This window comes from Paracoccus beibuensis, assembly GCF_026162625.1.
GTDB classification, from domain to species: Bacteria; Pseudomonadota; Alphaproteobacteria; order Rhodobacterales; family Rhodobacteraceae; genus Paracoccus; species Paracoccus beibuensis.
In genome coordinates this window covers 1-57,671 of record NZ_JAOTBD010000014.1, presented here as the reverse complement: position 1 = coordinate 57,671, position 57,671 = coordinate 1, and the positions used below count along the sequence as shown (strand labels likewise).

Below are 57,671 nucleotides of genomic sequence, written 5' to 3'. Positions count from 1 at the left end.
GTGAGGCGCAACGTGGCCCTGGCCGAGCCGCTGGACAGCTCGCTTCGCTTCTATGCCGCGGGCGAGGATCTGGACGCGTCCTATCGCTATGGCCGCCACGGCATCCTGATGCGCGCCAATCGCGCCAGGCTGCACCATTTCGAGATCGCGGGAGGGCGCATCAAGCGCAAGACCGCCATCACCTTCCAGCTGCTGAACATGCTGGTCTTCATCAAGCGCCATGCCGACGATCCGGCGCACTGGCTGCCGACCTATCGCCTGATGCTGTGGCGCAGGCTTCTGGGCGAGATGATCAAGGACGGCCTGTCGCGCCGGTGGGATTTCCCCCAGGCGGCCGGCGTCATCACGGCCATGCGTAGCTGGCGCCAGGTCTGGCGCACCCCCACCGGGGACCTGGACATCTGGTATCCCGATTTCCAGCGCAAGATCCTGGACGGGATCTGAAACTGCGCGGCTGTTTCTGTCAGTTGAGGCTTTGTTGCACAAAGTCTTAAGGGGGATTCAGCTGGCGAATCTGGCGTGGTAGCCGTGCTGCATGAGCAGACCCACGCCGCCGAGCTACAAGACCAAGAACTGGCCAGCGTATAACGAAGCCCTCAAGCAGCGCGGCTCTCTGACCATCTGGTTCGACCCGGACATGGCGTGGGTGCCGCCACCGACGGGCAAGCGAGGCCGGCAGCCGCAGTATAGCGATGCCGCGATCCAGACCTGTCTGACGATGAAGGTGCTCTTCGGCATGGCGCTCCGTCAGACGAGCGGCTTTGTCGAGAGCCTGCTGCGCCTGGCCGGCCTCGATTGGACGGTGCCGGATTTCAGCACGCTGAGCAGGCGCCAGAAGACCTTGGCGGTAGCCATTCCCTACCGGGGCTCGCAGGGGCCGCTGAACTTGCTGATCGACAGCACCGGCATCAAGGCGGAGGGCGAAGGCGAGTGGAATGCCCGCAAGCACGGTGGCGCAAAACGCCGCCTCTGGCGCAAGGTCCACATCGGCGTTGACGAACAGACGCTGGAAATCCGAGCCATCGAGGTTACCGGTAGCAGCGTAGGCGATGCGCCTATGCTGCCCGAGCTTCTTGACCAGATCCCCGCCGATGTGGAGATCGGCTCGGTCACTGCGGATGGCGCCTACGACACGCGCAAGTGCCACGACGCCGTCGCCGACCGAGGCGCCCATGCGATCATTCCGCCGCGCAAGAACGCCAAGACTTGGAAGCCATCAACGGCCGGTGCGATCGCCCGGAACGAAGCACTGCGCGCATCGAAATACCTCGGCCGCGCGATCTGGCGAAAGTGGAGCGGTTACCACCGCCGAAGCCGCGCCGAGACGAAGATGCATTGCGTGAAGCTGCTCGGGCAGAGCCTTATGGCACGCGACTTCGACTGCCAGGTCGCCGAACTCCAAATTCGCGCCGCCGTGCTTAACGGCTACACGGCGCTCGGCATACCTGTCACAGAGCTCGTGGGATAAGTCCGCCCGGGGAAAGGGGAAGTCCGGCCTTCAAGCTCTTTGCGCAACAAAGCTCTGACGAGCACCCGATGCTGAGGTGATACGATCAAATCTGCAGTGGGGGTGTTGTTGCCCAATGCACCCGCACGGATACGAATTGGGCGCAGGTTCGGATTCATCAGAAGGTCCAGCTTCGAAAGCTTGCATGAACGAATCCACCGCACCGGCTGAATGGCGTGGTCGCGGGTCAGGATCTCGTCACCTACCCTGACCTTTTCGATGGCCGTCAGACCTTTTTCGGTCGCAATCAAGGTTCCGCGTGCAAAGCATGGTGCTTCATACGGAGGCTCTGAGGAATCGTCCCCCGGAAAAGTAAAGGTATCTTCAGCTCCGTTCAGATAGGCAGTTCGGTCTGCATTGAACACGGCGTACTGCTCGGGCGTCATTGCAATATCGACATTGACCCGGTTGAGACTTGATCCGTTTATCAGGCGAAGGGTTCCTGTTTCTTCGCTATAGCTGCCGAAGCGGAGAGCACCGGTAGTATTGCCAGCAACCGGAATAACAACCTGGTCTCCTGGACCCATTTCGGCGACATTCAACGTCGACGTCGTCGCAACTCCAAGTGAGGGGCGGTTGAACGTGAATGTTCCGTCACCGCTGCCCGAAAAAGCAATTCTGGTGTTCCCAAGAAGATCGTTCAATCCCAGAAGATCGAGACTGCCGGAAGACAGGGTAATGCTGCTGTTCCCGTCAATCAGCAGGTTGGTTTCAGCCAGAGCGTTGAGATTCAGCAAACCGCCGCTCAGCTGAAGATCGGCCCCACCCGTCGCAACGATATTAGAAGTGCTCAACGCTCCCGCACCGATAAGGCTGCTCAGGTTGACTGAGCCGTCACCGAAAAAACAGTGGTGTCCGCGTTAAGTGCCCCAAGCGAGATAAGGTCGTTCCCACTGGGTGAAGAAGTGCTGTCAACAAAAACAACATCATCTGCAGCAAGTGCCACGTCGAGAAGTGCCATTCTGAACTCCTGAACAGACGTTTTGAAGAATGATCGCAAGTCAATCGTGTAAAGCTTAGATAAAACCACGCAGGCAAACAACCATAACGTGTCCCGCTTCTTCTTTTGTTAAGCAATGCTGCAGAAGACAGCTTGAGGAGACGCGCGGTGGCTTCGGCGGGAAAGCGACCTCGCATGACAAGGCCCGAAGCTGTGCTCGGCCCGCGGGAAGCCCTGCAATGGCGCCACAAGCCAACGCGGGTCGGCGCTGATCCGGCTGGACAAGGGCAGGTCGCCGATCGACCGGAACCAGCGTCCTGGCCGCCCCCGGTTCTCCGACGCGGCGATCCGGTTCAGCCTGATGGCGAAGGTGCTCTGCGGCCTGTCGATTTGATAAGGCACGGGCACGGCGTCAGCATCCCTCGCGATGGCGGAACTGGACGGGTCAATGCCGGCTTCTTCGCCCGGAGCCGAAGGCCGGGGGGTCCTCGCACTCGGGACAGCCTTCGCGCCCCGGGATCCCGGGGCCTGCCGGTCGACAACGAGGCGCAGGCGCCACTGGTCCGAACTTCGGGTCGAACGGGATCGAGACCATGCCCGCAACGACATCTTTCGAACGATCAGGCGCTTCGGTCGGACCGCTGGAAGCACTGGTCGGCTATCCTCCTGCGACATCGGATCGAGGCAAGCGGCCGAAGTCCCCGTTCGCATCCGGCTTCAACGCGCTCGGCGCCGCCGAGACCTTTGCATCCGCAAAGCGGCACCCGAAGGTGAAGCCAGGTGCCGCAATGGCGCCAACCTGCCCCTTTGAGTGTTCCGGTTTTGATCCTGGTGCAGGATTTTTCGAGCCCGCCGAAGTTCTCGCGCCACCGAGGCGTCCGAGAACCACGCCCTCACCCGCAGGCAGGCTTGAGCTTCGTCGGCTGTTGGGCTCCATGCCGCTGCGTGGGCCTCGGGTCGGGGGATGCAAGACCGAATTTGGTCTGGTCGCCGCTGCCTCATGTGCCTAGAAGGCGAGTGACGGCCGAAAACCAACCCGGAGAATTTGACTTGCGTGTTCTAACCGTCTTTGGAACCCGACCGGAAGCCATCAAGATGGCGCCGCTGGTGGCGGCCCTTGCCCGCGATCCAAGGTTCGAAAGCGCCGTCTGCATCACCGCGCAGCACCGCGAGATGCTGGATCAGGTCATCAGGCTGTTCGACATCACTCCCGATCACGATCTGGACGTCATGCGCCAGGGGCAGGACCTTTTCGGCGTGACCTCGGACATCCTTCTGGGCCTTCGCCAGGTGCTGGCGGATGTCCGGCCCGACATCGTGCTGGTCCATGGCGACACCGCCACGACCCTGGCCTCCACGCTGGCGGCCTATTTCTCGCGCATCCCGGTGGGCCATGTCGAGGCGGGCCTGCGCACCGGCAACCTTTATTCGCCCTGGCCGGAGGAGGGCAACCGGCGCGTCACCGGTTCTCTGGCCGCGCTGCATCTGGCACCGACACCGACATCGCGCGACAGCCTGCTGGCCGAAAACGTCCCCGCGGACCGGATCATCGTCACCGGCAACACGGTGATCGACGCGCTGCTGCAGGTGGTTGCCCGCATCGAGGCCGATCCGCAGCTCGAGCGGGACCTGGCGACCGGGTTCGACTTCCTGCACCCCGACCGCCGCGTCATCCTGATCACCGGCCACCGGCGCGAAAGCTTCGGCGGAGGGTTCGAGCGCATCTGCCTGGCGCTGCAGCAGATAGCCGCGCGGTTCCCCGACGCCCAGATCGTGTACCCGATGCACCTGAACCCCAATGTCCGCGAGCCGGTCCAGCGGCTCTTGCGCGATGCGCCCAACATCCACCTGATCGAGCCGCTGGACTACCTGCCCTTCGTGTGGCTCATGAAGCGCTCGCACCTGATCCTGACGGACTCGGGCGGGATCCAGGAAGAGGCTCCGTCGCTTGGCAAGCCGGTGCTGGTGATGCGCGACACCACCGAACGTCCCGAAGCCGTCGAGGCGGGGACCGTGCGGCTTGTCGGCACCGACACCGACGTCGTCGTGGCCGAGGTGACGCGCCTCATGACCGATCCCGCAGCCTATGACGCCATGGCATTCGCCCATAACCCCTATGGCGACGGCCATGCGGTGGATCGCATCCTGGATGCCCTGATCAACTTCGAGGACAAGAAATGAGCGCTGGATTTGACCGGATCTGCATGGTCGGCCTTGGCTATATCGGCCTGCCGACGGCCGTCGTGTTCGCCCTGCGGGGCGTGAATGTCATTGGCCTCGACATCAACGAACGGGCCGTCGCCACGATCAACCGGGGCGAGACCCACATCGTCGAGCCGGGCCTGGAGGACGCGCTGCGCCGGACCGTCCAGGCCGGCCATCTGCGCGCCACGACGACCCCCGAACCCGCGGATGCCTTCCTGATCGCCGTCCCCACGCCCTTCTGCGAGAGCGGCGAGGGACGCGACCCGGACCTGTCCTACGTCGAAGCCGCGACCCGCGCGATCGCGCCGGTCCTGAAGCGGGGCGATCTGGTGATCCTGGAATCGACCAGCCCCGTGGGCGCGACCGAACAGATGGCCGCCTGGCTGGCCGAGGCGCGTCCCGACCTGACCTTCCCCCAGACCGCCGGCGAGGCGTCCGACATCCGCATCGCGCATTGCCCCGAGCGGATTCTGCCCGGGCATGCCCTGACCGAGCTGGTCACGAACGACCGCATCATCGGCGGCATGACCGAGGCCTGCGCCACGCGGGCGCGCAAGCTCTACAAGCTGGCGGTCGAGGGCGACTGCATCGAGACGGACTGCCGCACCGCCGAAATGGCGAAGCTGACCGAGAACAGCTTCCGCGACGTGAACATCGCCTTTGCCAACGAACTGTCGCTGATCTGCGACAAGCTGGACATCAACGTCTGGGAACTGATCCGCCTGGCGAACCGTCATCCGCGCGTCAACATCCTGCAGCCGGGTCCGGGTGTCGGCGGCCATTGCATCGCGGTCGACCCCTGGTTCATCGTCAGTCAGGCCCCCGCCGAAGCCCGGATCATCCGCGCCGCCCGCGAGATCAACGACGGCAAGCCCGAATGGGTGCTGGCAAAGGTGCACCAGGCCGTGGCCGAGCACGCGGCGGAAACCGGCGAGGCCGCGCGCATCGCCTGCTTCGGCCTGGCCTTCAAGCCCAACATCGACGATCTTCGCGAAAGCCCGTCCCTGGGCATCGCCACCCGTCTGGCCGAGGCCTATCCCGGCCGGGTCGACATCGTCGAACCCTTCATCGACGAGCTGCCTGGCGCGTTCGACAACCGCGCAAAACTGGTCCGCCCGACCGAGGCCGTCTGCGCCTGCAAGGTGATCGTGCTGCTGGTCGACCACGACGACTTCAAGGCCATGCCCGCCCCGGCCGACGCGCGGGTGATCGACACGCGCGGCATCTGGCCCCGCCCCGAATCCCTCACCCCCATCGCCGCCCAATAGCGCCGACTACGACCACCCCCTTCCCCAACCAAAAATGGAAGCGGGGGCACGACTCGATCGTCCCGCAGCAGTAACGCATCCGGCCAAGGCCCTGCCACGAATGGCTCTGCATTGGTCCCCAGGTCCAGATGATGAGTGAGCACAGGCACGTGCGTTCAAAAATGCCACAGTCCATCAAAACACTGAGGCGCGAGCCCAAATCTGTCAGGGCAGCGGAGCGCCAGAGCCGTGCCCGGTCACGCAAGTGATCCAGGCTCAGCCGCGCGACCTGATGTAGACGACGGCTGAACCCCACATTGCTTGGCTGACGCGCTGCTGCGAAGTCCTTTTCATCGGCTGATGAGGAGCGCGTTTCGCAATGTGTGCCAAGACTTCGTTTCTCACCTCCCTGGGCGTCGAGATCTATGCGACGGGGCATCGCCGGTGCCGACTGAGGTGAAGGCTCTTGTGGTTGCCGATATGCTTGAACCGGGCGCTACGGTGGATGCTGTGGCGGAGCGGTGTGATGTGCAGCCGAACCAGTTGTCGGCGTGGCGGCGGTTGGCGAAGCAGGGCAAGTTGGTGCTGCCACCCGCATCGACCGACGGGCCGGTTTTTGCCCCGCTGGTGGTCTGCGACCCGGCGTCACCGCCACCCTCCCGCCACGGGGCGCCATCTGGATCGTGATCGGTGAGGTGAGGCTCGAGCTGGCCGCGGACACGCCCGCCGTTCGGCTCTCTTGATCGCTCCCTCACCACATTGGATTGAAATTCGACCAGCACGCCTCTCTGTCGTCCAAGTGCTCTGCCCCTATGTCATAGAAATCTGAGGAATACAGAAAATAATGTATTATCATAATAGTTTACTTTCCATATACCCATAATACAACGTTCCTGAAGTTCACTGGGCAACTCGCGCGGCAATCTTCTTAGTATCGATAAGGACCTGTTATCAAATCTCTTGACCAGCCGGCTATCCAATGGCCATCTGGCTACATGGACCTGCCTGTCAGCCCCGACGATCTATCAGCTGCCGACCATGCGGCGCTGACCGAGCTTTATCGGCGCGGCACTCCTTTGAACACGCTGCGCGCTTGGGAACGGGACCTGACCTATATCACCGCCTGGAAGCTGGCGGCCTTTGGCACGCCGCTGGACTGGCCGGAATCCGAAGCCGTGGCGCTTCGCTTCGTTCTGGATCACGCGGCCGAACTGAGCGATGCGACCGGCACCGCACGCGTGGCGGCCGAGGCGCTGATTGCGCAAGGATTGCGCCGCAGCTTGGCCTGCCCTGCCCCGGCAACGCTGGACCGCCGCATTGCCAGTTGGCGGGCCTTTCACCGGATGAAGAACCTTGCCTCTCCCTTCGATGCCCCGTTGGTTGCGCAGGCCCGGACACGCGCACGTCGCGCCGCCGCTCGCCCGCCTGTGCCCAAGTCGGCGCATCCGATCACGCGGCCGGTCCTGGAGGCGATGCTGGCAAGTTGCGGTCACAGCCATCGCGGTCTTCGCGACCGTGCGGCCCTGATGCTGGGCTGGGCCTCGGGCGGGCGGCGACGGTCCGAGATCGTGGCCCTGAACCGCGATGACCTGGACCTGCGCGAATGGCAGGACAAGGGCCTGATCCGGCTGCGCCTGCTGTCCACCAAGACCACCGGGGCCAGCCTTGCGCCGCGCGTGGTGCTGAAGGGCCGCCCTGCCCGCGCGGTGCTGGACTGGCTGCATGCCGCGCGAATTCAGGAAGGTCCTGTCTTCCGTCCGGTCAGCCAGGCCGACCGCATACTGCCCCGGCGCCTGACATCCGAAGGCTTGGCGCGGATCATCCGCACCCGGTTGGCAGCGGCCGGCTTTCCGCCGGGCTTTGCCAGCGCCCATGGGCTGCGCGCGGGCTTCCTGACACAGGCGGCGCTGGATGGCGCGCCCCTGCAGGCTGCGATGCGCCTGTCGCTGCACCGGTCGGCGGCGCAGGCGCAGCGGTATTACGCCGATGTCGATCTGGCCGACAATCCTGCCGCCGACCTTCTGGGATAGGCCTCACCAACCGTTCGGCGCCACAGCCTGGTCGGTGAACCTGCGCTGTGCGGATCGGGGCACCTTGGCATGGGCGATCTACATGATAAGCCTTCCTTCTGGCCAATATGCGGGCCATGACATTGCAGCCTGCAATCCCGATGATCGAGAAGGCGGATAGGAGCGGCGGCATTGTGTTTCCATGGCCATTGTACGAAATCTGCCTGGCCCAGGCAGGGCGGGATCATGTCATGAAGATACTTCTGGTAGGCGCGGGGCTTTCGGGCGCGGTCATCGGCCGCGAACTGGCCGAGGCGGGGCATGACTGCCGCATCATCGACAGCCGCCCCCATGTCGCCGGCAACTCCCATACCGAACGGGACGTCGACACCGGCGTGATGATGCATGTCTATGGCCCGCACATCTTCCATACCGACGACGAGGACGTGTGGGACTACGTCAACCGCTTCGCCGACTTCCTGCCCTTCCGGAACAGGGTCAAGACGACCGCCCAGGGCCGCGTCTATTCGCTGCCGATCAACCTGCTGACGATCAACCAGTTCTTCGGCACGACCCTGCGTCCCGACGAGGCCCGCGCCTTCATCGACAACAAGGCCGACGCCAGCATCACAGACCCGCAGACATTCGAGGAGCAGGCCCTGCGCTTCGTCGGCCCCGAGCTCTATGAAGCGTTCTTCAAGGGCTATACCGAAAAGCAGTGGGGCTGCTCGCCGACGGAACTGCCGGCCTCGATCCTCAAGCGGCTGCCGGTGCGCTTCAACTACGACGACAACTATTTCTTCCATCGCTTCCAAGGGATGCCGCGCGAGGGGTACACTGCGATGGTCGCGGCGATCCTCGACCACCCGCGCATCACCGTCGATCTGGAGACGCCCTATCACCCCGACATGGCGCGCAACGCCGACCACGTCTTCTGGTCAGGCCCGCTGGACGGGTATTTCGACTATCGCCTGGGGCGGCTCGGCTATCGCACGCTGGATTTCGAACGCTTCAGCGACCGGGGCGATTACCAGGGCTGCGCGGTGATGAACTATGGCGACCGCGACGTGCCATACACCCGCATCACCGAGCACAAGCATTTCAGCCCTTGGGAGAGCCATGAGGGCACGGTCTGCTATCGCGAATTCTCGCGCGAGGCCGAGCCGGGCGACACGCCCTATTACCCGATCCGGTTGGTGCAGGAAAAGGCGCTGCTGGAACAGTATGTCGATCTGGCCCGGGCAACGCCTGACGTAACCTTCGTGGGCCGGCTTGGAACCTATCGCTATCTGGACATGGACGTGACCATCCGCGAAGCGCTAGATACGGCCCGGACCTTCGCGACCTATCAGGCCAACGGCGCGGCCATGCCCGCCTTTGCCGTGTCTCTGGACTGATCGATGCTACGGCGCCCGTCCACGTCACGCTGATTTTTCCCGCAGCCTTTGATATCGATCCGGCGCTGCACCCCTTTGCCATGCCATGGGGCCGTGGCGAACCAGATCGTCAACGGCCCCCGCGCTTGAACGCTTCGCTGCAGGCAGTCCTAACCCGGTCCTGCAGCAAGGATAGCGGGTCATGTCGGCCAGCTCCCAAGTCGGAATGCGGATGCGAGCTTGCCGCTCTTCCTTCCGGCAAGGCGATCCGCTCAGCAGGCAGGCGCCGTGACGATCACACAAGCAGCCTCAGCAAATAGCTGCCATAGTCGTTCTTGGCGAACTTGGCGGCACGGGCGCGCAACTGGTCAGCATTGATCCAGCCCGCGTCGAAGGCGATTTCTTCGGGGCAACCAGTCTGGAGGCCCTGGCGGTTTTCCAGCGTGCGCACGAAATTCCCCGCGTCCAGAAGGCTGGCATGGGTGCCCGTGTCCAGCCAGGCGAAGCCGCGGCCCATGCGTTCCACCGTCAGGCTGCCGTCATGCAGATAGCTTTCCAGAAGCGTGGTGATCTCCAGCTCTCCGCGGTCCGAAGGCTGGACGGCGCGCGCGCGGGTGGACGCCGTGCCGTCCAGGAAATAAAGCCCCGTCACAGCATAATCCGATGGCGGCACCCTGGGCTTTTCGATGATCGCGCGGGCACGCATGTCGCCGTCGAAATCGACCACGCCATAACGTTCGGGATCGGCCACGCGATAGCCGAAGACCGTGCCGCCGGTGTCGCGCGCATCGGCCGCGGCCAGCAGTTCCGGCAGGCCGTGGCCGAAGAAGATGTTGTCGCCCAGCACCATGGCCGACGGGGCGCCTGCCAGGAAATCCTCGGCCAGGATATAGGCCTGCGCCAGCCCGTCCGGTGACGGCTGCACGATGAAGGTGAAGCTGATCCCCCACTGGCTGCCGTCGCTCAGAAGGCGCTGGAACTGGGCCTGGTCCTCGGGGGTGGTGATGATCGCGATCTCGCGGATGCCGGCCAGCATCAGGACGGTGATCGGGTAATAGATCATCGGCTTGTCATAAAGCGGCAGCAGCTGCTTCGAGACGCCCATGGTGATCGGGTAGAGCCGCGTGCCCGATCCCCCGGCCAGGATGATGCCCTTGCGCTGTGTCATGCCTTGTCCTTCAGTTGCGTCAGAACCCGGCCAAGGCCCACCCGCCAGTCGGGGCGCATGATGCCGAAGTCGCGGGCGATCCGGGTGCAGTCCAGCCGCGAATTCAGCGGCCGGCGCGCAGGCGTCGGGTAGTCTGCCGTCAGGATTTCGGCGACATCGACCGTCAGCCCGGCCCCGGTGAAGATTTCGCATGCGAAACCCGCCCAGGACACGTCCGGCCAGCCGGCGAAGTGATAGACGCCCCCTTGGGCCCCGTCTCGCATCCCGCGGATCATCGTCAGAGCGGCGGCGGCGATGTCGTCGGCGGGGGTCGGGCCGCCGACCTGGTCGGCCACGATGGTCAGCCGGTCGCGTTCGGCCCCCAGGCGCAGCATCGTCTTGACGAAGTTCGACCCGTGGGCCGAGAACACCCAGGACGTCCGCAGCACCGCCCATTGCCCGCCGGCGGCGGCGATGGCCTGCTCTCCCGCCAGCTTGGTCGCGCCATAGACGCCCAAGGGGCCGGTCGGCGCATCCTCGGACCGCGGCGCCTCACCGGTGCCGTCGAAAACGTAGTCGGTCGAGACATGCAGGAAGGGGATGCCCAGTTCGGCACAGGTGCGCGCCATGGCACCGGGGCTGTCGGCATTGACCAGGCGCGCGGTATCGGCGTCGCTTTCGGCCCGGTCCACGGCAGTATAGGCGGCGGCGTTGATGACCGCCCCAGGCGCCACGCGGCGAATGGCGTCGGCGCAGGCGGCCGGATCGGTCAGGTCGGCGGCGTTGCGGCCCAGGAAGGTGGCGCCCGGCGCCAGCGTGGCCAGTTCGCGCGCCAGTTGGCCGGTGCGGCCAAAGACCAGAAGATCAGTCACGCTGCCCCCAGACGCTTGCCCACGCCGTCGCGCGACAGCAGCGGTTGCCACCAGTCGCGATTGGCCAGGTACCATTCGACGGTGCGGCGCAGCCCCTGTTCCACCGTCACGGAAGGCCGCCAGCCCAGTTCGTCGCGGATGCGCGACGGGTCGATGGCATAGCGGCGGTCATGGCCGGGGCGGTCTGTCACGAAGGTGATCAGGTCGGCATGGGGCGCGCCTTCGGGGTGCAACTCGTCCATATGGGCGCAGATGGTGCGCACGAGGTCGATGTTCCTGGCCTCGTTCTCGCCGCCGATGTTGTAGCTGCGGCCAAGCCGGCCCTTTTCCACGACCAGCAGCAGGGCGTCGGCGTGATCCTCGACGAACAGCCAGTCGCGCACGTTGCCGCCGTCGCCATAGACGGGGATCGGCTGGCCTGCCAAGGCCTTCAGGATCACCACCGGCACCAGCTTTTCGGGGAAGTGATAGGGGCCGTAATTGTTGGAACAGTTCGTCAGCACCACCGGCAGGCCATAGGTCTCGGCCCAGGCCCGGACCAGGTGGTCCGACCCCGCCTTGCTGGCGGAATAGGGGCTGCGCGGGTCATAGGGCGTCGTTTCCGTGAACTGCCCGGCGTCACCCAAGGACCCAAAGACCTCGTCGGTCGAGATGTGGTGAAAGCGGAAGCTGTCCGGCCGGCCCTCGCGAAGCCAGTAGGCGCGGGCGGCCTCCAGCATGTTGAACGTGCCGATCACGTTGGTCTGGATGAAGGCATCCGGCCCGTCGATGGACCGGTCCACATGGCTTTCGGCGGCCAGGTGCATGATCCAGTCGGGACGGTGCCGCGCCAGGATGCGGTCCAGCGCGGCGCGATCGCGGATGTCGGCATGTTCGAAGGCATAGCGGTCGGACCCTGCGGCCTCGGCCACGTTGGCCAGGTTCGCGGCATAGGTCAGCGCGTCCAGGTTCACGACCTGATGCCCGCGCGCGATGGCCAGCCGCACGACGGCCGACCCGATGAAGCCCGCGCCGCCGGTGATCAGGATCTTCATGCCTGCGCCTCGAAGGTGAAGGGGGACTGCCAGTTGGCAAAGGCGGGGGCGGCATGGTCCTTGTCCGACAGGACCGGATCGCTGACGCCCCAGTCGATGCCGAGGCTGTCCCAGGCCACCGCCCCATCCGCCTCGCGGTCGTAATGGGCGGTGCATTTGTAGACGATCTCGGTATCGGGTTCGCGGGTGACGAAGCCGTGCAGGAAGCCTGCCGGGATCCACAGCTGGCGGCCGTTCTCGAAGCCGAGTTCCGCGCCGAACCACTGGCCGTAGGTCGGGCTGCCTTTACGCGCGTCGACTGCCACATCGAACAGCCGCCCCCGCCCGCAGCGCACCAGCTTGCCCTGCGCATGGGGCGGCGCCTGGTAATGCAGCCCACGTACGGTCCCTGCCTGGCGCGACAGCGAATGGTTGTCCTGCACGAACTCGGGCAGGACAACGCCTGCCTCCAGCAGCGTCTTGCGGTTCCAGCTTTCGGAAAAAAATCCGCGCGCGTCTCCATGACGGGCTGGTGTCAGAAGAAGAACCCCTGGAAGCGGCGTCCGGTCTACCTGCATCTTTGTCCCTCATGCGACGTGCCATTCAGCTTAGGACATTCGTGAAACGCCAGCATGAAAACCGACGGGTTCCGGATTTCCAGTGTCCGAGGCTTCGATAACGTCTTGCCGCCCGTTGTGAAAGCCCAAGCGGAAACCAGACCCCGCTTCCGGGCGGCATGGTTATCCTGCAGGGCAAATGATCAGCAATGCAACAAAAGACAACGGCCGCCGGTTTCCTGGCGGCCGAGGCATGTCAAGTGTCGGGAACTGTGCCCCCTGGGGTTCAGACCTTTTTGCGGCGGCGCAGCATCGCCAGACCGCCCAGACCACCCATCAGCAGCACGCCCGCCGCCGGAAGCGGAACCGGCGCAGGCTGCGGCTGCGGGTTCAGGTCAGTCTTGATGCTGCCCTCCGGGTTGCTGGTCGACTGAGCGCGGAAAGCCAGCTGCGAAAACGGGTTGGTCGCCAGGCTGCCGGGTGCGGCAATGTCAAACACGATCGAAGCAACGTAATTGCTGCTCCCGCCGCCGTTCGATCCGATCCGAAGGATATAGTCGAACATCGAGGCGCTGCCCGAACCGTTGAAGTTGCACCCCGTCCCGCAGCTGGATTGGGTGCCCGTGCCATTGCCGTACAGTTTCAAGGTAGGCTCGATGGAGTTGCCAGTGACATTGGTTGCACCGACCAGCGAGAAGGCGCTCTCCATCAGCGTTCCGGCATAGTTGAAGCCGAGCCCCAGGTAGTCTGCCGTCCCCACCAGTGTCGTCAGGGTGAAGCGGAAGGCATCCACAGGGAAATCGTCCACGACCAATTGTGTCTTGGGGGTGGCTTCAGCGTTGGTATAGGTCAGCGTGGGGCTTGCGCAGGCGCCACCAGTCCCAGCGTAGCGGCAGTCGCTGCGGCGACGCAAAGGTGCTTGAGGTTCATCAAATTCTCCAATCGTTATGGGCATCGTCGCCTGTGCGCCTCGACGCCCGGGGAATATACCAAAAATTCTAAATGCCTCTATCAAAATTAAATCGAATTTTTAAAATACATCCATGATTTGAAGCCGTGACCCTTCAGAAAAATAACGACCTATACCATTTCGTAGTTTTCCAAATAAGCTAATGATTTTAAATTGTAAAAAAATACGAAACTCCATGCATGCCGAATTTTCACTTAACCCTAGGGTTAGTCGACATTAACCTTAAGCTATAAGAAAAGGTGGTGGCGCGATTTTTTATTCAAAAAATTCCTGCACGATACGCAATTAAGGCAATCCCACATCTCTCGCCACCGCACCAAGATACCCAAGAGATTCTGTAAGCGGCTGTGAATAGGCGGCAAGGCCAAGCGCCCTTGTCGCCCTGCCTTGCGGGTTTGCAGCCCTTTGATTTCACCCGCAGGCCATCTGATCTGCACCTGCGGCCTTATTCGCCAGCGTATGCGTCAAGCCAGGTGATCAGGTCGGTGACCAGGGCTTCGGTCACGCCTTTTCCCGACAGGCTGATGCGGCCGGGTCTGCCGACAACGCGCACCTCCCGCCCTGCCGGCTGGTCAATCACATTCAATGCCTCGGGTTTTGCCTGACCAAGCGGGGCCAGCGCCTTGTCCAGCAAGATGCGCTCCTCCGCCGGGGATTGCGGATTAGCCTGGCTCAGTTGGTCCACGATGCGGCGGGCCAGGGTGTCGTCGCGTTCGATCGCCTTGACCAGCGGCAAGCCCAGCTTTTCGGGAATGGCTTCAGGAAACCGCAATGCATCGCCCAAGGCTTCATGCAGGGCGACGAAGTTCAGGATCTTTGACCGCTTCGACGCAGAGACATGGACAAACAGCGCCTTGACCGCCGCGGCCGGGCTGTCGAAGACACCAAGCCGCGCGGCCTCATGCGCAAGGCGACCGCGTTCGTAGAAGGACAGGTCCGACCGGATCTCGTTTTCCTCGACCATGGCCAGATAGGCATCCGGAGCGGTGGACAAGGGACGCAGCAGCGCCTTGACGCGGGCGAATTGCGTCTGACTGTCCCCGTGCAACTGCCGCAAGGCCGCCAGACGTCGCGCGCCAGAGATCAGGCCATAGCGGCCCTTGTCCAGCTGGACGACCTCGATCGGGGTCTGCTGGCCACGGTCGCGGATACTCGCGACCAATGCTTCCATGTCCTCGGGGTCGAAGGCCAGGCGGTCGCGCGTCAGGTGCTGGGCCTCGACAGCCTCCAGCGGCAGCTCGACGACCATGCGGCCGTCCTCGCGCGCCTGGCGCATTTCATGGGCCAGATCCTCCAGCGCGGATTGGGTGGCAGCGTCGCCGGCGATCCGGGCCACCGGCGGCACGCGCTGAGCGGTGGCATCTGGATGTGGCGCCGCGTCGTCGGTGATCCCAAAGGCGCTCAGCCGTCTGCGTTTGGCCATCTCAGATCCCTCCCCGGCTCATTTTCGCATGCGAAACATTCACGGCTTTCCCGCCTCCAACTCGTCCCGCCGCCAGATGCCCAGAAGCAGCGACTTGAACGCCGCATAGGTGCGGTCGAAGGTCTCGCGTCCGCGGGCATAGGTCTCGCGGTTGAAGTCGCGGTAATCGGCCTCGTAGATGCCATGGACCTGTTCGCCGGCCTGGCCGATCAGGGCGGTGAAGTCCTGGCGGTGCGGCGACAGGGTCTGCCCCAGGTAGGACTGGATCAGCGCCGCCATCTCGGCCTGCTGGCTGGCGTCATAGCGAGTCATCACCGCGCGGATCGCGTCCCATTCGAAATGCAGTTCCTCCCGGCCCAAGGCGCGGGCGGCGATGTTCTCGCTCTCTTCGATCGACGAAAAGGTCGAATGCAGCATGTCGAAGAAGCGGCCGGTGGAGTCGAACTCGAGGAAGCTTGCCCCGAAGGGTACCAGCACGATATCGGCCGCGGCCAGTCCGTTGATGGTCAGGTAACCCAAGGCCGGGGGCGTATCCAGGAATACCAGGTCGTACTGGTCCAGCACCCCGTCGGCCGCCAGGGTTTCCGTCAGCGCGTCCCACAGCTTCCAACCGCGCGATGCCATCCGCCAGACGGGGATCTGAAACTCCGCCCAATAGAGGTTCAGCTGCGCCCCGATCAGGTCGATATTGGGCCAGTGGGTCCGCTTGATCAGGTCGGGCGCCTTGATCTTCAGGGCATCGGCCAGGCTGTCGTCCAGCGCGACGGGCGTCTCTCCGCGGTCGGTGCGGCGCTGGTTGTCGGTCCGCAGGGTCTCGGCATAGTGGCGTGCCAGCAGCGGAAAGACGGTCTGCCATTCATCCTCGACCTGGGCGCCGAAGATCGAGGTCAGCGACCCTTGGCTGTCCAGGTCGATCATCAGTACCCGGTATCCGTCCAGGGCCGCCGACATGGCCAGATGCGCGCAGGTCGAGGTCTTGCCGACTCCGCCCTTGAAATTCGCGACGGCAACGATCTTGGCAGGCAGGTCCTTGGGGCGATAGGGCAGGTACTCCTTCGACTTCGACCCTTCGGCCCCGAAGAAGGCGCGCAGGCGCAGCACCTCATCCAGGGTGAACCACTTCGCGCCGCTTTCGGATTCCGACCGCCCTTGCGGCAGGGCCGGGTTCTGGCGCAGCACCCGGCGGAAATGCTGGGGCGCGATCGGGATCAGGTACTTCGTGATCTCCCATGTCGAGAAGGGGCGCAACTGACGGTTACCGCCCTCCTCCATCCCCCGGCCCATCAGGTCCTGTCGGCCACGCCGATAGTTTTCGGAGATTTCTGCCAGCCCCGGGGTCCCTGTCGGATGTCCCAGTTGCGTCATGGCCCGATCCGGAGAGATGTTGAAGTATGGAGGAAGATCGCCACTCATGTTCGCTCCAAAGTCCTATGTTATCCTTTTTCGGTATCATACCTACATTTTGCGAACATGCGATATCTTTCGCGCCTCTATTTGAGTTTTCTCAGCAATTCTGGCCTTTCAGCCTGACGGGACTGTGGCAGCCAGGACGCATCCTACTGTTAGATCATGTTATTTATCAGTTAGAGCACTGGAGAATAGACCTTTCTGTTCTTCAAGTAGCTGAATTCATGAAAGTTTATTCCTACGGCATTCCTCTTTGTGAATCCGATCCCACGATAAGACGACTCTGATCCCACGCTCATGCGAATCCGAAGCCCCGAAAATTCAGGGTTGCTCTGCTGGACCTGCGGAACGTGAAAACCTAGGGTGGTGTCAATGAAACGACGAATCCGGCCGCGGGATCCGCAGGCACGGACAGCAGGCAGAGCAGAGACCGCCGTGCGGGACAGGAAGGGCAGGGGGATGCAGGCATCTTCTTTGGCGGCGGGGCCGTCATCTCATGTGATGCAGGATTTCTTCGTCTGCGATTTCTTCGCGGCGGTGCCTAAGCACGACCTTGCGTCGATGGAGCATCCCATCTTCTCGCTCTCGACCCGCCCCGACCGGCGCGTGGTGACCTATGAACATAACGGTACCACCCTGACCGTCACGCCCAGTGTGAAGGGTCGGGCGACGATCTTCGACGCCGATATCCTGATCTTCTGCATCAGTCAGTTGATGGCGGCGCTGAACGTCGGCCGCGCCGTGTCGCGGCGGCTGACCCTGACCGCGCATGACCTGCTGCAGGCCACCAACCGCGAAACCTCGGGCGACGGCTATAAGCGCCTGCGCGAGGCGTTCGAACGCCTCGCCGGCACGCGCATCACCACCAACATCACTACCGGCGGGACCGAGGTGACGTCCGGCTTCGGCCTGATCGAAAGCTGGGAGATCGTGCGCAAGGCGCGCGGCGGGCGCATGGTGTCGGTGACGGTGACCCTGTCGGAATGGCTGTTCCAGGCGGTTCTCTCGCGTTCGGTCCTGACGCTCAGCCGCGACTATTTTCGCATGCGAAAACCTTTGGAGCGTCGGATCTATGAACTGGCCCGCAAGCATTGCGGCCGACAGGCGGAATGGAGCGTGTCCGTCGCGGTGCTGGCCAAGAAGACCGGATCGACCAGCCCGATCCGGGTCTTTCGCGCCATGCTGCGCGAGATGATCCGCGAAAACCGCCTGCCCGATTACCTCATGTCCGAAGAGCCCGGCGACATCCTGCGCGTCACCTCGCGTGCGGCGGTCCTTGAACCGGGCGACGGCCCGCACCTGCGCCCCGAGACCCTGGACGAGGCGCGCAACCTTCTGCCCGGCGCCGATGTCCATGCGCTTCAGGCGGAATGGCGCAGGTGGTGGGCGCTTAGCGGCCGCAAGCAACTGCGCAGCCCGGACCGGGCATTTCTGGGCTGGGTCAGGACGCGAAGTGCATGATCGTTTACCAGACTGTCGACAAGCCTTCGTCCGAAAGGATTTCTGCTGGGCGGGCAGGCTTGGCCGGGCTATGCAGCGGCTGATCCTGTCCCCAGTCCCGATTTTTGCCCATGACCACTGATCCTTCCTTGCGCCACGGCACCAGTTTGGACGAACGAGCGCGCATCGCGGTCGTCATCGTGAACTACGGCACTGCCGATCTGACCACCGCCGGCATCGAGAGCGTCCTGGCCCATGACCACGGCGGCCGGCCGGTCGAACTGCATGTCGTCGACAACGCCTCGCCCGGCGGCGATGGGGCATTGCTGGCGGCGCGTCATGCCGAACGGGGCTGGGGCGACCGCGTCACCCTGTGGCGCGAGACCATCAATCACGGTTTCGGCCGGGGCAACAATGTCGTCATCCACGCGCTGAAGCGGCGGGCGGATCCGCCGCGATACGTCTTCCTGCTGAACCCCGACGCAGCCCTGGAAAACGAGGCGCTGGCCATCCTGGCCGACCGGCTGGACGCGAACCCACAGGCCGCGGCCGCCGGGGCAGGGATCGCGCTGCCCTCGGGCCAGCCGGTCACGGCGGCCTTCCGCTTTCCCTCGGCGCAGAGCGAGTTCGCGCAGGCGATGAATTTCGGCCCCGCCTCGCGGCTCTTCGGCGACAGGTTGGTGCCCTTGCCCCCCGACCGGCCGGAAGGTCCGGTTGATTGGGTCGCGGGCGCCGCCGTGATGTTCCGGTTCTCGGTGCTGCGCGACCTGGGCGGGTTCGATCCGGATTTCTTCCTCTATTACGAAGAGGTCGAACTGATGTCGCGGATCCGCGGTGCCGGGCACCAGATCCTCTATGTCCCGGCCGCCCGGATCCGGCATGCCGAAGGCGCCGCGACCGACGTGAAAAGCGGGCAGGTCGAACGAAAGCCCCGCCCCGCCTATTGGTACGACTCTTGGCGGCTTTACTATCTGAAGACGGCCGGACGTGGCGGGGCCATCGCGGCGGGCTTGGGCTGGATGGCGGGGGCTGCGCTGAACGTGCCGCTGGCGCGACTGCGGGGCCAGCCGCTGCGGGCGCCCAAGGGGTTCTTCCGCGATTTTCCGCGCCTGGTCATGAAGCCCCTGCTGTTCGGGCGGTCCAAATGACCGAAACCCGAATGCCCGAGGGCGACTGGCAGGCCCGCGCGGTCCAGGATCCGCGCTTTGCCCCCGCTCGCGGTGACCGCGACGCCAATCCCGCCGGCATCGGCCTCGGCGCCCTGATCGCCGAGGATTACCGCACCCACGGGCGCGACTGGTATTCCGAAGGCTTCTGGGCGCTGTTCTGGCACCGCGTCGGCAACTGGCGCATGGGGCTGCCCAAGCCGCTGCGCGTGCCGATGACCCTGATCTATCGTGCGATGTTCAGGTGGGTGTCGCGCTCGACCGGGATCTACCTGCCTTATACGGTGCGGGTCGGCCGCCGCGTGCGGCTGGAACATTTCGGCGGCATGATCCTGGTGGCCCAATGGATCGGCGACGACGTGACCATCCGGCAGAACACCACCTTCGGCATCGCGCGCCGCGACAGGTTGCAGGACCGCCCGGTGATCTGCGACGGGGTCGAGGTCGGGGCAGGGGCGGTGATCCTCGGTTCGGTCCGCATCGGCGAGCGCGCGGTGATCGGCGCCAATGCCGTCGTCCGCCGCGACGTGGCCCCCGGTGCGATCGCGGGCGGCGTTCCGGCCCGCGAAATCGGACGCGCCGCAGACAGCAAATGACCGGAAGGACCTGACATGCGGGTGACCTTTGCCCTGCCCGAAATGACCATCCTGTCGGGGGGGCTGCGCGTCGTGGCGCAATATGCGCGCCATCTTCTGGACCAGGGGCATGATGTCAGCCTTGTCATCCGCCGCCCGAAACACATGCCGGGGCCGCGCCGCCGCCTTCTGGGTCAGCTGGGCCTAGGGCGCCACGCGCCCCCGCTGTCCCCGGACCGCGGCCATTTCACCGGGCTGGACGTGCCGGTGCATCACCTGGAGGAAACCCGACCGGTCCGGCCCCGCGACGTGCCGGATGCCGACGTCATCGTCTCGACCTGGTGGACGACCGCCGAATGGGCGCAGCGCCTGCCGACGTCCAAGGGCCGCCATGTCCACTTCATCCAGGATTACGAGGATTTCTATCCCGAACACAGCCAGCGGGTCCGGGCTGTCTATCGGCAGACCAATCGCAAGATCGTCGTCGCGCCCTGGCTGCGCGAAAAGCTGATGGCGGAATTCGGGCGTGACAGCATGGTGGTGATGAACGGGGTGGATCTGGACCACTTCGGCGCCCCGGCACGTGACTGCGGCACGCCCCCGCGGATCGGCTTCATGCATGCCCACCATCCGCGCAAGAACGGCGGCATGGCCATTGACGTGGCCCGCCGCGTTCACGCCGTCCGTCCCGATATCGCCTTCCTGGTCTTCGGGGCCGATCCCAGGCCCGACGACGCCCCGGACTTCATCCGGTACGAGCGGTCTCCGACCCAGCCCCGCATTGCCGAGATCTATCGCAGCTGCGATTTGTGGCTGTTCGTGTCGCTGACCGAAGGTTTCGGCCTGCCCCTGCTGGAGGCGATGGCAAGCCGGACCCCTGTCCTGGCCACCCCGGCCGGTGCCGCCCCCGATCTGATCGACGGCCGCAACGGACGGCTTTCGACCTTCGACCCCGCAGAGTTCGCGCGGGCGGCGGTGGATCTTCTGGCCATGCCCGCCGCCGATTGGGCACAGGCGTCCCAAGCCGCCTTCGCCACCGCCCTGGGGCGGCGGAACGACATCGCGGCTTGCGAATTCGAAGCAATCCTGCAGGACACCCTCGGCGGCTGAGATCGGTCGCCTTGCCCGCCTAGTCTTGCGCCGCTCTCAGGACATGGCCCGCCGCATTGCAAGCGGCAGCGACGCGGCCGGGCCGGCTTCCCGCCCCTCTCGCACGGTCCAAGACAACGTGATGAAGCTTCCGGAACTGCCAACGGCTTCTGCGGTTGTTGCCCCAGAGCGCCCCGCAGGCGGGGTGCATCAAGGAGGACATGAACATGCGTGCATTTCTGATGACGACCGCTGCGGCGACCATCGCCCTGACAGGTTCCGCCATGGCGCAGACCACCGCAACGGCATCGACCGACCTCAATGTCAGGTCCGGACCCGGGGTGCAGCACGAGGTGATCGGAGCCATCACCGCCGGCAATGAAGTCGACGTGGCAGGCTGCATCGACAGCGCGAACTGGTGCCAGGTCTCGGGCGACGGGATCGAGGGGTGGTCCTATGGCGACTACCTCAACGTCACGGCCGGTGACGAGGTCGTATCGCTCTATCCCAACCGCCAGGAAATCGGCGTGACGATCATCGAGGCTCCGGCAAGCGATGCGACTTCCGGGCAGGACACCGCGGTCGCCGGCCTCGGAGGGGCAGCAATGGGCGCCCTGATTGGTGGCCCGGTCGGTGCTGTCGCGGGCGCGGCCATCGGTGGAACGGCCGGGGTGTCTGCCAGCGTGGAACCCTCGTCGGAAGTGACGACCTACGTGACGACGAACCAGGTCGAGCCGGTCTATCTTGAAGGTGAGGTGGTTGTGGGCGCAGGAGTGCCCGAGCCTGTGGCCATCTACGAGATTCCGGACCAGCCAGAATATCGTTATGCCCAGATAAACGGACAGACGGTGCTGATCGATCCGACTGAGCGCCAGATCGTCTATATCTACCGCTGATATCTGTCGTCGAGGTGGGGCAGGGCAGCGCCTGGCTTCACCTCGATCGCATGGCGCGACATCCACGCGGACCTCGCGCCCCAACGGCATCCTGCCAGCATAAGGTCAGCTTGGTGGCACGCGCCGCTTGGATTGTGTCGTGCCCCTGACATGGACGCCGCTATCCAAAGGACGACTGCCGGTAGAGGACCGCGCCGAAGACAGCGACTCGATCACAAGCGTTCGATTTGGCGATCTTCCCACTGGGAAAGCGAGGACCGGCTAGTCTGACCGCATTCGACGCATCCGCATGTTCGAGGACAGGCGTCTTCGACGTCCTGCTAGAAACCTGCTTTAAAATAAATCTCTGATTCTAAAATAAATATTTTAATGGATGTGATTTTTTATCTTGCTGCAGTCTTCGCATTACCCTCCAAAAAAAACTTGATAAAAATTTAATATTCATCAAAAGTTGATGGTAGTTTTTTAAGAGGTGAGGATCATGAAAAGTACCGTGCTTGCGGCAGCTCTGGTTATGGCTTTGCCGATAACCGCTAACGCCGCCATTATCGACAACGGCACCATTCAGATGGGTGTTGACACACTTGGCCAACTGAACGTGTCTGGAGGCGCCCCTTCCGCCGGAGGAACCAACGCCACTGGTCTCCGCTATCTGCCGACCAACTATGAAGCAACCGCGCCGGGTTGCCTTTGCGAAGGCTGGGGCGTCGGCATCGGTGAGACTGGTCAGGCAGGCTATGCCAACAACGATGCCGGCATCGGAGGATTAACCTCGGTCTCCTTCAGTAATACCGCCTCGACTGCGATGTCAGTCGTGACGGTTGACGGTACGGGTCTGCGTGTGACGCACAGCTTCGTTCCGGCTTCAGAAACCGCAAACCTGTACCGTCTGTCGGTCAAGATTGAAAACACCAGCGCCGTCGACATTGCCGATCTGCGCTATACCCGCACCTTCGACTGGGATGTGGAACCCACTCCCTTCAGCGAATATGTGACGCATGTGGGGACCGGAACCACCACGTCATTGAGATACTCCAACAACAATGGCTTCGAGAACTCCAATCCTTTTGCATCTCGAAGCCCAATTCTTGCCGGTACGGAAACCACGGATTTCACGGACCTGGGCGCTACCGATCACGGGTCCAACTTCGACTTCGGCTTTGGTGAGCTGAAGGCTGGTGCGGCCTATGATTTCGATATCTTCTACGGGGCGGCTGCCGACGAGAGCTTGGCCATCGCAGCGCTGAGCGCTGTACAGGTTGAACTCTACTCTCTGGGCCAGTCCAGCGGTGCCGGGGGCGCAGCGAACGATGATGTGACCTTCATGTTCGCGTTCAAGGGGGTAGGCGGTTCTGTCGTGGTTCCGCCGGTCGACCCGGCTCCGATTCCGGTTCCAGCTGCCGGCTTCCTGCTGCTGGGCGGCATGGGCGCAATGGGCGCGCTGCGCATGCGCCGCAAGAACGGGTAGAAAAAACGAGCATAAGTGTTTCAATAGCGGCAGCCAGAACAGGCTGCCGCTATTCCATTTGTCCCTGGGAGGAATGATGATCCATTTTGCAATTCGTTCTTTTTGCTTTTTCAGTCTCTTGGCCGCAAGCACTGCACAGGCGCAGGATGCTGCCACCTGCGATGCGGTGACGAACCGCTGCACCAGCATGGTGCGGCTGGTGGCCGAGGAGAACAGAACATTTGCGACCCTCAGTTTGCAGATGGAAAAGTCCGGGGCTGATCCGGTGCTGTTCGTAACCGCCCCGTTGGGCATTGCAGCCCGCCCTGGTGTTCGAGTTGTCATCGACCCTGGCGCTTTCGAAATCCCCTTGCCATTGGATGCATGTTTTCCTGACGGCTGCCGCGCCTCCACGGAACTGACAGCTTTGCAGATGTCGCAGCTGAGTGAAGCCCGGACCTTGTCGGTCCAGTTCATTCCCTTTTCTTCCAGCGAGACTGTTGCCGGCGATCTTGAAGCCGCAAGCCTGATCTCTCCGCTGAAGCAAGCCGGGATTACCCTGCCTTGACCCGGCCCCGGCCCTGGCTGCTCCAATCCCGGATGATGCATGAACCCTCGCCGGAGGGCGCATCTGCGACCGCCGATGGCGGGATGATTGAATGGAAAAAATCGACGCCAGAGCCCCCAGGCAAGCTTCAGGCGTCTGACAGCACAATGATCAGGGCCGACCTCCATCAGGCGCATCGCTCAGTTGCGCCAATGCACGATCGATCCGTTTCACCCTTGCGGCGCCGCCTGTTCGCTCGGCCTGAGTTCTCAACCCCTGGACATATTCAGGCAAGATCCGACAGCTTCGATACGCTTTCATGATCCCTGCGCGGGTCGCATGGCCATTCACGATATCGCGCATCACACTGCTAAGGATGCGCCCGTTCTTCAGCATCAGCGCCGTCTTGTGATCCGCATGGCGCAGAGGCACCGCAATGACATTGTCTGCATCGAACCGGCGGACATGGCGCAGATCATGCTCTACAGCGGGATCGTAGAAAAGCCAGACCTGTGCTGCACTGCGTGATTCACTGGCGGCATCCGCAAACAAACCATCCCATTTGGCATGTTTTCCTGTCGGATAACGCTGGTCCCATGCTGCCAGATGCGGGGCAAGCGTCGATTGTGGCGAGAAGGCCGCCACACGGCAACCCGGTGCCAGAGAAGCAAAGGCCGCCGCGCCATATCCACCCATCGACGTCCCGAACATCGTCACCTGGCCGAACTGTTCAAAAAATCCGCTGTCGCGCAGGGACAGAAGATAGCGATGCAGATCGACATCACGAAACCAGCCCGGCACATAGGACAGGACGCCAAGATGGGACCAGCCCTCCTTTCGGACGAAGTTGTAGCCCCAAGGCTCGCGCGACACGGGATTTCCCCGGACCGTTGCAAGATTGTCAAAGGAAACAACAAGATGCTCCCGACTGCGTGCAACATAGGTGCAGGCGTAATTCGGCATGGAATGATAGAATCCATGAGCCTGCCCGGACAGGCGCAGATCGGACAGCCATGCGGGGGCTTCAATAACGACGGTTTCGGGCTGAGCGGACCGAGCGGGCTTCGCATTCTCCTCGCCGTCCGTTGCAATCCAATCATCAACTTCGGCAGATCCATTGTCGGCGGGGCGGGTCAGCCTCTCTGCCCAGGCTGAATCCGTTTCCGACAGGGCAGGGGGTGTGGTGGGAACTCCGAAGGGAACAGGCCAGTCGAAATCTTGTGCCGAGCCTTTATCTCCTGCAAGAAACGACGAGATCAGGGCGACGGCAGCGGGATCCTGCTTTGGCAGCAGCCGGTCCAACCGTCCCGAAAACTCGTCCACCACATTCCTGTGACAATCCGCAATATCGGGCAGGTCCTTCAGGACGGCTGCACGCCGCGCCGCCGGCCCTTGCGGATCCGCCACCGCCGAGCCCACCTCGGATCGGTTGAAATTGAGCCGATGGTACTGCTGCATCACGTTGGACAAGTGGCTTGGGGTGATAAATGGCAGGACATCCCCTGCACCCGTCCGCCGAAGAAGAAAGGTTTCCCGGTCCTGGGCCATGAAGGACATGACATGGCAAAATCCCAGGCCCGGCTGTTCCGAAGGCGCCATCCAGCCCTTCAGCAGGTAGCGTTCGGCAACATCCTCGCCGGCGCCGTTCAGCCAGGTAACGCTTTCCTTGCCACGGGCGAATTTGGGTTTGAGCTGGGGCCGCGCCGCCTGAAGCGCCTTCGCCAGCTGTGGGCGGAAAATCGTCCGGAGCGGCGTCGAGAAAAGCGTGGGTCCCTTGGCACCGCCGGTGCCCCGCGTGAAGCGATCCGGCAGGGGCGCGTCGACATATCGGCATTCACCGGATCCACCGACGATCTGCACCGTCGGGCTGAGGATATCGGGAAACTGTTCCAGCTGCGCGGCCAAATCCGACAGATGGCCGTCCCCGACATCTACGACAAGAAGGTCTTCGGGCTGAAGCCAGAGCAGGAAAGCCGTGCCAAGATCCGTCTCGCTTTTCAAAGCCTCGGCCATGGCGCGGATCTGACGGGCCTTGGCATGTGCGATGCCCGGACGATCGGTCGGAATGAACTTGATCAATCCCGCACCGGCCAAGGCCTCGGCCAAGGCAGTGGCCTCAGGATTGGCGCCGTCGCCATGAACGGTGATCCGCCGAAACCCGACGTGCCAGTGATGCAGCACCCAATCAAGCAGAAGGGGGGCGCTGTCGTTCATCAGCATGTGAAGCGCAATATCGGGAACGGCAATATTGTCGTGCTGGGGGGCATTCTGAGCGGGCATTCGGGGGCTTTCGAAGTTGATGACTCGGCGTGCATCGAGAGGGCCGGCCTTGCAACCCTTAGGGCAGGGCGTCCGGAGGAGGCACGTGGCATGCGAGCATCTTCAGGTTGTTTGCAACATTGGGCCGCCCGCTTTTTCGCGCAATATGCGCCAGGCGCAGCAACCAGTCGCTCCGGCCGCGCCCAGCCAGCCGGTGCCCCAAGGCATCCAGATACCAAGGCTGCATCCGGGCAGAGCGGTACAAGTGCCGAAACTCTTGCGGGGTCAGGCTGTGCGTGGCCAGCCCGCGAACCACCCGGCTGAGAAGATCGGCCTGGCGCAGCCGCAAGGCCGTCTTGTGACCTGCCATCGGAGTCCGAAGATGAATGACGTTGTCGCCGGTGAACCGTTCGGCATGGAGACGGTCGTTCTCTTCCAGTGGGTCGTAGATCAGGAATATCCGGCCGGCCCCGGCCGTCTCGGCCGCGGCGTCGCTGAAGTCGCCCCGCCAGTCGGCGGCCCGTCCTGACGGAAACCGGCCTTCCCACGGGACGAGCCCGGCCGACAGGGTGGATTGCGGGGAAAAGGCGATGACCTGGGCGCCGGGAACCAGCGACGAGAATGCACAAGCGGCATAGGCCCCCATCGAGGTGCCCGAGAATGTCACCGTTTCATAACGTTCAAACAGCTTGGCATCGCGAAGATGGCGAAGGTAATCGAACAGAAGGGGGGTGCGGAACCAGTTGGCCCGGAATGCGAAGATGCCTAGCTGCGACCAATCCGACTTGCGCGCGAATTCATAGCCCCAGGCATCGCGATCGATCCCGGTCAGGCCGACCTGCGAGAGATTGTCGAAGGTGACGAACAAATGCGTTCGCTTGCGTTCGACATGCAGGGCGGCGAACTCCTCCTCTGAATGATAGAAACCGCGCTTGTAGGGTGAGCGGCGCAGATCGATCAGCCACTGGGGCGGAAGGTCGGGGGCTTCGGCGCCTTGCGGTTGAGGGGCCGCAGGGGCGGCAGCCCGCGTCCGTGCGACCTCCACCGGATCTTCGGGCAGGGTTGCCCAAGGGGTCATCGACAGCAAAGGCATGGTCGGCACCGGCGCCTCGGCCGTCAGCGGGGCCAGAAGGATGGGCGAGGCCTTGATCTCTCGCGGCAGGGCATCTTCAGCAGATGCATCCTTGATCTTGGCGGCGGTCCGTTTCCTCTGTCTGGCCAGCATCTTTCCAAGTTCTGCCTGCCGCTGCGCTGTATCTTTGCGTTGCGCTTCAGGGCTAAACAAGAGTGCATACTGTTCGGGGGCTTCGGCCTTCAGTTGCTTTTTCAGCCTATCGATCTGGGCGCGATATGTCGCCCCTGCGACCGCTTGCAATTTTCCCAGCGCCGGAATTTGGCGGATCAGATCTGCACGGGCGGCAATCACGCGCTCCGCCCATCGGGTGATCCCAGTTTCAGGAACCACGTTCAGGTTGTATCTATTGAAATATTCAAAATTTATCCTTTCCGTGTTTGTGCTGTTGGCAGTGCCGCGCCACCGCTTCATCAAAAATACTTCACTGGAACGGATCATGTAATGGTTGACGTGGCACAGATCAAAGCCTGACATATCGTGATCCATGCACCAGCTACGGTGAAGAAATCTGTCGCTTACATCTGCACCAGAGCCATTGACGAACATGATAGGATTGTCTGACGTTCCGAAGTTCGTTTTGAATACAGGCCGATGCACCCCTAATTGCTGAACAGGAGAAGGTCTGAAAATGGATTTTACGGCCAATTGACTATAGAAAAAATGAGTCTCCTTGGGGGACGCCATGCAAAATTGAGTAATCTGTAGTTTATCGGAATCAAATTCGATGATCTCATTGTTGCCGAAAATTCGCCATTGTGCGGCCACGGCATCAGTGCGCGGAGGCAGGGCATGAAACAGATCATCCAGTGTTCCTTCGCCCGCATTGACAGTAAAGAACTCATCCCCGTCCAGCACTGCCACCCAATCGCTTGTCGTGACCTCAGGAAGAGACATCGCACGGGCATAGGCCCGGCGCTGCGGATCCTTATGAAGATCAGGGGATATTGAGCTATTGTCATAGTGGTGGACCAGCCCTGCATCGTTCAGCAGGCGCAGCATCTCGTGTGTGCCGTCGGTGCAGTCGTTCGAATAGATGACGAAGCGGTTGAACCCGATCAGCCGGTGATAGCACAGCCATTCCAGCAGGAACGGCGCCTCGTTCTTCACGGTTGTCACCACCGTGCGAAGCGCGTTCGATGTCCAGCGATCTGCAGGGTCCGGGGCCGAAATGTTCATGAAAGAGCAACAGTCCTTTGAGCTGGCAAGGCTTTGACGGAGAGGACGCCGTTCCCTGGAAAGATATCATCTGGTTTCAAGTATGACAGTCCTTGTGGTCGGCGGTCACAGATCGAGTGTGAAACTGGGCAGCCAGCGGTACAGCGTGGTTTCGGGAAGCTGCACCGCTGGCCGGGTCAGCGTGGTCCGGATCAGGCCCCGGCGGGCCGGATAGGCATTGCCGTCGACCTGGCGCATGCTCTGACGCTGCATCGCGTAGCGGACCTGGGTGACAGGCCCCGTCACGCTTATATGCAAGGCATGGCCGTCCAGTTCGACGGCCTGGATTGCGCCGCCCTCGACCTCCAGCCCCAGGAACGCGTCGATCCCCTGACCGCCGTACACGTCCAGGTCATGCGCCGTCAGGGCTTCGTCGTCGCGCAGCGCGAAGTCCAGGGTGATCCGGTCGCCGTCACGTCGCGGCACCGGACTGGTGATCGACCAGGGGCGCCCTGCATAGATCTCTCGCAGCGCCCAGGCCGCCAGCTCTCCCATGATCCGGGAGTGATGCAGGTCGGGATGAATAAGGTCGGCCAGGCGGCTTGGATAGACGGGCCCCACCAGCACCGCATCGCGGCGTCCGGCTGCAAAGCTCAGCTGGTCGGCAGCGGGGTGGTACTGGTCGCTTCGATGGTGGGTCTGGTCCGATCCGGCGGTCTGCATCAGGAAGATCGTCTTTTCTGACTGCGGATACAGATCGTCCAGCCTGGCGCGGATACGGTCCCAATGTGCGGTCAGAGCCTTCAGATAGGCGCCTGGCGCGGCAGAGCGGTCGGCCTCACCCTGAATCCAGAAGTAGATGATTTTCTCCGGCATCAAGCCGTCCCGGGCAAACGCCCGATGAGTGGCATCAAGGATGTGATCCATGTTGCGCCGGCTCTGTCCTTGGGGATCGTCCAACATGGCCAGCGACTCGCCTGCGATCGGGTTGCCGGACAAGGCGATGGGCGCAAAACGGGCCGGATCGGATGGAGTGGCGTTTTGCCCGGCTGCGTCATTGTCGCGTCCCGCCAAGGCCTGTGCCATGGCCAGGGCAGGGCAGGGCAGGGGGCAGAGAGCCTGTAATGCGCACCCTGTCCAGTCGCGCATCAACGCTCTCGACAGGACCTTGACGTTTCTGCAGCCCCGAAAGGTCGATAGACCGTCGGGCGTCTCCGGTAAAAACATTCACCAGCATCCGCAGATCCGCCCGGGCCAGGCTGGCAAGTGCCATTCTGTCGTCGGCCGGGACAATGGGGCCCAAGGCCAAGGACTGACCGTTGAAATGGATCAGCAACGGCGTGCCGGGCATTGGCGATGTCACGGCCTTGCCGAGCCGCGCCTCCACCCGGACCCGCAGCGCAGCCAGGACCGCAGCTGGATCGGCCGTGTCCAGCACATGCAGCGACAAGCCATGCAGCATCATCGGTGCCTGATTGGCCACATGGACCTGATGCAGGCGCAGCATGTCGACGGGATCAAAGGCCGCGACATCATCGATCACACCGTCATCCTGGATCAGGATCAGCCGCCCGGACGCGGTCAGGGCAAAGCTGACCGTCTGCGCTTCGTCCATCATCCGGGGGAATTCCAAGCGGGCGTGTCCGGATTGAAGCATCAGGTAGCGGTTGCAAACCCGGAGCAAGACGCTGTTTCCGTTCACGTCGCGGACCAACAGCACAGTGCCCTGAGCTGCCTGTTCCTGCAGGGAAAAGCTGATCTCGACCAGGATGGCCGGGGCGTCGATCGGCAGGATGCGCCTTGAGGGTCAGCACGCTGTTGCCCTGAAGCGGAGCAAAGGACAGCTGCGTGTCGCGGGGAGGCAGTTCCAGCCTGAACGCATTCTTCGCGACGAAAGACATCATCTGCCTGCTTGCGGCGAAAAGGGAAGCTTGCGGCGATGGGGCACCCGCTTCTTCCGAACAATGCTCATCATTGCGTTCCATATCGTTTCGAGGGGTGAAACCGGATATCCTTCGCCCCCTGAGGCAAAATGGTGGGAAACTGTCAGACCGCCTTTTTGGCGGTCCTCTTTTCCTGCAAGGCTAGGTTTTCATCCAGCGGATGGAAGTCGAGGCCGTGAAGCGCGTTCAGGCGGCTCAGATCCGCCTCACGCTGTGCATCGGTCAGAGCAGGCCAGGGCGTATCCGACGAAATCATGCCGCGCTCGCGCAGGATCTGCCAGGTCCGGGGGACGTCCATTTCCCCGAAGGAACCGCGCCCCGGACGCAGCGATCGGCCAGGCACCCAGTCTCGAACAAGCGTGTTCACTTCAAAGGCCGTGATGCCCTTGAACGCTTCCAGCTGCCGGATGAAGCTGGGCGCGAAATCCATGCTGCGGCGCGTCAGAATGCCCACACGCTGCTCGCTGTTGCCCACATAAGCCAGCATGTGCAGAGGCGAACAATCCACGGTGATGATGTCCCGTGCGGCCTTGTAGCGCGCGACCTGAACCGCCGCGGGATGTTTTTGGGGGTGAAACAGCTGATATCCCTCGTCGGCCAGATACTGTTCCAGCAGGCTCTCTCCGACCAGCCCGCCGCGCCCCGGCGGAAGCAGGCTGCGCGAAATATAGATCCGCTCGTCGCCTTCCGGTGCGATCGCGGCCCCGGAATGCGCATTGACAAAATTGCGGAACTTTTGGCTGCCGACGGTCAGGTCGCTCATGCCAACCCCTTGACGAGGAACGTAAAGCTGCTCGACCCGGGTCGGAGTCATGATGCAGCGCACCGGAACATCCAGACCAAGGATATCCATCAACGGCCGCAAGGCCTTCAGCATGTTGTCGATGTTCCCTGAGGTCTGCTTGGGCGTAAAGAGAACGCCCTCGATCTGGCCGCGTATCTCGTCAAGCGCCCATGCCCTGGCAAAGGACTCGGTGATGAAGTGACCAAAATGTCCGTACAGCACTCCGCCGAACATCCATTTCCCGGCAAGCGGCGTTATTTCATCGGGCGCCGGCATGTCGGGGGACGCGTTGACGGGCTCGGAACTCGACGACCAACTGGCAGAGTTCTCGACCAGTGCCCCATCAACCGTCAGAACCCCCGAGGGCTGCTGCCGTCCGCGCCCTTCTGCAGGGGGCGGGATCAGCAGGGCATCCGGGACCAGTGACAGATCGTCCGGCGCTTCTAGCTTGAACATACTTCGTTCTCCCACGGGTGCCGGTTCCTTTTGGATTTCCGGAAATTGCGAACGCCTTCTGCATCGCAACTATAGGAAGAATTTCACTCAGTCTAGCTGAGCGCCAGATTCGTCGATTGTCAGAGCCTGAACCATGACAACTGGATTGCCCCCGGTCTCTCGGCATCTGTTGCCGTGAAAGTTCGGGCAAAGGAAGAAGGGTTTTTCTCGGATGGCTCGGACGTCAAGCCGATGGTGGACGAAACTTGGGGTGAAGGCAGCGGCAATACCGAACGCCTTGACCTTGAGGTGTTTCGGGCTGCGAGACGGCAACCTTGGGGGCCGCAAGGCTAACTGCGTTCCGTTTAGCAAAGCTGCTTGAAGCGTTCTCTGATCAGGCGGCTTTGTTTCGCCTGCGGAAGAACGACAGAAAAGCTGCTCCGCTCATGAGCATCAGGGCTGCGGATGGAACCGGAACCGGAGCCGGGCTGTCAATCGTGACATCGGAAATGCCGTAGCCATCGTTGAGCCTGGTCGAGAACATCAAATCGGCGCTCGTCACCTCTTTGCCGAAATCTACCATCAGCCAGAACAAATTGCTGTTCGGCAGCCTCGAGGGAATATCCCAGATGGATGTCCATTTCCCGTCATCGTTGAAAGACATGGAGAAGTGGCTATTCTTCTGGTCATGCGCATCTGTCAAAGCGAATGCCAAGGATGTGAATGGTGTGGACGAATTTACCGTCCACTTCAGCTTGTCGATATCAGCACTATCGATCCAGTAATTTTGCGGGGGCGGATCGAACCGGCCCGAGGCATGGGGGGCAAGGCGGTCACTCTTTACCACCACCGAACAGCCGTCATTCACAACAGATCCGCCACCTCCACAATTCCCGAGGCGTTCGAAATCGCTCACCTTCAAATCAACTGCGGTTCCGCCAGCTGGGCCTCCTGACAGGACGGTCACTGTGGCACTCCATGCAGGAACGGTATTGAAACCTGCCAGCAATACGGCAGCACCAAGGTACGTGCGTGCACTCGCGATCATGACCAGAATCCTCGGTAATAATTAAGACGTCTACACAGGCATGTCGTTTTTAACTGACCCCATCTGTTTATAGTTCCTATTTGTCTGATTGACCGACCTGTCTAAATGGATAGATTTATACACCAATAATGAGATAATCTATTTTATTTTCAACTTCAGGTAAATCGAACGACCTGAAAAATGCCGGAATGTGTCGATGGAACGCTATGCTGCCTTTGCCTGCTGCCGTTAAAAACACGGCCAGCGATGGCGACGGCGCAAGTCACCGGATTTCCAAGACAAGAGGGGACAGCCAGTGGCATTCCGGGGGGTTCACGCCTGCCGGTGCGCAAACAGAAGATCCCGGCGGGCAGAAGACTGCGGCCGCCGGGATGAAGAGGGCTGCACGCGAAAACCAGGATCCCGCGTGCAGGTTGCATCTATTGCAGCGGGTTGTCGACCAACTCGCCTGCGGAGGCAAACAGCGCGTCCCACAACTGCGTCAGGGCAGCGTCGTCGCTGTAGTCGACGAAGGTTTCCTCGCCCGACGTGACCATGCGGATATCACCGCTGCCCTTGCCGTCGTCGCCCAGAACCAACGAGATCTCGTCGCGGACATAGTCGATGCGGACCAGCGCGTCCTGGCGGTCGCCCAGGCCCAGGATGTCGATCTGGTCGAAGGTCCCGACCAGCTGGTCGACATCCATCAGCAGGCTGGTTCCGGCCTTCTTCGACCCGCTCCAGTCAGAGAGGTCGATGTTCAGCGCCCCGTCCAGACGAACGCCCGAGGTGACCTCGTTCGTCTCGCCCATGGCGCCCGAACGGAACTCGGCCAGCTTGCCCAAGCCCGTTTCCGAGGCGACGAAGGACAGTTCCGCACCGTCGTTCATGCGCAGTACCGCGGCGTCGTCCGTGGCGCCATCGAAGCCGATCTTGCCAGATTTGCCGGTGATGGACAGGCTGCTGCCCTCACCCATCTCGAAGCTGCCGCCCGAGCTTGCCAGGATGACCTGTCCGTCGTCCTGCAGCGCCAGCTGGACCGGACCCGCCACGTCGCCGGCATTGGCAAAGCGGCCACCCCGGATGTCGATCTCCAGCACGCCGCTGTCGCGATATCCGTCGATCCAGACCTGTCCGGCATTGTCGACCTGCAGAAGGTTGCCGTCATCGGCCACCGACAGATCGCCGTCGATGTTCAGACGGCCGCTGTTGACCTTCAGGTTGCCGTTGTCGCCAAAGACGAAGTCGTCGACCGTGACCGTCTGCGCTGCAAACAGGACCCGGTTGCCGCCCAGGTCGACGCTGTCGCCGTCCTGGGTGCCGGGCATGTCTTCGGTGTTCCAGTTCAGGCGGTTGTCCCACCGTATGCCGTCACCGCGATCGTCGGGAACAAAGCGCAGCATCTCGCTTGCGCCGCGCAGTTCCGTCGACAGGCCGAAGCCTTCGCGGAAGAACGCGTTGATCACGTCGGCATCGACAACGCCGTCCAGCTTGCCGCCGGCCTGCGCGCGCAGGAAGTCGCCCAGGTCTGAAATCGTCGCGCCCTTCTTGCCCAGGAGGTCGGAGGCGAAGTTCTGGATGGTGGTCTGGTCCAGCACGGCCGTGTCCAGGCCATCGACATTCTGGTTCGGGTTGTCCTTGGCGCCACGTTCCGTCGTGGCCCACCGATAGACGAGGGTGTCGTTGGTATAGTTGCCCTCCCAGTTCTCCAGGTCTTTCTGGTTCATCACCTTCTCGGCCTGTTCAGCGGCATTCTTCGGATCGGCCAGGTGGGCGATCACGTTGCCGATCAGGCTGGACATCTTGCCATAGTTATCGATCCCGTAGGACTGGCCGCCCTGATAGTCCGCGACCGCCTTGTGGCCCGCCGAGGTCACCAGGTTGTCCAGCAGCAGCGTATAGTTGTGGCCGTGGAAGAAGTTCACAGCCGCGTTGTTGTCGATGAAGGTATTGCCCTCGATCACGCCGCCGGGCCGCACCTGTGCGCCGAAGGACGCACCGCGCATGAAGATGTTGTCGCGCACGGTGATGTCTTCGTTGGTCGACTGGACATACAGGTTATGGTTATACATGCTGGGCGGCATCGGGTCGGACGACGACAGGTTGTAGTCGTAACCTTCCGCCCAGCCATTGCGGTCGAACACGTTGTCGCGCAGCAGCCCGCCCTCGACGCCCGACAGGTACATGCCGCTCGTCCGGTTCTGCGAAGCCCACCAGGTGCTTGCGTCGTTGAACGGCTCGTCCTTGGCCACGTCGAAGATTTCGGAGTTCTGGACGGTCAGGCCCTCGGTATTCTTGAGGTTGACCATGTCCTTGGTGAAGGTCATGCCGTCCAGCAGGATGTTTTCGCCACCCAGCAGGGTCATCGACGACACGTCCAGGTTCTGGATGACGATGTGAGAGCTCAGCTCCTGGAAGATCAGGATGCCGCCAGACAGTTTCGGATCGGCCCCCTCGCCATAGGCGCCGACATATTGCGGGTGCAGCGCACTTTCGCCCGAGGCGCCGCGGTTGATCACCCGGCCCACGTCGCCGTATTCATAGCCCCGCTCGAACAGCAACCAGTTCGAATTGGGGGCCTCGCGGCGGCCGGTGGCGTCGTACCAGAGGCTCATCCCCACGTCCACGGCCAGCGCCTTGTCCGGCGCGGCGCCGTATTCGGGATGATCGCGCAGCCATTCGCTGGTGATCTTCTTGGCGCTCAGCCCTTCGGCCCTGGCGATGTCTTCCTGGCTCAGGCCGTGTTCGCCCGCTGTCACGTAGACCTTGCGGTGGTTGTCGCCATGTTCGACGACGACCTCACCGGACGGGCTCTGTTCCAGCATGTAGAAGTTGCCCATGCCCCAACCTTCCGGTTCGGCGCTGGCCTCGACATTGACCGATGTGTCGACGACTTGGGTCCTGCCATCCGCAAAGGTGACCTCGTACTGGAAGGTCAGGTCCTGCGTCTGGTCGGGATCCTCGGACAGGACCAGCGCCAGGCTGTTGTCGGGATTGACGCTCAGGTGGCCATGTTCCGGGCCTTCCAGGATGCGCACCGCCTGAACGTTCTCGGGGTTCTCGACGTCCAGGTCCAGTATGGTGACACGCCCGGCCATGGCCGAACCCGACTGCGCTCCCGGCTCGAGCGGATCGCTTGCGGGCGGCAGTTCGGGCTGGGGTTCAGGTTCGGGCTGGGGCTCGGGCTCGGGCTGGGGTTCGGGCTGGGGTTCGGTATTCACAGGCAGGGCCGGCCGCGCAGCATCCACATTGTTGGCCTGATAGAATTCGCGCAGGTTCGAAGAACCCGTTTCGAGCTGCTGCTCCATCTGGAACGGATTGGCAAAGGTGGTTTGCTCGGTGCGGATCTGCGGCTGGTGTGGCGTGGCAAGACTGGGTATGGCCATAATAAGGTCGCGCAAAAGCATTAGCTGTCCCTTTGATCATGCGGAGAGTGCGTTCGGGCCATGAGGGCCTCTTTGATAGGCGCAGCACCTAGCAGAGATCGCTGGGGTTGAAAGGTGGAGAGCCCGCTCTCGGCGGAATGCTGCTTTTGCATGTGCAATATCTGAATGTGCTGCATCGAATTGATTGATCGTCTATCGCCAGAGTGTGACATGACTTTGCACCACCCGAATTCCTGACCAGCTTAACCGGCCCCCGCACGAAAAAAATCCCGACCCGGCGGCAACACGAATGTCGCGCCATTTCTTGAAAGCTATTGGAATGGCTTCGGTTGGTCAGGTTAAATCGGACTTTGGTCGAATGGCCGCGGCCAATGCCGTCCGTCCTGCCTCAGCTGCGTCCTGGACAGAGCGACTTGGCCGTCATCACGACCAGCCCCCGCCAATGGCCCCACGTCCAGGGGTCCTGCGCCAAGGCCCGGACCATCAGGCGCAGTCCCGTTCCGCGCTGGCCATTCAGGTGGCAGCGCCATGCCTGCGACACCAGATGCCCCGCCATCTGCCGGGCGGCGGTGTTTCGGGGACTGTCCTCATCGGGGAAGTCCGGCAGGTCGGGCGGGCATCCTTGTTCCAGCGCGTCGGTGCCCGTCCGGCCCCGCTCATGCGCGAAATCGCGGGCGGCGATATCGTAGAACGTCAACTGCGCCGCACGGCGGCCATGCGTGATCGAGCCATCATGCAGCCTGTATCCGTAAACCGGGTCGGGCAGGTGCCAGACGGGGCCCAGAAACGACAGGCGGAACTGCAGGTCGACATCCTCGGCCGTTACGAACCAGGAACGCGCCCCCCCTGTTTTCAGCAGCGCCTCGCGCCGGATCAGCCAGGTGCACAGGTGGGTCACGGCATGGCCCGACCGCAGATCTGCGGTCACCTCGCGTGCGGGACCTTCGGCTGCAAGTCGCGCCAGGATCCGCCCGCGCCCGTCCAGGCTGAGAAACCCGCCCGAGACGGCGACATGATCCGGGTGGCGTGACAGCCAGTCCACCTGGGTCGCCAGCCGGCCGGGCAGATACAGGTCGTCCGCATCGCACCGCGCGACCAGCGGATGACGCGCGGCCAGGAAGCCTGCGTTCAGCGCGGCCGAGATGCCGCTCTGCGGGCCGGGCAGGATGCGGATGCGGTCGTCGTTCAGGGCAGCGATGCGGCTGGCGGTGTCATCGGTCGATCCGTCGTCGATCACGATGATCTCGGCCAGGGGGGCCTGGTCGCGCAGCGAGTTCAGCGCCTCGACAATGGTCGCGGCGGCGTTGCGCGCCGGCATGACGACCGAAACGTCAGTCATGACCGCACCTTCGGGCGACGCAGCGCCCCGACCAGAAGCACCTTCCAGGCGGCTTTGGACGACGGCGCCTGGCGCAGCGCCTTCAGCGCATAGTGACGCCAGCTGCCGCGATAGCCATGCGACCAGGCCTGCCAGGCATAATCGATGGTGAAGGCCAGCCGGGACTGCGCGTCGTCGCCCATCCGCCATTCCTGGTATTCGAACCGCCCGTCGGTGATGCCGCGGCGCTGCCATGCGGCCTTGCAGGCGCGCAGGCACAGCTGGCGCTGAAGGTCGCGCTTGGTGCTGCTGATGCTGCTGTCATGAATGCGATAGCGGATCAGCACGTCCGGCAGGTTTTCCAGCCGCCCGATCTCGGCCAGGCGCAGCCACAGGTCGTGATCCTCGGCGCCGTGAAAATCCGGGTGATACCCGCCCACGGCCAGCACCGCGTCCCGGCGCATCATGACGGCGGGGTGCTGGAACGACGTCTTGCCCCGCAGGTTCAGATTGTCGATGTCGTCATGGGTTCGCGGCAGAAACTTGACCGAGATAGGATAACCGTCTGCATCGATGATCTGTGCCGCGCCGCCTGAAACCACAAGGCCGGGATCACGGTCGAACCGGGCGACCTGCCTTTCAAAGCGGTCCGGCAGGCACAGGTCGTCGGCATCGAACCGGGCGATCAACTCTCCCGAGGCGTCCTTGATCATCCGGTTCAGCGTCGCGGGCAAACCTTGGTTCGGCCCCCGGCTGATGCGGATGCGCGCGTCCCGGGCCGCATAGTCGGTCAGTATCGCCCAACTGTCGTCCCGGCTGCCGTCGTCATGGATCCGGAATTCGAAATCGGCAAAGCTCTGCCCCAGGACGCTGTCCAACGCCGCGGGAAGATAACGCGCGGCGTCGAATACCGGCATGACCACGGAAAGCCGCACCGGATTACCGGCATCTTCTAAGGTCATCTTCCCTTCCGGCATCCTTCGGCACGTCTGAAATCACCCGGACCTGCAGGTTCCGCTGGTGCTTGCTTGGACCGGTATCCAGCCCAGGGCCGCGATTGTCAAACCGCAGGCAAGGGTCGCGAGGTTTCAAGACTTTGCAGCAGCGATTTCCTGGATTCGACCAAGCGGGTCAAGCCGAAGTCGCCCCACTTTCTGATGTATTCCCCGACCTTCCCGTTCGCATTGTCGATGGCGATGTGACGCTTGCCCATCAGAACGCAGATGATATGCGCATGCAGGCGGTCCGAGACGATCATTTCGCCCTGGGACAGAAGCTTAGTGCCCTTGTCGATGGAGTTCCGGGCCAGGCGATCATACATCTTCAGCCGATATGACATCATGATCCTGGAAGATGAAAACTTGTACTGCAGCCTGCGCCGGAAAAGCCTGTCGATGGCACCCTCGTTTTCATAGAAATACCGGTCGATCCCTTCCCAATCCGCCGTGGGACCGTACTGGGACAGAAGATCGCGAAGGTCGGGGATCGAACTTTCCTTGTCTCGCCGGACAAGCGAGAATATTTCCCTTGTCGCAGTTTCCGCCGAATACGTGGGAATGCAGTGCGCCGCGTCGGGTGCCATATAGACCGGGCAATCAAATTCGCGCACAGCGAAATCGAAGGACGTCTGATCCCGAACGCAGAGGTGGAAATTCTTGTGCGACCCGATCAGGGATTTCGTCTCCTCGAGATGCTCGGGCCCCGAAAAGCAGATCGACTGGGGAAGCTGGACGATCTTCCTGTGGGGATAGTCCCGGATGATCCGCAGGCGGAATTCCTGGTGAGACGGCCACAGGTTTCCGAAATTCCCGCCGCCATTGATGAAGATGATGCCGTCCGTGCAGAACTTGTCGATATCCTTGCGATAGTCCTGCTGCGACGCGACATAGCGCGGGTCTTTCCTGAAGACATCGCGCAAGACCTGCCGTTGCCCCATCCAGATCGCGAGGTCCCCCATGTTGTTGTATGCAGGGTAATCGACCACCGAATAATTCCGGGCGTCTTCCCTGATATCTTTCAGGAAAGAGCGATAGATATCCAGCATCGCCCTATTCACGGAGGAGGACGTTCGTTCTTCTGCCATAACCCACCCGATAAAAAATTGATCTCAACAGCACTTATTTGTCCAGGGTATTCAGGACAGGCCGCCGGATTCAAACAGATTATATCAGGCGAGCGGTGTCCCCAGTGTCGTCAGGGTATAAAGGTATACCGGCAAGGTGATGGCAAGAAAAATCAGGTCATATGCCAGGCTGCCGATCCCGCTCTTGCGGGCCATCCAGATCGAGATAGCGTAGGTGACAAGACCACCCGCGCCGAGCCCGGTCAGCAGCCCGTAGATACCGTAGAAATGGGCGCCGATCACCATCAGCACGATTCGCGAGATCGAGAAGGCCCCCATGACGATCGAATGGCCGCGGCTGTTTCCGGCGGCCAGCATGGCATTCTGATAGGGCATGGACAGGATTCCGATGGCGCCGTTCAGGGACAGCAGGGCCAGGAAACTTCCAGCCATGGTGTAACGCTGATCATAAAGCAGATCGATCAGCGGCTGGCTGACGAAGCTCAGGACCAGGAAGCAGGGCAGGATGGCAAAGAGGCTGATCTTCTTGACCTTGTCGACCGGAGAGTTCAGCGGCCGCCCCTCGCGGTGAAGCCGGGCCATCGTGGGAAAGGCCACCTGGTCCAGGACCCGGCTGACCAGATCACCCAAGGCCCAGGCAATGGTCGACGCGAGGGTGATCATCCCCAGGATCTCGACGGGAACCTCGAAACCCATGATCGCGGTCGAGCCCTTGCCGCCCAGGTAGGTGAACAGCGTGCCCAGCAGGATCCAGCGGCCGAAGGTCACGATCTCGGCCATCACATCCCGATCGAAGGTCAGTCGGGGCCGATAGCGCGGCAGCCAGACATAGCTGAGGATCACGCCGAACAGCGCACCCGCGATCGATCCCAGAACAAGGGACCAGACCGATTGCAGCCACCAGGCAAAGGCGACATTGGCGCATGTCGTGAAGATCTGCGAGAACATGCCCAGCAGCGTCAGTTGCCGCAGTTGCATGTGGCGCCGGCACGTCGCTGCCGCAATCGAGTTCAACCCGCCGATCACCGGCATCACGGCAATGGCGCAGATGATGGGGAAAAGCTGCGGCTCGTCATAAAGCCGTGACACCGGCCAGGCGATCAGCAGCGTCAGCCCGCCGATCCACAGGCCGCGCATGGCCTGGATCGACCAGGCTGTATCCAGGAAGACCTTCTCGTCGCCGCGCGGGCTGCGGATGACCGACGGGATCGTGCCGATATCGCTCAGCATCGAGATGGCGCCGATGAAGACCCAGGCCAGGCTCATCAGACCGAAGACGTCCGGGGCCAGAAGCCGTGTCAGGACCAGGGTGGACAGCAGCCGGATGCCATAGCTGGCGACAAACCCGAAGGTGGTCCAGCTTGCGCCGCGCCCGCTGGTCGAACTGAGAAACTTGAGCATGAAGACCCAGCAACCTTGAAAACGCGATGGGGTGACGTTGTCGAAGGCAAGCCTTCTGGCCACCTCTGCGTCTGGCCCAGCTTGTGCCAAATTCCCGCTGCGGTGACCAGTGGGTGCGTGTCAGGCGTCATCCCGGGCCATCTGCCCGGGATAACGGGACGTTTCCGCCAGATTGGCGCTTAGGCCGCCTTCTTGCGGCGGCGCATCCAGGCCAAGCCGCCCAGGCCTGCCAGCAGCATCGGCATGGCAGCGGGCAGCGGAACGGGGGCCGGCTGCATCGCGTCCACGACCGTGCGGCCAAAGTCGGTATAGTCGGTGAAGAACCCGTCCAGACCCCAGGACAGCAGCGGCGTCATCATGGCAAAGGCTTCCTCCTCGCTCAGCGGGCGGAAGGTATAGGCATGGACCTTCAGGCCCAGGCCGTGCGCTTCGCGGATGAAGGCCTCGGTGATGCCCCCATAGCTGACGCCGACGCCGGTTGCGATCTGGGCGATGCTTTCCAGGTTGTAGAAGCCGTCGCTGCCGCTGACGCCATAGGCACCCTCTTCCTGGCGCACCGAGCCCAGCTGCGCCACTTCGGCGATCATGCCGTTCTGGCCCAGCAGGTTGCCCAGGTCGATCACGGATTCGCGCGCGAAGGATTGCAGGATCACCTTGTCGGTCGCGTCGGTGAAGCCGTGGTTCTTCAGGCTCTGGACGATCTTGGCGTTCTTTTCGGCATCGAACGGATGTTTCGATTCCGGATAGATGCCGACCGACGTGCCGTTGTCGCTGTTGTAGTCGGCCAGAAAGCCCAGGACCTCGTCCAGGGTGGGAACCTTGTAGGGATCGGCCATGCTGGGCGTGAAGCCCGGATAGGTCGAGTCGGGCTTGGACAGGGCGCCGGTCGGGTTGACCGTCAGGGACTTGATCTCGGCCAGGGTGAAGTCGCCGACGCGATAGCTGCCGTTGCGCTGCTCGAACAGGTCTTCGACATCGGTGGTGCGGGTCAGCGTGGAATCGTGCATGGCGACCAGGTGGCCGTCGCTGGTCATCTGGACATCTGGCTCGATGTAGTCGGCGCCCAGCCTGATGGCCAGTTCATAGGACCCCAGCGTTTCCTCGGGCAGATAGCCGCTGGCGCCGCGATGGGCGACGACGATCGGCGCTTCGCCCGTCAGTGTGTCATAGGTGGCGGCGTGGCCGGCCGGTGCCAGGATAGCCACGGCCGAAAGCCCGGCTGCGAATTTCAGGAAAGTCGCTCTCATGAATGTCCCCCATTGGTGTCAGGCCCCGGATGGGGCGCTGCGGGGGACATTTGAGGAAAAGGTTAACAGAAAGACGACATCACGTAACAGGCGGATGAAATTTTGCACGACATGCGAAATCACCGCGCTAGAAGCGACGTTCAGGCCGTGCAACTCTTTTCCCGACCGTCAGGTCCGGGGACGGATCATGACCGATCTTCTGCCGGTGTCAGATTCGACAGGGCAGGTACATTCAGAAGAAGACGCCACAAGGCCAGAAGCAGGCCCCCGACCGCCAGTCCAGCCCACCCCCCCGCAACATAGCCAAGGCCGACCATGCCCCAGGAAGCACCCTGCACAAGCAGCATACCCGAGGACAGGAACGATCCTGACACGGCGAGGAAAAGGACCAAGGCGATCATTTCAAGAGTCCCCTGTGCAGAAGATGCCCCATTCTGAGGCTTTGGCGGCCGATGACCAAGCAAGCATCAATTCAAGTTTGAAGCGTTTTGCGCTTGCCACCTCGGCATGCCCGCCACGATTCGTATATCCATAAGATAATAACAACCACAGCACGAATGAAGCCTTTTCTGGCGCAATTCGTGCTTGTGCTTGCGGCGGCATCACCCGCCGGACTTCGGCTCCCTCGGTCAGGTTGCGCCATATCAACTGGAAGTTGTTAAACTTCAGATAATTAACCAAGAAGCTTCCGCAACCTGACCGAAAGGATAAGTTCGCTCTTTTGCGGTTTTTGGCTACTCATAAACCCGTAGTTAGTGACCTCTTTAACCAGTAATCAGATGGCCATCTCCGACGACCCTGTGGTCTGTGCGGATGTCGAGGGGCTAATTTGCCTGTCGGATCTTCCCGATCTGGCCGAGCAGCCCCTCTGCTCCGTGGAACAGCCCTGCCTGAGCTTCTTTCCCGGCATGGGCTTCCGCCCCGCGGCCTGGGTCATGCAGCGCGATCAGTATGGCGACCGTGCCGTTCTGGTCGTGTCGGGCGACGACGCCTATCTGGCAAAGTATGACGGACCGGTGGATGCTTTCGCCTTCCTGCCCGACATGCCGATGCCCTTTCTTCCCGAACTGCCTGCCTCTGGCATGCATCTTTTGGCGACACCGACGCCGGGAGCAGCCCAGAACTATGGCAGAACCAGCGGATTTCCCGGGTTTTTCGGGGGCAGCGGCAGCGGCGGGAACGACAGGCCGGATGATGGAAAGCCGGGGCCCCGTCCCGACCCGGGGCCGGGTGACGACACCCATACGGGCGGAGGAGAAGATCCGGACCTGCCCCCGCTGGCGCCGGTGCCGCTGTCGGGGTCGGGGCTGTTCCTGGTCGTGGCACTGGCCGCGCTGATGCTGAAGGTCGGGCACCGCAGGCTGACCTGCCTTACGGCATGAAGTCGAAGCTGCGGCTCAGCCCCACATAGATCCGTTCCTCGTCATCGTCGTCGCGCAGCCCGCCGCTTTCGCGTGACCGGGTCACGTTCAGGCCGGCGACCACTGAGAAATCGCGCCCGATCGCGTGGGAATAGTTGATGTCCAGGGCCGTGCTGCGCGCATCCTCCTTGTCGCCGCGCTGCACTTCGCTTTGGCGGTAGAACAGGGAAATCCCGATCGAGGACTGTTCGGACAGTTGCCGGGAATAGCTGCTGCGCAGGCTGGTGTTGATCGCCTCGTTGCCGTCCAGATCCGAAATCGCTTCGCGCTGCAGGCTGGCGCTCAGGCTGGACAGGCGGCTCGGCTGGGTGGAATAGGTCAGCTGGAAGGTGGGATCGGGATCGCCCTCGTCCAGCCGGGTAAGACCGGCGCCGATGGCCAACTCATAGCCCGGTCGTTCGAAGCTGCGGCCGATCCGCACCCGGTCGCGTCGTCCCTTGGTGCCCGGATCGCTGCTCAGAGACAGGGTGACCTCGCCATCGGGCCGCAGATAGGTCAGCGACGACCGAACCGACAGGCCATCGCTCTCCTCGACGCTGCCATCCTGCTGATCCTCGCGGCGGGTATGGGCCTGCGCCAGCTCCACATCCAGGTTGACCAGGCGGTTGACCTGCATCGACGCGCCGGCGCCGAAGCGGTGGCTGCGCGTGTCGGTCCCCCCATCGCTGTCGGTCTCCAACCCCGAGGCCAGGATCCGGGCCCGGATCAGGGGCGTGGGCTCCAGATAGATGGTGCCGCTGCCTTCGACGGTGTTGCTGTCGGTCAGGTCGGGGTCGCTGGTATCCTTGTAGGTGCGGTCCAGGTAGCCCAGGTTGAATTCGCCCCCCAGCTTGGACTGGCTGCCGAAGGCATATCCCCCCCGCAGAGAGCTGTCGGCCCTGCGCCCGCCGTCCAGGGTGACAATGTCGTCGATGATGTCGTCGAAGAAGATCAGCCGTTCCAGGTCGGCATCGACATAGCGGCCCTGAACCTCGATCGAGGAATTACGCACGAAACGCCGATAAAGCAGCCGCGCCTGCCGGTCGCCGACGCCCAGGAAGTTGTCATCTTCCGGGTCGCCCTGGCGCAAGGGGGCCGAAGCCGAGAAGCTGAGGATCTGCGATCGCGTTCCCGTCTGCAGCGACAGGTCCAAGGGCGTCACGCCGATCAGGTTGCCGTCGTCGATCGACAGCTGCTGCGTGACCGTCAGCCGCGCGCGGGGCGCAAGATCCTCATCCTGCGCGGCGGCGGCCCGGGGAAGACATGCCGCCCCAAGAAGCAGGGCGGCCGCAAGGCGTCTGGAGGCCGGCGAAGCTGGCCGGGAAAAGGTCATTCGAACAGCCGTCTTTCAGGAATGATGATCACGTCGCCTTCGGCCAGGACCGGGTCCTGGGACATGGCGGCGCCGCGCATGATGGCGTCGTAGTTGATCGACACCACCTGGCCGGGCAGCGACGGACGGCGCAGCTGGATGCGCTTGGTCGCGGCGAAGGGGGTCAGGCCGCCGGCCTGGGACAGGGCCTGCAGGAAGGTCGTCCCCGGCGGCACCGTCTTGGCGCCGGGCGCCGAGGCTTCGCCCATGACATAGACGTTGATCAGAACCTCCTCGGGCGCCTCCATCGTCGGAACGGGCTCGAGCGGCGCGACCGACACGAAGACCGTGGGCGGCGAGGCCAGCACGCCCGACAACGATTGAGAGATGCGGTTGCTGATCGCGGTGGGCGATTGCCCCGCCACCTGCAGGCTGCCGGCATAGGGGAAGTTGATCGTCCCCCCCGGCAGCACCGGAACCGTGCGGTTCAGGGTATTGTCCTCCAGCACCTCGATCGTCAGCCGGTCGCCTGACCGGACGCGGTATTCCTGCGCCTCGGCGCCGGCGGTCCAGAACAGGGGCAGGCACAGGGCCAGGCCCAACAGCATGCGCAACAGGGTTTTCATCACGTCTTCCTTCCCTCTGCCGATCAATAAGGCAGATATGCCCACGACGGCGCAACTCTTTCATCTACTCCGCACCGGTTAATTCCCGGTTGACGGGACGCTGTCGCCCCAAGGCCACAAGAACCTTGGGGCGACAGCGCTCAGTTGGTTTCGCTGGCCGCTTCCGCCGCAGCCCCTTCGGGGGCGGCAGCCGCATCGGGGTCCGGCGCGGGCGCACGGAGGTTTTCCAGCGTCGTCCTGGCAGCGGTCACGGTGCTGCCCTGCAGTTCGCCTGCCAGTTCCAGGCCGCGGGCCAGCTGCGCCTCTGCCTCGTCGACGCGACCAAGGGCGGCCTGGACGATACCCAGATGCATCTGGACCGCCGCGTCCCCGGGCAGGCCCTCGGCCGCGCCCTGAAGATAGGGCAGTGCCGCCTCGCTGTCTCCGTTCAGGTGCAACAGCCAGCCATAGGTATCCATGAAGGGCGGCACCGTAGTGTTGCGCAGGCGCTGCGCCACGACGGTGGCGCGCGCGATGCGTTCGGGGTCGTCAGCGTGATGCGTCGCGATCAGGCTGGCCAGGTTGTTGGCCAGGATGATCGAGCTGGACTGCCGCGCATAGAGATCCTCGAAAATCGCAATGGCCCCGTCGACATCGCCCTCGGCCTCCAGCAGGCTGGCCTTGGCCCACTGCAGGTCAGGGTTGTCGGGCAGCTGCTCCAGGCTTGCGTTCACGGCCTCGACGGCGGCCGTGGCGCCTTCCGCCTGTGCAACCAGGCGCAGGCGCATCAGGTGCGGCGCCGGATCGGATGGCACATCGGCGATCAGCGCGTCCAGCACCTGCCGGGCACCGGCAGCATCGCCCCTGGCAGCGGCCAGCGCGGCCTGGGCCTGGCGGACCAGGCTGTTGTCGGGCTGATCCGCCAACAGCTGGTCCAGCTGGGACTGGGCGCTGTCAAGATCACCGGCACTCAGCCGGGCGCGCAGCAGGTCCAACTGCGTCTCGATCGACCCTTCGCCCTGCGCGGCCAGGTCCTGCAGATATTCAAGCGCGGCCTGCTGGCCGTCTTCCTGGCTCAGCTGTGCCACTTCCAGTTCGCGCGCGGCGCGGACGGCTTCGGGGCTGCCGATCTCGGTCAGGCGGTCGGTGACCCCCTTGGCGCGCGGCATGTCCGGCATTTCCAGGTAAACGCGCCCCAAGAGCGACAGCAGCTCGACATTGTCGTTATCGTTCTGCAGCGCGGGCAGCAGCGCGTCCTCGGCCGGACGAGTGCGCCCCTCGGCCAGAAGCGAGCGGGCATAGCGCAGCGTCTCGGACGGCGCATTGCCCGAGGCTTCGGCGGCACGCGCCAGGAAGTCGCGCGTCAGGTCGGACTCTCCGGCGCGGTAATAGGCGTCGGCCATCAGGCTCAGCGCCTCGGTGTCGTCGGCATCGTGGTCCAGGGCTGCGCGCAGCGCCAGGATGGCATCGTCCGTACGGTCGGCCTCGATGTCCCATCCGGCCTGCATCTTCAGTGCGCCGACATGGCCCGCTTCCTCGGCCAGAACCTGCGACACGATGGGGCGGGCCTCGTCGTCGCGGCCCGCGCCGGACAGCATCCGGGCCAGCTGGACCTGGACGTTGCGCCTCTCGGCCGAGGGTTCGGGCCGCTCCTCCAGCAGCGCCTGGACGGCCGCGATCGCCTCGTCCCGGCGGCCGGCGGCGTAGTCGGTCCCCGCCAGCAGCGTGCCGAAGACCATCGGGTCGCCGCCCGCATCCAGGGCCTTCTGCATTTCCTCGCGCGCGGCCTCGGGGCCGCGGGTCATCTCGACAAAGCGGATCAGGTCGATGCGGGCGGTGTTGTCCCCCTCGGGGGCGGCCTCGGCCAACTCGCGCAGATAGGCCTCGGCATCGCCCATGCGATCTTCCGAAACATAGAAGTTGACCAGGTTCGCCTTGGCCTCGACATCGTCGGGGAACTGGTCGATCGTGGCGCGCAGATGCGCCTCGAGGGCCGCCTTGTCGCCCCGCTCCGCCAGCCATGCCAGCCGCTGGCGATAGCGCAGCGGGTTGTCGGGCTCCAACGTGATCAGCCGGTCGATCAGTTCGCCCGAGCGTTCCAGGTCCTTGTCGCGCGCCGCCTGGTCCAGCAGGATATTCAGCAGCAGAACGTCGTCTGGACGCGTCTCGGCCAGGCTCATGGCGGCCTTCACCACCTCCTGCCGGGCCTCTTCGTCATTCTCGACGTTCAGATAGCGATAGGCCAGGTTGATGGCCTGCACGTCGGGATCGTCGGGCGCGATTTCCTGCGCGCGGATGGCGTGGCGTTCGAACTCTTCCTGCTGAAAGGTCTCGACCGCCAGGCGCGCCAGGGCGATGCGGGTCGGCAGATCGTCGGGATACTGTTCGGCCAGGCGCAGGTACTGGCTGTAGGCTTCGCTGGTGCGGCCCTGTTCGCGGTGCAGGTCGGCCAGCATCTTGCGGGCCTCGTAATGGGTGCCTTCTTCGCTGAAGACATTGCGCAGCTGCACCATCGCGCGGTCGATATCACCCTTCTGGGCCAGGTCGACGGCGGACTGGTAATATTCCTCGGCCTGCTCCTCGGAGGTCTTGCAGGCGGCCAGGCCAAGCCCCAGCGCCAGGGCAACAGACAGGCGAAGCCCGGCTTGCCGGCCTTTGCGGCGGGCAGGGCGGGTGACGTTATCGGCGGTCATGACAGGTGATCTCGTTACTCGGGCGCGGTCGCGGCCTTCTGGCGCTTGCCCGCGGAAATGGCCGCGGCTTCAGTATCCGGTGCCGCGCAGCACCACCTTAACCGTCCGGAGCAGGATGCCAAGATCATTCCGGAAGGACAGGCAGCGGTCATAGACCTCGTCATAGCGCACGCGGGCGATGAATTCGGATTCGTTGCGCGCCGAGATCTGCCACAGGCCGGTGATGCCGGGGCGCAGGCGGTGATAGGCCTTCCCGAAATAGAGCGGGGCCTGGTCGACCATCATCGGCCGCGGGCCGACCAGCGACATGGTGCCGTTGAGCACGTTGAACAGCTGCGGCAGCTCGTCCATCGAGCATTTGCGCAGGACGCGCCCGATCCAGGTCACGCGGGGGTCGCTCTTCAGCTTCTGCGTCCGGGCCCATTCCTCGCGTGCTTCGGAATTCTGCTCCAGATAGGTCGTCAGCTGCCTTTCGGCGTCCGCGACCATGGTGCGCAGCTTCCAGATGCGGAACACGCGGCCGCCCTGGCCGATCCGCTTCTGGGCAAAGAACGGGTTGGCGCCGTCGCAGGCGATGACCAGCGCCATCAGCAGGATCAGGGGCAGCACGACAGGTGCCGCAGCCAGGATCAGGAAGGTTTCGGTCAGGCGCTTGACGCCGTTGCGATAGATGCCCCCGCGCGCGGCGTGGCCCAGGGCCGGGACAAGGCGAGGTTCGCGAATAAGGTCGTGTGCAGAGAAGGCAGGTTCGAAATCTGTTGCCCGTATCGTCATCGTCGAAAACTCCTCTCCCGCAGGAGAACTTACCGTGGACACTTGCTGACAACCGCACCCGGAAGAACTTGAAGCGACCTACACATGCCACCGTCCATCCTATGCCAGCCCGTGCACGCTACCACGCCATTTCGACAATCTGAACCGCAACTTTAAAGATTGATTAAAACTTTATCGGTATGTCGGGGGGGCTGGTTCTATTTTCCGGGACCGACATTACGATTAAGTTGCATTTAATTATTTATAATCTACTTCAGGTTGCCAACGGCTGCAAAAACCTCGGCATCCATTAAGATTTGATTCGTGATAGGCCTCCGGGCGTGCCCCTGTTTTTAGACAGTTACGTGACCGCCCCTGTCTGGTCGGACAGGGCATCGCAGGCTATACAGGGCACGCATCATCCACGGAGCCAGTCGTGAGCCAGTTCTATCTTGATCACTACGGCTTCCGGGTCCGTCCCTTCTCGATCCTGCCCGATCCCGCGATGCTGTTCTGGTCCGACCGGCACCGCAAGGCGTTCACCGTCCTGGAATACGGACTGATGACGCGGGCGCCCCTGACCGTCGTCACAGGCGAGGTGGGAACGGGCAAGACCACGCTGATCCATGCCCTGCTGCGCCAGACCGATGCGCAGATGCGGGTGGGGCTGATCTCGAACGCGCGGGGGAACCGGGGCGACCTCTTGCGCTGGATCCTGAACGCCTTCGACATCCCCGCCCCGTCCGAGGCCGACTATGTCCGCCTGTTCCAGACCTTCCAGGACTTCGTGCTGTCAGAATACGCCGCCGGCCGGCTGGTCGTGCTGATCTTCGACGAGGCGCAGAACCTGGGCGCCGAGATGCTGGAAGAACTGCGGATGCTGACCAACATCAATTCCGGCACGGATGAGCTGCTGCAGCTGTTCCTGCTGGGCCAGCCCGAACTGCGAGAGATCATCACCCGCCCCGAACTGCGCCAGTTCGCGCAGCGGGTCAGCGCGACCTTTCACCTGGAAGGTTTCGATATGAAGGGCTCGGCCGACTATATCCGCCACCGGCTGGTCCAGGCCGGCGGAAAGGGCCATGAAATCGACGGCGCGGCCGCCGCGCGCATCCATGCCGAGGCGGCGGGCATCCCGCGCATGATCAACAAGATCGCGGACCTGGCGCTGGTCTATGGCGCGGCGGGGGGCCATCCGGTCGTGACGTCCGAAGTGATCGAGGAGCTGATCGCCGACGGGCTGATCCTGACGGCGCAGCCTGCCGAACGCCCGCCGGCCCGCCTGGTCCTCGCGCGCGAGGCCGAGGTCAAGCGCGACCTGTCCTGACGGATCACCCCCTGCGGGCGCGCAGCGCGTCAAGCGCCTGCCCCGGCAGGATCGCGAAGCAGCGGGCATAGCGGCCCGCCAGGCGGCGCGGGCTGCTGGCCAGCCGCCACAGCCATTCCGCCGCGATCCGCCGCACCCATCGCGGCGCCCGCGCCTGCGTCCCGGCCAGGAAATCCAGCCCTGCCCCGATCGACATGAACCCGGTCTGCGGCAGGCGGGCGGCGGCATGGGCGGCGAAAATCTCTTGCTTTGGGGCGCCAAGCGCCAGCAGGCAAAGCCCCGCGCCCGATGCGCCGATGTCGCGGATGGCCGCGTCGGCTGCGGGACCCGCCGGATCGAACCCCATCGGCGGCGCGATGCGGGCAACGATGCGCAGCCCCGGCGCATCGCGGCACAGCGCCGTCGCGGCCGCGGCCAGAGCCTGCTCGGTGGCGCCGAACAGCGCGACGGGGGTTTCCGTCTCGGCCGCAAGACGCGTCACCGGACCGACCAGGTCCGAGCCGGGGATCAGGTCGACCCGCCGCCCCGCCAGGCGCGACAGCCACACCACCGGGTTGCCGTCGGCGGTGACATGGCTGTGGGCCCGATAGGCGCTGGCGAAAGCTGGATTGCTGCGCAGCTTGACCAGGTGATCCAGGTTCAGCGTGGCCAGCGCGAAGCCGCGGCCGCTCTGGAAGTGCCGCCGCAGGTCGGCCAGCAGGGCGGGCAGCGTCGCGACATTGACCTGCAGGGCCGTGCCGGGTTGGTGTCGTGCGGACCAGTCGATCATGGCAAGCCCCGTTCATTGGCAGTCGCATCCCTCATAGCCCGAAGACCCGAAGGCCGGAAGGGCAGGCTTGCCCGGAATGCCTGCCGTTGCGTCAGGTCGGAAAATCGCGGGCGACGGAGAAAGATAATGTCACTTTTGCCTAAACAATGGCTTTCGATCCGCTCTGCATGCTGGCCAAATCTTGTCTGTCAGGACTATACAACCCTTGTTCCAGTGGAGAGTTTGACGAAGTGACTTGGTATCCCGAAAGCAGCATCAGAGGCCGACCGCTGTCGCCACGGGGCTGCCCATGATCGACATCCGTTTTTACTGGTCGCTTCTCTTGCGGCGCCTGCCGGTGATGCTGGCGCTGGTGATCGTCTGTTCGGCCTTCGGGGCGGTCTCCGCCATACGGGCGCCTTCGACCTATACGACCTCGGCGCGCCTGCTTGTCCAGGATCCGCAGATCCTGCAGGAAGACGGCGGCCAGACCGGCGGTGCGCAAAGCCTGGACATCATCGAACAGCAGTTGATGACCCGCGCCAACCTGATCGACATCGCCAACAAGCTGAACGTGTTTCCCGCCGACCTGGAACTGAGCGTCGACGAAAAAGTGCAGCGCATGCGCTCCAGCGCCTCGATCAACCGCAGCGGCGGGCGCGACCAGGCCACGATGATGACGGTCAGCTTCACCTCGCCCGATCCGCGGGTCGCGGCGGCGGTGGTCAACGAATTCACCACGCTGGTCCTCAGCACCAACACCCGCAACCGCGTAGGCCGGGCCGAGGAGCGGCTGAGCTTCTATCAGCAAGAGGCCGAGCGGCTGAGCGCCGACCTTGACCAGCAGAACGCCCGCATCCTGGATTTCAAGCGCCAGAACGCCAATGCGCTGCCTGAAAACCTGACCTACAACCAGAACCGCCAGTCGCTGCTGCAGGAACGCATCTCGCGCCTGGAAAGCGAGATCGCCAGCCTGAACACGCAGCGAGAGGACATGCTGCGCCTGTTCGAGGAAACCGGCAGCATCCGCCAGTCCGCCCAGCCCGCCACCCCCGCCGAACAGCAGCTGGCCCAGCTGCGTGCCGAGTTGAACAGCGTCCTTGGCATCTATACCGAGGACAGCCCGCGCGTCAGGGCGCTGCGCAACCGCATCACCGCCGCCGAAGGCGTCGTGCAGGCACAGGTGGGCAGCAACCCCGAAGAGGCGACGGGCAATTCGCTTCTGGACGTGAACCTGTCGCAGATCGACACCCGCACCACGGCGCTGCAGGCCGAGCTTGACCAGGCCAACCGCGAGCTGGAGCTGATCCAGGCCGCCGTGGCCGCCACGGCCACCAATTCCATCGCGCTTGGCGCGCTGGAACGCGACCAGGCCAACATCCAGGCCCGCTACAACGCGGCCGTGGCCGATCTCAGCCAGGCGCGCACGGTGGAGCGGATCGAGGCGTCCTCGCGCGGGCAGCAGATCACGGTCCTCGAGGCCGCGACCGTGCCGAACCGGCCCTCGGGACCGAACCGGCAGAAGATCGCGGCCATGGGCATCGGCCTGGGCCTGGGCCTGGCCGGCGGCTTCTTCGCAGTGATGGAGATCCTGAACAACGCCATCCGCCGCCCCGGTGAACTGCGTTCGCGTTTCCAGATCACGCCCCTGGCCGTCATCCCCTATATCGACACGCGGCACGAACGGCGTCACCGCCGCATGGTGGCGCTGTCGCTGATCGCTGCCGTCCTGGTCCTGATCCCGCTTGGGCTGTGGGGGCTGCACACGCAATACATGCCGTTGGACGTGCTGGCGCAGAAAGTCGTCTCGCGCCTCGGTTTCGGCTGATTGCCGGGAAGGTCCTCATGGAAAAACTGCAAGCCGCGCTCGAGATTGCCCGCCGCCAGCGGGCCGCCCAGGGCCAGGCGCCCGTGGCCCCGGTCGAAAAGCCTGCCCCGCGCCCCGACGGTCGGGACGGGCTGTGGGCCGCCCTGGGGCCGGTCGACCTGACCCGCAACACGCTGATCCAGGCGCGCATCCTGTCGCAGGACGCCTCGATGGAATCGACGCCCTTCGACGTGCTGCGCACCAAGATCCTCTACCAGATGCGCCAGAACGGCTGGCGCCGGCTGGCCGTCACCTCGCCCATGCCGCGGGCCGGCAAGACCACGACCTCGGTCAACCTGGCGCTGGCGCTTGGCCGCCAGCCGGAACTGCGCACGATCCTGTTCGATTTCGACCTTCGTGCGCCCACGGTCGCGCAGAAGCTGGGCCTGGGCGACGCGCCGTCGATCACGCCGCTGCTGCGCGGAGAGACCGATTTCTCCGACCATGCTGTCCGCGTGGGGCCGAACCTGGCCTTGGCCCTGTCGGGTGTTCCCGATCCCGATCCGACCCGCCTGCTGATGGCCGACAGCACCCGCGACGCGCTGTCCCGGATCCAGGCCGACTATGATCCCGACATCATGATCTTCGACCTGCCGTCGATCCTGATCGGCGACGATGCGCGGGCCTTCCTGCAGCACGTGGACTGCGCGCTGATCCTGGCCCGGGCCGACCAGACCCGTTATGGCGATTTCGACAGCTGCGAACGCGAGGTCGCGGAATATACCAACGTGCTGGGCGTGGTGCTGAACGGCTATCGCCACAGCGACGGAAAGTTCGACGCGGAAGGCGCTGGATGAGCGACCAGGCCCTGACCGCCGAAATTCCCGTCCAGGGCTGCAGCCTGAAGCCGTCCCGCCTGATCACCGCCCGGTCCTTCCTGACCGACCGCGCCGTTGCCGACTGCGAGGAGATCACCCTGCCCGGGCGTCAGGTCCCGGGCGGCACCGTCCCCTATGGCCGGGTGGACCGCATGGCCGCCCCCGCCTCCCGCAAGGGCTGGCGCGCGCTGCTGCGCCGCCGCCCCGGCCCGGTGCCGTTGCAGGGCGATCTGGGCATGGACTGCCGCTTCGTCAGTCCGGAAAACTGGTCCCATTTCCTCAACCTGCACGCCCCCCTGGCGTTCGAGCTGATGCGCCGGCTGGACCTGCCCCCCGGTGGGATGACCCTGATCCTGCCGGCAGGGACGCCGGGCTTCATCCTGAAGGCGGCGGATTACCTGGGCCTGCGCACCCAATGCGCAGACGGGGCGGTGACCGGGCCGGGTGCCGCCTTCGGGTTCAGCCGCAACATCACCATCCCCGACCGCCGCCGCTGGCTGAAGGCGGCGGGCGTCATCGACCAACTGTTCGACGGCCCCCGCCCGGACCTGCCCCGGCACCTGTTCCTGTCCCGGCGGGGCGCGCGCAGCATCTCGAACCAGGCCGAGATCGAGAGCGTCCTGGCGCCCCGCGGCTTTGCCACCGTCTACCCCGAGGACCTGTCCCCGGCCGACCAGTTCCAGCTGTTCAACACGGCCGAAACAATCGTCGCGATCCATGGCGCGGGCCTGGCGCCGCTGCTCTATCGCCATCCCGACGCGCCCCTGCGCCACCTGGTCGAGATCCTGCCCTGCGGGCACATGACGGATTTCTATCGCCTGATGGCCCAGCAGGTCGGCTGCCGGTGGACCGGGGTGCGCGGGCGGCTTAAGCCCGAATATGTCCGCCCCGCCTATGACCTGTCGGCCCCGATCTATCGCCAGCATTCACTGGACAGTTTCGAGGTCGATCCGGTGTCCCTGGAACGCGCGCTAGAGGGCTGATCTCAGCGGTTCAGCAGCCGCGCGATCCGCCCGCCGGTGCGCTGGCTGCCGAACCGCCACAGCTGCGTTCCATAGAGCCGCGCCGTTGTCAGGCAGGCGGCCGCGCGCCCTTGCCACCCGCTGCGCAGATAGGCGCGGTGCCAGGCCCATTTCGCCCGCTGGATATAGTCGCGCGTCCAGGGCTTGCGCGAGGTATAGTGCAGGATGCCCGGATCGCCGATGTCGGCGGCCTCGGGCTGGCCCATGCGCAGGATCTGCTTGTTCCAGCGCGGGTGCAGGTGCCCCCAATGCCCCGCAAGCACCGCGTTCAGCGCATCCTGGTCGGGAAACCCCAGTCGCTCGCTGTGGCACTGCAGGAAGTCGCGCGTGCGGGCGGAAACGTCCTGACGGCGCCATTCGGCCATGTTCACCAGCATCACGCCGGCGTTGAAATAGCGCCCATCGGCGGGGGCGGTGATTTCTGGAAATTTCTTTAGAACGTAATTTTCCAAGTCATCGTCCGTGCCGTTCTGGACCGCCCAGACCGCCTTGTCGCCCAGATCGATGTCCCACAGTTCCGAGATGTCGCGTTCGACCACAATATCGCAGTCGATATATAGCACCCGGTCCACCTGGGGCGGGAACAACTGTGGCAGCAGCAGACGGAACAACGTGACGATTGAATAATGGCGGAAGTTGATGCCGTCGAACTGGGACGTATCGATTTCCCGCCAGACTACCTTCGCATGCGGATGCGACGAGGCCAAAGACCGTTCCGCCCGCGCTTTGTTATCCGCCGAAATCCCGTCCGAGATGACATGCACTTCCACGGCGACATCATGGCCTGCATGAAACAGCAACGAATGCGCCGCAACCGTCAGGGGCATGGCATAGGCGTCGTTGGCGCACATCATTACATGCAGGGTTTTCATGAAGGCTCCTTTGTGTCGCGGGCGTGTCGTGCGACATTCTCTGTCTAGACTTTCAACTGCGCCGCGCAACCATCCACGAAGCCGTTCCGGTCCAGATAATCGCGGCAGGCCTGGAAGGCCGTTCGTGCGATCTGTTGCAAGGTGTCGGGATCGGCCAGGGCGCGGCGGACCACGTCCTCGAAATCGGCGAAATCCCATCGGACCGGCAGATAGGTCTGACCGGGCCGATAAAGGTCGGGCTGACTGTCCAGATGCCCCATGTCGGGCTTGACCAGGACGGCACCGGTCATGAAGGCCTCGATGTCGCGCCAGCACAGTTCGCCATAGCCGAAGGGGCTCCAGCAGAGCTTGGACTGGCGCATCTCGTCCAGGAAAAGCGCCTGGTCGATCCGCTCTCGCGGGGTGGTGACGATGCCGGGCAGGTCCTGCGTCACCCGGGCGGCATGTTCGCGCATTGCTTGATACCAGGGCGTGCCTTTCGTGGCGATCCGCGCATGCAGGTCGATGGGACGGTTCTGCAGGTCGGGGGGCAGGCCCTTGAAATGCGGCATCAGGTGCGGCGCGGTCAGAAAGTTCGGCATCAGCCCCAGCCGGTCCAGAAGGGCCGGCGGCACCTGCCAGTCCACCACCTGACCCGGAATGCCATAAAGGGTCATGTAGTATTCGGTCAGGTTCGTGTCGCCAAGCCGCGGCGTCAGAAAGTCGCTGCGGTCGCGGAACAGGCCCTTGCGCAGATAGAGATCGACCAGCGGCTCCAGCGTCTTTCCGAAGCGCAGGTCGACATGGGCGAAGCTGTCCAAGAACACCACGCGCGTCGGGTCATGACGGGCCCGGTAGCGGGCGATGGCATCGGCCAGGCGGTCGACATCCTCGGTGAACCAGGGCTGGATCAGGACGATGTCGGCCGCAGGGGCGCTGGTGTCGAAGATCCGATCGATGGGCAGGGCCCGCAGGTCGACGCCATAGCGGCCCGCCAGATCGGCGCCGTAATGGAAATAGGGATAGATGCTGGCCCAGCAGATCCGGTTCGGGTGGTGAAGGATCAGCACCCGATTCCGGGCCCGCCGCGAAAAGCCCGCCGCCAGGACAGACCGCGCGATCGGCTGGTATCTGCGGTCAAGACGCCGGCGGGCGGCATGGGCCCGGAGGCTGTGGCCGAAGCTGGGCAAGGTCGATGGTCCTGTCGTCACTCTTGGGCAGGACCATAGCAGCTTGATGCGGCAAGCCCAGCCAAAGCGACCGGGATTTCAGACCCTTTGCCGCTTTTGCCCGCGGCGCAGCATCGCCAGGCCCGCCAGGCCGACCGGCAGCAGCAGCGCAGGGGCCGGCAGCGGAACCGGCGCCGGCTGGGGCTGGTCCTCGAGCACGTCGAATTCGCCGCGCAGGACGAACCAGGTGGCCAGATCGCCGCTTTCGGTGGGTACGTTGACGGCGAACTGCAGCAGGTCATAGTCCAGCGTGCTGCCGGGCGTCAGGCCGCCACGGAACCAGCCGGTGGTGCCGTAAAAGATGCTGAGCGGGTCCGTCGGGTTGGCGTCCAGCGTGGCCCCCGTCGCGCAGTCCAGCCCGCCCAGGTTGCAGGACAGAACGCCGCCGTCGGGGCCGTCGTCGATCGTGGCGGTCAGGCGCAGGACCTCTCCGACCGCGAAATCGAACAGGCGGGGAAGACCCCAGATGTCGTCTGCCTGTTCAAGCACGCCGCCCAGCATCTCGGGCTCGTCCGGAAAGAGGACCTCTCCGGAAGAATTCCGCACGATGGTATTGTAATACGTGTGCCCGGCAAAGCCGAGCCTGACATCGATGTTCTGAACGGACGCGGCCGAAGCCATCGAACCGAAAAGAACGGCGATCAAAACAACCACAAGTCTATACGCACGCATGATGCAGTTCTCCGCATATTCACGAGATCAGTCCTCGGATATCCTATTGCTATCAACTTGATGCGAAAAAGAATACCGGGCTTTAAGAACAGCCTGCCCCGCCAGCGGGGCCGCGTCATGATACTGTCATGGAAGCCACCGGTGGGTTCAACCTGTCAGCGCAACATCTTTGATCCGAGATGTTCTGGAGGGACCCGCGATGGCACGAACCGGTCGCCCGGGCTTGTCGCATGATCAGAAGACCGAACTCTGGCGCCGTTGGAAGGCCGGGGAGACGCTGAGTGGTATCGGGCGGGCTTTGGGCAGGCATGCCGCTTCGGTGTTTGGCGTTGTCGCGGCAAAGGCTGGCTTTGCACCGGCGCCCCGAT

49 protein-coding genes and 1 pseudogene (1 of these 50 running past the window's edge) are annotated in these 57,671 nt (G+C 63.5%); 21 read left to right on the top strand and 29 right to left on the bottom strand.

Going from position 1 to position 57,671, the window contains the following annotated elements:
* On the top strand, window positions 1–444 hold the end of the coding sequence (locus OC159_RS10725; protein WP_265501148.1) for a glycosyltransferase family 2 protein. Its footprint begins 639 nt before the window's first position; the window shows 444 of its 1,083 coding nt (coding positions 640–1,083); its start codon lies off the left edge, out of view; its stop codon occupies window positions 442–444.
* A gap of 91 nt (window positions 445–535) precedes the next feature.
* Window positions 536–1,468, top strand: coding sequence for an IS5 family transposase (locus tag OC159_RS10720; RefSeq protein WP_265501147.1), 933 nt, complete (start codon window positions 536–538; stop codon window positions 1,466–1,468).
* On the opposite strand, the gene OC159_RS10715 is transcribed toward OC159_RS10720, so the two are convergent.
* Together OC159_RS10715 and OC159_RS10710 are read right to left on the bottom strand one after the other, a co-directional pair.
* Window positions 1,426–2,301 carry a Hint domain-containing protein gene (locus tag OC159_RS10715; protein ID WP_265501146.1) on the bottom strand — a complete coding sequence of 292 codons (876 nt, stop codon included), beginning with the start codon at window positions 2,299–2,301 and terminating at the stop codon, window positions 1,426–1,428. The genes OC159_RS10720 and OC159_RS10715 overlap by 43 nt on opposite strands.
* Before the next feature lie 23 nt (window positions 2,302–2,324).
* Window positions 2,325–2,468, bottom strand: coding sequence for a hypothetical protein (locus tag OC159_RS10710; RefSeq protein ID WP_265501145.1), 144 nt, complete (start codon window positions 2,466–2,468; stop codon window positions 2,325–2,327).
* A gap of 924 nt (window positions 2,469–3,392) precedes the next feature.
* Here OC159_RS10710 and wecB point away from each other — a divergent pair.
* The 5 genes from wecB to glf all read left to right on the top strand — a co-directional run bounded on the left by wecB (window position 3,393) and on the right by glf (window position 9,305).
* Complete coding sequence (gene wecB, locus OC159_RS10705) at window positions 3,393–4,628, top strand: non-hydrolyzing UDP-N-acetylglucosamine 2-epimerase (protein WP_407674092.1); 1,236 nt, start codon at window positions 3,393–3,395, stop codon at window positions 4,626–4,628.
* On the top strand, window positions 4,625–5,920 hold the full coding sequence (gene wecC / locus OC159_RS10700; RefSeq protein ID WP_265501143.1) for a UDP-N-acetyl-D-mannosamine dehydrogenase: 1,296 nt from the start codon (window positions 4,625–4,627) through the stop codon (window positions 5,918–5,920). Before wecB ends, wecC begins: the two co-directional genes overlap by 4 nt.
* Window positions 5,921–6,259: 339 nt before the next feature.
* Window positions 6,260–6,586 (top strand): transposase, encoded by a 327-nt coding sequence (locus OC159_RS20175; RefSeq protein WP_407674093.1) that lies wholly within the window; start codon window positions 6,260–6,262, stop codon window positions 6,584–6,586.
* 308 nt (window positions 6,587–6,894) lie between these two features.
* Window positions 6,895–7,929 carry a tyrosine-type recombinase/integrase gene (locus tag OC159_RS10695; protein WP_265501142.1) on the top strand — a complete coding sequence of 345 codons (1,035 nt, stop codon included), beginning with the start codon at window positions 6,895–6,897 and terminating at the stop codon, window positions 7,927–7,929.
* Window positions 7,930–8,159: 230 nt separating this feature from the next.
* A complete protein-coding gene (glf, locus tag OC159_RS10690) occupies window positions 8,160–9,305 on the top strand; it encodes a UDP-galactopyranose mutase (RefSeq protein WP_265501141.1) in 1,146 nt (381 codons plus the stop codon).
* Window positions 9,306–9,579: 274 nt separating this feature from the next.
* Here the strand turns inward: glf and rfbA are convergent, their stop codons facing one another.
* From rfbA to OC159_RS10655, 7 genes are all read right to left on the bottom strand, one after another.
* Window positions 9,580–10,452, bottom strand: coding sequence for a glucose-1-phosphate thymidylyltransferase RfbA (rfbA, locus tag OC159_RS10685; protein WP_265501140.1), 873 nt, complete (start codon window positions 10,450–10,452; stop codon window positions 9,580–9,582).
* The gene (gene rfbD / locus OC159_RS10680) at window positions 10,449–11,303 is read right to left on the bottom strand and encodes a dTDP-4-dehydrorhamnose reductase (RefSeq protein WP_265501139.1); all 855 of its coding nucleotides are present in this window, start codon (window positions 11,301–11,303) and stop codon (window positions 10,449–10,451) included. The genes rfbA and rfbD overlap by 4 nt, the downstream gene beginning before the upstream one ends.
* Window positions 11,300–12,337 (bottom strand): dTDP-glucose 4,6-dehydratase, encoded by a 1,038-nt coding sequence (gene rfbB / locus OC159_RS10675; protein ID WP_265501138.1) that lies wholly within the window; start codon window positions 12,335–12,337, stop codon window positions 11,300–11,302. The genes rfbD and rfbB overlap by 4 nt, the downstream gene beginning before the upstream one ends.
* Window positions 12,334–12,894 (bottom strand): dTDP-4-dehydrorhamnose 3,5-epimerase, encoded by a 561-nt coding sequence (rfbC, locus tag OC159_RS10670; protein ID WP_265501137.1) that lies wholly within the window; start codon window positions 12,892–12,894, stop codon window positions 12,334–12,336. The genes rfbB and rfbC overlap by 4 nt, the downstream gene beginning before the upstream one ends.
* Window positions 12,895–13,159: 265 nt before the next feature.
* Window positions 13,160–13,888 carry a VPLPA-CTERM sorting domain-containing protein gene (locus OC159_RS10665; RefSeq protein WP_265501136.1) on the bottom strand — a complete coding sequence of 243 codons (729 nt, stop codon included), beginning with the start codon at window positions 13,886–13,888 and terminating at the stop codon, window positions 13,160–13,162.
* A gap of 400 nt (window positions 13,889–14,288) precedes the next feature.
* Window positions 14,289–15,266: a ParB/RepB/Spo0J family partition protein gene (locus tag OC159_RS10660; protein ID WP_265501135.1), complete on the bottom strand. Its 978-nt coding sequence runs from the start codon at window positions 15,264–15,266 to the stop codon at window positions 14,289–14,291.
* 39 nt (window positions 15,267–15,305) lie between these two features.
* The gene (locus OC159_RS10655) at window positions 15,306–16,679 is read right to left on the bottom strand and encodes an AAA family ATPase (protein WP_265501134.1); all 1,374 of its coding nucleotides are present in this window, start codon (window positions 16,677–16,679) and stop codon (window positions 15,306–15,308) included.
* A gap of 495 nt (window positions 16,680–17,174) precedes the next feature.
* Here OC159_RS10655 and OC159_RS10650 point away from each other — a divergent pair, with 495 nt between their 5' ends.
* From OC159_RS10650 to OC159_RS10620, 7 genes are all read left to right on the top strand, one after another.
* A complete protein-coding gene (locus tag OC159_RS10650) occupies window positions 17,175–18,134 on the top strand; it encodes a replication initiator protein A (protein ID WP_265501133.1) in 960 nt (319 codons plus the stop codon).
* Between the two features lie 110 nt (window positions 18,135–18,244).
* Window positions 18,245–19,261, top strand: coding sequence for a glycosyltransferase family 2 protein (locus tag OC159_RS10645; RefSeq protein ID WP_265501132.1), 1,017 nt, complete (start codon window positions 18,245–18,247; stop codon window positions 19,259–19,261).
* A complete protein-coding gene (locus OC159_RS10640; protein ID WP_265501131.1) occupies window positions 19,258–19,875 on the top strand; it encodes a serine O-acetyltransferase in 618 nt (205 codons plus the stop codon). Before OC159_RS10645 ends, OC159_RS10640 begins: the two co-directional genes overlap by 4 nt.
* A gap of 15 nt (window positions 19,876–19,890) precedes the next feature.
* Window positions 19,891–20,964, top strand: a complete 1,074-nt coding sequence (locus OC159_RS10635) for a glycosyltransferase family 4 protein (protein WP_265501130.1) — start codon at window positions 19,891–19,893, stop codon at window positions 20,962–20,964.
* 206 nt (window positions 20,965–21,170) lie between these two features.
* Complete coding sequence (locus tag OC159_RS10630; protein WP_265501129.1) at window positions 21,171–21,839, top strand: DUF1236 domain-containing protein; 669 nt, start codon at window positions 21,171–21,173, stop codon at window positions 21,837–21,839.
* 481 nt (window positions 21,840–22,320) lie between these two features.
* Complete coding sequence (locus OC159_RS10625; RefSeq protein ID WP_265501128.1) at window positions 22,321–23,307, top strand: VPLPA-CTERM sorting domain-containing protein; 987 nt, start codon at window positions 22,321–22,323, stop codon at window positions 23,305–23,307.
* Between the two features lie 76 nt (window positions 23,308–23,383).
* Window positions 23,384–23,854, top strand: a complete 471-nt coding sequence (locus OC159_RS10620) for an invasion associated locus B family protein (protein ID WP_265501127.1) — start codon at window positions 23,384–23,386, stop codon at window positions 23,852–23,854.
* Between the two features lie 150 nt (window positions 23,855–24,004).
* Here the strand turns inward: OC159_RS10620 and OC159_RS10615 are convergent, their stop codons facing one another.
* The 3 genes from OC159_RS10615 to OC159_RS10605 all read right to left on the bottom strand — a co-directional run bounded on the left by OC159_RS10615 (window position 24,005) and on the right by OC159_RS10605 (window position 29,534).
* Window positions 24,005–26,053 (bottom strand): hypothetical protein, encoded by a 2,049-nt coding sequence (locus tag OC159_RS10615; RefSeq protein ID WP_265501126.1) that lies wholly within the window; start codon window positions 26,051–26,053, stop codon window positions 24,005–24,007.
* 118 nt (window positions 26,054–26,171) lie between these two features.
* Complete coding sequence (locus OC159_RS10610; protein ID WP_265501125.1) at window positions 26,172–28,403, bottom strand: glycosyltransferase family 2 protein; 2,232 nt, start codon at window positions 28,401–28,403, stop codon at window positions 26,172–26,174.
* A gap of 105 nt (window positions 28,404–28,508) precedes the next feature.
* Window positions 28,509–29,534 carry a hypothetical protein gene (locus OC159_RS10605; RefSeq protein WP_265501124.1) on the bottom strand — a complete coding sequence of 342 codons (1,026 nt, stop codon included), beginning with the start codon at window positions 29,532–29,534 and terminating at the stop codon, window positions 28,509–28,511.
* A 16-nt stretch (window positions 29,535–29,550) separates the two neighbouring features.
* Between OC159_RS10605 and OC159_RS10600 the strand changes: the two genes are divergently transcribed.
* Complete coding sequence (locus tag OC159_RS10600) at window positions 29,551–30,186, top strand: hypothetical protein (protein ID WP_265501123.1); 636 nt, start codon at window positions 29,551–29,553, stop codon at window positions 30,184–30,186.
* 242 nt (window positions 30,187–30,428) lie between these two features.
* Here OC159_RS10600 and OC159_RS10595 read toward each other — a convergent pair whose 3' ends face one another.
* From OC159_RS10595 to OC159_RS10555, 9 genes are all read right to left on the bottom strand, one after another.
* Entirely contained in the window at window positions 30,429–31,385 is a 957-nt protein-coding gene (locus OC159_RS10595; RefSeq protein WP_265501122.1) for a glycosyltransferase 61 family protein, read from the bottom strand.
* A gap of 553 nt (window positions 31,386–31,938) precedes the next feature.
* A complete protein-coding gene (locus OC159_RS10590) occupies window positions 31,939–32,592 on the bottom strand; it encodes a hypothetical protein (protein ID WP_265501121.1) in 654 nt (217 codons plus the stop codon).
* 419 nt (window positions 32,593–33,011) lie between these two features.
* Window positions 33,012–35,957 carry a right-handed parallel beta-helix repeat-containing protein gene (locus OC159_RS10585; RefSeq protein ID WP_265501120.1) on the bottom strand — a complete coding sequence of 982 codons (2,946 nt, stop codon included), beginning with the start codon at window positions 35,955–35,957 and terminating at the stop codon, window positions 33,012–33,014.
* A 388-nt stretch (window positions 35,958–36,345) separates the two neighbouring features.
* Window positions 36,346–37,296, bottom strand: a complete 951-nt coding sequence (locus OC159_RS10580; protein WP_265501119.1) for a glycosyltransferase family 2 protein — start codon at window positions 37,294–37,296, stop codon at window positions 36,346–36,348.
* A complete protein-coding gene (locus OC159_RS10575) occupies window positions 37,293–38,237 on the bottom strand; it encodes a glycosyltransferase (RefSeq protein ID WP_265501118.1) in 945 nt (314 codons plus the stop codon). Before OC159_RS10575 ends, OC159_RS10580 begins: the two co-directional genes overlap by 4 nt.
* A gap of 98 nt (window positions 38,238–38,335) precedes the next feature.
* Window positions 38,336–39,319: a polysaccharide pyruvyl transferase family protein gene (locus tag OC159_RS10570; RefSeq protein ID WP_265501117.1), complete on the bottom strand. Its 984-nt coding sequence runs from the start codon at window positions 39,317–39,319 to the stop codon at window positions 38,336–38,338.
* Between the two features lie 123 nt (window positions 39,320–39,442).
* Entirely contained in the window at window positions 39,443–40,759 is a 1,317-nt protein-coding gene (locus OC159_RS10565) for an oligosaccharide flippase family protein (RefSeq protein WP_265501116.1), read from the bottom strand.
* 179 nt (window positions 40,760–40,938) lie between these two features.
* Entirely contained in the window at window positions 40,939–42,006 is a 1,068-nt protein-coding gene (locus tag OC159_RS10560) for a glycerophosphodiester phosphodiesterase family protein (protein ID WP_265501115.1), read from the bottom strand.
* A 402-nt stretch (window positions 42,007–42,408) separates the two neighbouring features.
* Window positions 42,409–42,687 carry a hypothetical protein gene (locus OC159_RS10555; protein ID WP_265501114.1) on the bottom strand — a complete coding sequence of 93 codons (279 nt, stop codon included), beginning with the start codon at window positions 42,685–42,687 and terminating at the stop codon, window positions 42,409–42,411.
* A gap of 98 nt (window positions 42,688–42,785) precedes the next feature.
* Between OC159_RS10555 and OC159_RS10550 the strand changes: the two genes are divergently transcribed.
* Window positions 42,786–43,388, top strand: coding sequence for a hypothetical protein (locus OC159_RS10550; RefSeq protein ID WP_265501113.1), 603 nt, complete (start codon window positions 42,786–42,788; stop codon window positions 43,386–43,388).
* Here OC159_RS10550 and OC159_RS10545 read toward each other — a convergent pair.
* The 4 genes from OC159_RS10545 to OC159_RS10530 form a co-directional block, all read right to left on the bottom strand.
* Window positions 43,378–44,739, bottom strand: coding sequence for a hypothetical protein (locus tag OC159_RS10545; protein ID WP_265501112.1), 1,362 nt, complete (start codon window positions 44,737–44,739; stop codon window positions 43,378–43,380). The two genes, OC159_RS10550 and OC159_RS10545, sit on opposite strands and share 11 nt — an antisense overlap.
* Window positions 44,736–45,344, bottom strand: coding sequence for a polysaccharide biosynthesis/export family protein (locus OC159_RS10540; RefSeq protein ID WP_265501111.1), 609 nt, complete (start codon window positions 45,342–45,344; stop codon window positions 44,736–44,738). Before OC159_RS10540 ends, OC159_RS10545 begins: the two co-directional genes overlap by 4 nt.
* Before the next feature lie 140 nt (window positions 45,345–45,484).
* Window positions 45,485–48,016, bottom strand: a complete 2,532-nt coding sequence (locus OC159_RS10535) for a tetratricopeptide repeat protein (protein ID WP_265501110.1) — start codon at window positions 48,014–48,016, stop codon at window positions 45,485–45,487.
* A 69-nt stretch (window positions 48,017–48,085) separates the two neighbouring features.
* Window positions 48,086–48,790, bottom strand: a complete 705-nt coding sequence (locus OC159_RS10530) for a sugar transferase (RefSeq protein ID WP_265501109.1) — start codon at window positions 48,788–48,790, stop codon at window positions 48,086–48,088.
* 415 nt (window positions 48,791–49,205) lie between these two features.
* On the opposite strand from OC159_RS10530, the gene OC159_RS10525 reads away from it, so the two are divergent.
* Window positions 49,206–50,096, top strand: a complete 891-nt coding sequence (locus tag OC159_RS10525) for an ExeA family protein (protein WP_265501108.1) — start codon at window positions 49,206–49,208, stop codon at window positions 50,094–50,096.
* 4 nt (window positions 50,097–50,100) lie between these two features.
* Here the strand turns inward: OC159_RS10525 and OC159_RS10520 are convergent, their stop codons facing one another.
* Window positions 50,101–50,865, bottom strand: coding sequence for a WecB/TagA/CpsF family glycosyltransferase (locus OC159_RS10520; RefSeq protein ID WP_265501107.1), 765 nt, complete (start codon window positions 50,863–50,865; stop codon window positions 50,101–50,103).
* 289 nt (window positions 50,866–51,154) lie between these two features.
* On the opposite strand from OC159_RS10520, the gene OC159_RS10515 reads away from it, so the two are divergent.
* Genes OC159_RS10515 through OC159_RS10505 form a run of 3 tightly spaced genes read left to right on the top strand, consistent with a single transcriptional unit; the run spans window position 51,155 to window position 54,512 of the window.
* The gene (locus OC159_RS10515) at window positions 51,155–52,672 is read left to right on the top strand and encodes a GumC family protein (protein ID WP_265501106.1); all 1,518 of its coding nucleotides are present in this window, start codon (window positions 51,155–51,157) and stop codon (window positions 52,670–52,672) included.
* A gap of 17 nt (window positions 52,673–52,689) precedes the next feature.
* Window positions 52,690–53,508, top strand: coding sequence for a CpsD/CapB family tyrosine-protein kinase (locus OC159_RS10510; protein WP_265501105.1), 819 nt, complete (start codon window positions 52,690–52,692; stop codon window positions 53,506–53,508).
* Complete coding sequence (locus tag OC159_RS10505) at window positions 53,505–54,512, top strand: glycosyltransferase family 61 protein (RefSeq protein WP_265501104.1); 1,008 nt, start codon at window positions 53,505–53,507, stop codon at window positions 54,510–54,512. The genes OC159_RS10510 and OC159_RS10505 overlap by 4 nt, the downstream gene beginning before the upstream one ends.
* Before the next feature lie 2 nt (window positions 54,513–54,514).
* On the opposite strand, the gene OC159_RS10500 is transcribed toward OC159_RS10505, so the two are convergent.
* The 3 genes from OC159_RS10500 to OC159_RS10490 all read right to left on the bottom strand — a co-directional run bounded on the left by OC159_RS10500 (window position 54,515) and on the right by OC159_RS10490 (window position 57,252).
* Window positions 54,515–55,423 (bottom strand): glycosyltransferase family 8 protein, encoded by a 909-nt coding sequence (locus tag OC159_RS10500; RefSeq protein WP_265501103.1) that lies wholly within the window; start codon window positions 55,421–55,423, stop codon window positions 54,515–54,517.
* Between the two features lie 44 nt (window positions 55,424–55,467).
* On the bottom strand, window positions 55,468–56,472 hold the full coding sequence (locus OC159_RS10495) for a glycosyltransferase (RefSeq protein WP_265501102.1): 1,005 nt from the start codon (window positions 56,470–56,472) through the stop codon (window positions 55,468–55,470).
* 198 nt (window positions 56,473–56,670) lie between these two features.
* Entirely contained in the window at window positions 56,671–57,252 is a 582-nt protein-coding gene (locus tag OC159_RS10490) for a hypothetical protein (RefSeq protein ID WP_265501101.1), read from the bottom strand.
* Window positions 57,253–57,502: 250 nt separating this feature from the next.
* On the opposite strand from OC159_RS10490, the pseudogene OC159_RS20355 reads away from it, so the two are divergent.
* A pseudogene (locus OC159_RS20355) lies at window positions 57,503–57,671 on the top strand (IS30 family transposase); the annotation flags it as partial.

Excerpts from the sequence above, each read along its gene's own strand:
- OC159_RS10720 (WP_265501147.1), top strand. The coding sequence starts at position 536 with ATGAGCAGACCCACGCCGCCGAGCTACAAGACCAAGAACTGGCCAGCG.
- OC159_RS10710 (WP_265501145.1), bottom strand. The coding sequence starts at position 2,468 with ATGGCACTTCTCGACGTGGCACTTGCTGCAGATGATGTTGTTTTTGTT.
- wecC (WP_265501143.1), top strand. The coding sequence starts at position 4,625 with ATGAGCGCTGGATTTGACCGGATCTGCATGGTCGGCCTTGGCTATATC.
- OC159_RS20175 (WP_407674093.1), top strand. The coding sequence starts at position 6,260 with ATGAGGAGCGCGTTTCGCAATGTGTGCCAAGACTTCGTTTCTCACCTC.
- OC159_RS10695 (WP_265501142.1), top strand. The coding sequence starts at position 6,895 with ATGGACCTGCCTGTCAGCCCCGACGATCTATCAGCTGCCGACCATGCG.
- glf (WP_265501141.1), top strand. The coding sequence starts at position 8,160 with ATGAAGATACTTCTGGTAGGCGCGGGGCTTTCGGGCGCGGTCATCGGC.
- rfbA (WP_265501140.1), bottom strand. The coding sequence starts at position 10,452 with ATGACACAGCGCAAGGGCATCATCCTGGCCGGGGGATCGGGCACGCGG.
- rfbB (WP_265501138.1), bottom strand. The coding sequence starts at position 12,337 with ATGAAGATCCTGATCACCGGCGGCGCGGGCTTCATCGGGTCGGCCGTC.
- rfbC (WP_265501137.1), bottom strand. The coding sequence starts at position 12,894 with ATGCAGGTAGACCGGACGCCGCTTCCAGGGGTTCTTCTTCTGACACCA.
- OC159_RS10660 (WP_265501135.1), bottom strand. The coding sequence starts at position 15,266 with ATGGCCAAACGCAGACGGCTGAGCGCCTTTGGGATCACCGACGACGCG.
- OC159_RS10655 (WP_265501134.1), bottom strand. The coding sequence starts at position 16,679 with ATGAGTGGCGATCTTCCTCCATACTTCAACATCTCTCCGGATCGGGCC.
- OC159_RS10650 (WP_265501133.1), top strand. The coding sequence starts at position 17,175 with ATGCAGGATTTCTTCGTCTGCGATTTCTTCGCGGCGGTGCCTAAGCAC.
- OC159_RS10645 (WP_265501132.1), top strand. The coding sequence starts at position 18,245 with ATGACCACTGATCCTTCCTTGCGCCACGGCACCAGTTTGGACGAACGA.
- OC159_RS10640 (WP_265501131.1), top strand. The coding sequence starts at position 19,258 with ATGACCGAAACCCGAATGCCCGAGGGCGACTGGCAGGCCCGCGCGGTC.
- OC159_RS10635 (WP_265501130.1), top strand. The coding sequence starts at position 19,891 with ATGCGGGTGACCTTTGCCCTGCCCGAAATGACCATCCTGTCGGGGGGG.
- OC159_RS10630 (WP_265501129.1), top strand. The coding sequence starts at position 21,171 with ATGCGTGCATTTCTGATGACGACCGCTGCGGCGACCATCGCCCTGACA.
- OC159_RS10625 (WP_265501128.1), top strand. The coding sequence starts at position 22,321 with ATGAAAAGTACCGTGCTTGCGGCAGCTCTGGTTATGGCTTTGCCGATA.
- OC159_RS10620 (WP_265501127.1), top strand. The coding sequence starts at position 23,384 with ATGATCCATTTTGCAATTCGTTCTTTTTGCTTTTTCAGTCTCTTGGCC.
- OC159_RS10615 (WP_265501126.1), bottom strand. The coding sequence starts at position 26,053 with ATGCTGATGAACGACAGCGCCCCCCTTCTGCTTGATTGGGTGCTGCAT.
- OC159_RS10610 (WP_265501125.1), bottom strand. The coding sequence starts at position 28,403 with ATGAACATTTCGGCCCCGGACCCTGCAGATCGCTGGACATCGAACGCG.
- OC159_RS10595 (WP_265501122.1), bottom strand. The coding sequence starts at position 31,385 with ATGCCGGCGCCCGATGAAATAACGCCGCTTGCCGGGAAATGGATGTTC.
- OC159_RS10590 (WP_265501121.1), bottom strand. The coding sequence starts at position 32,592 with ATGATCGCGAGTGCACGCACGTACCTTGGTGCTGCCGTATTGCTGGCA.
- OC159_RS10585 (WP_265501120.1), bottom strand. The coding sequence starts at position 35,957 with ATGGCCATACCCAGTCTTGCCACGCCACACCAGCCGCAGATCCGCACC.
- OC159_RS10580 (WP_265501119.1), bottom strand. The coding sequence starts at position 37,296 with ATGACTGACGTTTCGGTCGTCATGCCGGCGCGCAACGCCGCCGCGACC.
- OC159_RS10575 (WP_265501118.1), bottom strand. The coding sequence starts at position 38,237 with ATGACCTTAGAAGATGCCGGTAATCCGGTGCGGCTTTCCGTGGTCATG.
- OC159_RS10570 (WP_265501117.1), bottom strand. The coding sequence starts at position 39,319 with ATGCTGGATATCTATCGCTCTTTCCTGAAAGATATCAGGGAAGACGCC.
- OC159_RS10565 (WP_265501116.1), bottom strand. The coding sequence starts at position 40,759 with ATGCTCAAGTTTCTCAGTTCGACCAGCGGGCGCGGCGCAAGCTGGACC.
- OC159_RS10560 (WP_265501115.1), bottom strand. The coding sequence starts at position 42,006 with ATGAGAGCGACTTTCCTGAAATTCGCAGCCGGGCTTTCGGCCGTGGCT.
- OC159_RS10550 (WP_265501113.1), top strand. The coding sequence starts at position 42,786 with ATGGCCATCTCCGACGACCCTGTGGTCTGTGCGGATGTCGAGGGGCTA.
- OC159_RS10545 (WP_265501112.1), bottom strand. The coding sequence starts at position 44,739 with ATGACCTTTTCCCGGCCAGCTTCGCCGGCCTCCAGACGCCTTGCGGCC.
- OC159_RS10540 (WP_265501111.1), bottom strand. The coding sequence starts at position 45,344 with ATGAAAACCCTGTTGCGCATGCTGTTGGGCCTGGCCCTGTGCCTGCCC.
- OC159_RS10535 (WP_265501110.1), bottom strand. The coding sequence starts at position 48,016 with ATGACCGCCGATAACGTCACCCGCCCTGCCCGCCGCAAAGGCCGGCAA.
- OC159_RS10530 (WP_265501109.1), bottom strand. The coding sequence starts at position 48,790 with ATGACGATACGGGCAACAGATTTCGAACCTGCCTTCTCTGCACACGAC.
- OC159_RS10520 (WP_265501107.1), bottom strand. The coding sequence starts at position 50,865 with ATGATCGACTGGTCCGCACGACACCAACCCGGCACGGCCCTGCAGGTC.
- OC159_RS10515 (WP_265501106.1), top strand. The coding sequence starts at position 51,155 with ATGATCGACATCCGTTTTTACTGGTCGCTTCTCTTGCGGCGCCTGCCG.
- OC159_RS10510 (WP_265501105.1), top strand. The coding sequence starts at position 52,690 with ATGGAAAAACTGCAAGCCGCGCTCGAGATTGCCCGCCGCCAGCGGGCC.
- OC159_RS10505 (WP_265501104.1), top strand. The coding sequence starts at position 53,505 with ATGAGCGACCAGGCCCTGACCGCCGAAATTCCCGTCCAGGGCTGCAGC.
- OC159_RS10500 (WP_265501103.1), bottom strand. The coding sequence starts at position 55,423 with ATGAAAACCCTGCATGTAATGATGTGCGCCAACGACGCCTATGCCATG.
- OC159_RS10490 (WP_265501101.1), bottom strand. The coding sequence starts at position 57,252 with ATGGCTTCGGCCGCGTCCGTTCAGAACATCGATGTCAGGCTCGGCTTT.